At 47.5% G+C, this 57,671-nt stretch carries 42 protein-coding genes, 1 rRNA gene, 1 other RNA gene, 1 pseudogene and 1 riboswitch (1 of these 46 running past the window's edge); of the genes and pseudogenes, 31 read left to right on the top strand and 14 right to left on the bottom strand.

Going from position 1 to position 57,671, the window contains the following annotated elements; genetic code table 11:
- Positions 1–240 carry the 5' portion of a GNAT family N-acetyltransferase gene (locus BM210_RS23295; protein ID WP_256223954.1) on the bottom strand. 258 nt of this gene lie to the left of the window's left edge, so the window shows 240 of its 498 coding nt (coding positions 1–240); it begins with the start codon at positions 238–240; its stop codon lies off the left edge, out of view.
- Between the two features lie 174 nt (positions 241–414).
- Here BM210_RS23295 and BM210_RS23290 point away from each other — a divergent pair, with 174 nt between their 5' ends.
- Both BM210_RS23290 and BM210_RS23285 read left to right on the top strand, forming a co-directional pair.
- On the top strand, positions 415–1,251 hold the full coding sequence (locus tag BM210_RS23290) for a sulfurtransferase (protein ID WP_091174086.1): 837 nt from the start codon (positions 415–417) through the stop codon (positions 1,249–1,251).
- A gap of 200 nt (positions 1,252–1,451) precedes the next feature.
- Positions 1,452–4,556 (top strand): hybrid sensor histidine kinase/response regulator, encoded by a 3,105-nt coding sequence (locus BM210_RS23285; protein WP_091174083.1) that lies wholly within the window; start codon positions 1,452–1,454, stop codon positions 4,554–4,556.
- 35 nt (positions 4,557–4,591) lie between these two features.
- On the opposite strand, the gene BM210_RS23280 is transcribed toward BM210_RS23285, so the two are convergent.
- A complete protein-coding gene (locus BM210_RS23280; RefSeq protein WP_177237962.1) occupies positions 4,592–5,737 on the bottom strand; it encodes a response regulator in 1,146 nt (381 codons plus the stop codon).
- A gap of 311 nt (positions 5,738–6,048) precedes the next feature.
- Between BM210_RS23280 and BM210_RS23275 the strand changes: the two genes are divergently transcribed.
- On the top strand, positions 6,049–14,481 hold the full coding sequence (locus BM210_RS23275; protein WP_091174079.1) for a cadherin-like beta sandwich domain-containing protein: 8,433 nt from the start codon (positions 6,049–6,051) through the stop codon (positions 14,479–14,481).
- A gap of 406 nt (positions 14,482–14,887) precedes the next feature.
- Here BM210_RS23275 and BM210_RS23270 read toward each other — a convergent pair whose 3' ends face one another.
- The 4 genes from BM210_RS23270 to BM210_RS23255 all read right to left on the bottom strand — a co-directional run bounded on the left by BM210_RS23270 (position 14,888) and on the right by BM210_RS23255 (position 20,440).
- Positions 14,888–16,288: a cryptochrome/photolyase family protein gene (locus BM210_RS23270; RefSeq protein WP_091174077.1), complete on the bottom strand. Its 1,401-nt coding sequence runs from the start codon at positions 16,286–16,288 to the stop codon at positions 14,888–14,890.
- Positions 16,289–16,570: 282 nt separating this feature from the next.
- A complete protein-coding gene (locus tag BM210_RS23265; protein ID WP_091174075.1) occupies positions 16,571–17,041 on the bottom strand; it encodes a C40 family peptidase in 471 nt (156 codons plus the stop codon).
- A gap of 3 nt (positions 17,042–17,044) precedes the next feature.
- A riboswitch (cyclic di-AMP (ydaO/yuaA leader) is annotated at positions 17,045–17,181 on the bottom strand.
- A gap of 393 nt (positions 17,182–17,574) precedes the next feature.
- Complete coding sequence (locus BM210_RS23260) at positions 17,575–18,390, bottom strand: hypothetical protein (RefSeq protein ID WP_091174073.1); 816 nt, start codon at positions 18,388–18,390, stop codon at positions 17,575–17,577.
- Between the two features lie 13 nt (positions 18,391–18,403).
- Positions 18,404–20,440 (bottom strand): M1 family metallopeptidase, encoded by a 2,037-nt coding sequence (locus BM210_RS23255; RefSeq protein ID WP_091174071.1) that lies wholly within the window; start codon positions 20,438–20,440, stop codon positions 18,404–18,406.
- Positions 20,441–20,555: 115 nt separating this feature from the next.
- Here BM210_RS23255 and BM210_RS23250 point away from each other — a divergent pair, with 115 nt between their 5' ends.
- Complete coding sequence (locus BM210_RS23250; protein WP_091174068.1) at positions 20,556–21,092, top strand: YwhD family protein; 537 nt, start codon at positions 20,556–20,558, stop codon at positions 21,090–21,092.
- A gap of 238 nt (positions 21,093–21,330) precedes the next feature.
- Here the strand turns inward: BM210_RS23250 and BM210_RS23245 are convergent, their stop codons facing one another.
- Entirely contained in the window at positions 21,331–22,002 is a 672-nt protein-coding gene (locus tag BM210_RS23245; protein ID WP_091174067.1) for a SanA/YdcF family protein, read from the bottom strand.
- A 330-nt stretch (positions 22,003–22,332) separates the two neighbouring features.
- Between BM210_RS23245 and BM210_RS23240 the strand changes: the two genes are divergently transcribed.
- Positions 22,333–25,239, top strand: a complete 2,907-nt coding sequence (locus BM210_RS23240) for a 2-oxoglutarate dehydrogenase E1 component (protein ID WP_091174064.1) — start codon at positions 22,333–22,335, stop codon at positions 25,237–25,239.
- A 71-nt stretch (positions 25,240–25,310) separates the two neighbouring features.
- The gene (gene odhB / locus BM210_RS23235) at positions 25,311–26,633 is read left to right on the top strand and encodes a 2-oxoglutarate dehydrogenase complex dihydrolipoyllysine-residue succinyltransferase (protein ID WP_091174062.1); all 1,323 of its coding nucleotides are present in this window, start codon (positions 25,311–25,313) and stop codon (positions 26,631–26,633) included.
- A gap of 146 nt (positions 26,634–26,779) precedes the next feature.
- On the opposite strand, the gene BM210_RS23230 is transcribed toward odhB, so the two are convergent.
- Entirely contained in the window at positions 26,780–27,202 is a 423-nt protein-coding gene (locus BM210_RS23230; RefSeq protein ID WP_256223950.1) for an organic hydroperoxide resistance protein, read from the bottom strand.
- A gap of 192 nt (positions 27,203–27,394) precedes the next feature.
- Between BM210_RS23230 and BM210_RS23225 the strand changes: the two genes are divergently transcribed.
- The 3 genes from BM210_RS23225 (at position 27,395) to BM210_RS23215 (ending at position 30,965) form a co-directional block, all read left to right on the top strand.
- The gene (locus BM210_RS23225; RefSeq protein ID WP_091174057.1) at positions 27,395–28,222 is read left to right on the top strand and encodes a sugar phosphate isomerase/epimerase family protein; all 828 of its coding nucleotides are present in this window, start codon (positions 27,395–27,397) and stop codon (positions 28,220–28,222) included.
- 213 nt (positions 28,223–28,435) lie between these two features.
- Positions 28,436–29,455, top strand: coding sequence for an aldo/keto reductase (locus BM210_RS23220; protein ID WP_091174055.1), 1,020 nt, complete (start codon positions 28,436–28,438; stop codon positions 29,453–29,455).
- Between the two features lie 313 nt (positions 29,456–29,768).
- Entirely contained in the window at positions 29,769–30,965 is a 1,197-nt protein-coding gene (locus BM210_RS23215) for an MFS transporter (protein WP_091174052.1), read from the top strand.
- Between the two features lie 13 nt (positions 30,966–30,978).
- Here the strand turns inward: BM210_RS23215 and BM210_RS23210 are convergent, their stop codons facing one another.
- Entirely contained in the window at positions 30,979–31,494 is a 516-nt protein-coding gene (locus BM210_RS23210) for a hypothetical protein (protein WP_091174049.1), read from the bottom strand.
- A gap of 140 nt (positions 31,495–31,634) precedes the next feature.
- Complete coding sequence (locus BM210_RS23205; protein ID WP_091174047.1) at positions 31,635–32,465, bottom strand: dienelactone hydrolase family protein; 831 nt, start codon at positions 32,463–32,465, stop codon at positions 31,635–31,637.
- A gap of 214 nt (positions 32,466–32,679) precedes the next feature.
- Between BM210_RS23205 and BM210_RS23200 the strand changes: the two genes are divergently transcribed.
- Positions 32,680–33,546: an alpha/beta fold hydrolase gene (locus tag BM210_RS23200; protein WP_091174045.1), complete on the top strand. Its 867-nt coding sequence runs from the start codon at positions 32,680–32,682 to the stop codon at positions 33,544–33,546.
- On the opposite strand, the gene BM210_RS23195 is transcribed toward BM210_RS23200, so the two are convergent.
- Positions 33,491–35,575, bottom strand: coding sequence for a transglycosylase domain-containing protein (locus BM210_RS23195; protein ID WP_091174042.1), 2,085 nt, complete (start codon positions 35,573–35,575; stop codon positions 33,491–33,493). The two genes, BM210_RS23200 and BM210_RS23195, sit on opposite strands and share 56 nt — an antisense overlap.
- A gap of 257 nt (positions 35,576–35,832) precedes the next feature.
- Here BM210_RS23195 and speE point away from each other — a divergent pair, with 257 nt between their 5' ends.
- Together speE and speB are read left to right on the top strand one after the other, a co-directional pair.
- A complete protein-coding gene (gene speE, locus BM210_RS23190; protein WP_091174305.1) occupies positions 35,833–36,660 on the top strand; it encodes a polyamine aminopropyltransferase in 828 nt (275 codons plus the stop codon).
- A 62-nt stretch (positions 36,661–36,722) separates the two neighbouring features.
- Positions 36,723–37,592 (top strand): agmatinase, encoded by an 870-nt coding sequence (gene speB, locus BM210_RS23185; RefSeq protein ID WP_091174041.1) that lies wholly within the window; start codon positions 36,723–36,725, stop codon positions 37,590–37,592.
- Positions 37,593–37,750: 158 nt separating this feature from the next.
- Here speB and BM210_RS23180 read toward each other — a convergent pair whose 3' ends face one another.
- Together BM210_RS23180 and BM210_RS23175 are read right to left on the bottom strand one after the other, a co-directional pair.
- Positions 37,751–38,599: a metallophosphoesterase gene (locus BM210_RS23180; protein WP_256223945.1), complete on the bottom strand. Its 849-nt coding sequence runs from the start codon at positions 38,597–38,599 to the stop codon at positions 37,751–37,753.
- 127 nt (positions 38,600–38,726) lie between these two features.
- Positions 38,727–39,557, bottom strand: a complete 831-nt coding sequence (locus BM210_RS23175) for an AraC family transcriptional regulator (RefSeq protein WP_091174037.1) — start codon at positions 39,555–39,557, stop codon at positions 38,727–38,729.
- A 293-nt stretch (positions 39,558–39,850) separates the two neighbouring features.
- Here BM210_RS23175 and BM210_RS23170 point away from each other — a divergent pair, with 293 nt between their 5' ends.
- Both BM210_RS23170 and BM210_RS23165 read left to right on the top strand, forming a co-directional pair.
- Positions 39,851–40,180 (top strand): hypothetical protein, encoded by a 330-nt coding sequence (locus BM210_RS23170; protein ID WP_143101083.1) that lies wholly within the window; start codon positions 39,851–39,853, stop codon positions 40,178–40,180.
- A gap of 226 nt (positions 40,181–40,406) precedes the next feature.
- Complete coding sequence (locus BM210_RS23165) at positions 40,407–40,823, top strand: YwiB family protein (protein ID WP_091174033.1); 417 nt, start codon at positions 40,407–40,409, stop codon at positions 40,821–40,823.
- A 2-nt stretch (positions 40,824–40,825) separates the two neighbouring features.
- Here BM210_RS23165 and BM210_RS23160 read toward each other — a convergent pair whose 3' ends face one another.
- Positions 40,826–42,004, bottom strand: coding sequence for a S8 family peptidase (locus BM210_RS23160; protein ID WP_091174030.1), 1,179 nt, complete (start codon positions 42,002–42,004; stop codon positions 40,826–40,828).
- 367 nt (positions 42,005–42,371) lie between these two features.
- On the opposite strand from BM210_RS23160, the gene rpoE reads away from it, so the two are divergent.
- The 17 genes and pseudogenes from rpoE to BM210_RS23075 all read left to right on the top strand — a co-directional run.
- Positions 42,372–42,962, top strand: coding sequence for a DNA-directed RNA polymerase subunit delta (gene rpoE, locus BM210_RS23155; RefSeq protein ID WP_091174029.1), 591 nt, complete (start codon positions 42,372–42,374; stop codon positions 42,960–42,962).
- A gap of 428 nt (positions 42,963–43,390) precedes the next feature.
- Positions 43,391–44,995 carry a CTP synthase gene (locus tag BM210_RS23150; RefSeq protein WP_091174027.1) on the top strand — a complete coding sequence of 535 codons (1,605 nt, stop codon included), beginning with the start codon at positions 43,391–43,393 and terminating at the stop codon, positions 44,993–44,995.
- 248 nt (positions 44,996–45,243) lie between these two features.
- Positions 45,244–45,633 (top strand): response regulator, encoded by a 390-nt coding sequence (locus tag BM210_RS23145; protein ID WP_091174025.1) that lies wholly within the window; start codon positions 45,244–45,246, stop codon positions 45,631–45,633.
- A gap of 146 nt (positions 45,634–45,779) precedes the next feature.
- Positions 45,780–46,634, top strand: a complete 855-nt coding sequence (fba, locus tag BM210_RS23140) for a class II fructose-1,6-bisphosphate aldolase (RefSeq protein ID WP_091174022.1) — start codon at positions 45,780–45,782, stop codon at positions 46,632–46,634.
- Between the two features lie 138 nt (positions 46,635–46,772).
- Positions 46,773–48,026: a UDP-N-acetylglucosamine 1-carboxyvinyltransferase gene (locus BM210_RS23135; RefSeq protein WP_091174019.1), complete on the top strand. Its 1,254-nt coding sequence runs from the start codon at positions 46,773–46,775 to the stop codon at positions 48,024–48,026.
- Positions 48,027–48,108: 82 nt separating this feature from the next.
- A pseudogene (gene rho, locus BM210_RS23130) lies at positions 48,109–49,341 on the top strand (transcription termination factor Rho); the annotation flags it as partial.
- 400 nt (positions 49,342–49,741) lie between these two features.
- Positions 49,742–51,016, top strand: a complete 1,275-nt coding sequence (locus BM210_RS23125) for a radical SAM family protein (RefSeq protein ID WP_091174017.1) — start codon at positions 49,742–49,744, stop codon at positions 51,014–51,016.
- Positions 51,017–51,092: 76 nt separating this feature from the next.
- Positions 51,093–51,290 carry a 50S ribosomal protein L31 gene (gene rpmE, locus BM210_RS23120; protein WP_076237230.1) on the top strand — a complete coding sequence of 66 codons (198 nt, stop codon included), beginning with the start codon at positions 51,093–51,095 and terminating at the stop codon, positions 51,288–51,290.
- 94 nt (positions 51,291–51,384) lie between these two features.
- On the top strand, positions 51,385–51,783 hold the full coding sequence (locus BM210_RS23115) for a hypothetical protein (protein WP_091174014.1): 399 nt from the start codon (positions 51,385–51,387) through the stop codon (positions 51,781–51,783).
- 44 nt (positions 51,784–51,827) lie between these two features.
- Positions 51,828–52,091, top strand: an RNA gene (ffs, locus tag BM210_RS23110) — signal recognition particle sRNA large type.
- Between the two features lie 166 nt (positions 52,092–52,257).
- Complete coding sequence (locus BM210_RS23105) at positions 52,258–53,319, top strand: ATP-binding protein (RefSeq protein WP_091174011.1); 1,062 nt, start codon at positions 52,258–52,260, stop codon at positions 53,317–53,319.
- Positions 53,320–53,384: 65 nt separating this feature from the next.
- Entirely contained in the window at positions 53,385–55,169 is a 1,785-nt protein-coding gene (gene dnaX / locus BM210_RS23100; RefSeq protein WP_091174009.1) for a DNA polymerase III subunit gamma/tau, read from the top strand.
- 72 nt (positions 55,170–55,241) lie between these two features.
- Positions 55,242–55,553 (top strand): YbaB/EbfC family nucleoid-associated protein, encoded by a 312-nt coding sequence (locus tag BM210_RS23095; RefSeq protein WP_091174006.1) that lies wholly within the window; start codon positions 55,242–55,244, stop codon positions 55,551–55,553.
- 85 nt (positions 55,554–55,638) lie between these two features.
- Entirely contained in the window at positions 55,639–56,235 is a 597-nt protein-coding gene (gene recR / locus BM210_RS23090; protein ID WP_091174004.1) for a recombination mediator RecR, read from the top strand.
- 211 nt (positions 56,236–56,446) lie between these two features.
- Positions 56,447–56,710: a DUF2508 family protein gene (locus BM210_RS23085; protein ID WP_091174001.1), complete on the top strand. Its 264-nt coding sequence runs from the start codon at positions 56,447–56,449 to the stop codon at positions 56,708–56,710.
- 117 nt (positions 56,711–56,827) lie between these two features.
- Positions 56,828–57,097: a pro-sigmaK processing inhibitor BofA family protein gene (locus BM210_RS23080; protein WP_091173998.1), complete on the top strand. Its 270-nt coding sequence runs from the start codon at positions 56,828–56,830 to the stop codon at positions 57,095–57,097.
- Positions 57,098–57,346: 249 nt separating this feature from the next.
- Positions 57,347–57,671: ribosomal RNA gene (locus BM210_RS23075) — 16S ribosomal RNA — on the top strand; the annotation flags it as partial.

The following is a 57,671-nucleotide window of genomic DNA, read 5'->3' as shown; positions in this document are numbered from 1 at the left end:
GCCTACCATTGGGAAAAATTGGACAAAACCCCACATCATACCGTTTTTATCCACGACGGCACGGTACTGTTCCTCGCGCAGCTGCTCATCCGCAAACTCCTCTTGCAGAGCAAGCATCGTTTCCCAGGGTTGCCAGTCGTACGTATGGTAAGGCATGGGATAAGACCAGGTGCAGATATCACGGCAGTGGGCTTCGGTTAAGGGTATGATTTCAAACATGGATGCAGCTTGTGCGAGCATAAAGAAGGCCTCCTTCGATGTGCATGAGGCACATCTTACTTTTCATAATTAGGGTCATTCCATTTTAACTGTATTCCGTCGGACTGTCGACTTGAGGTATTCAGTTGCTGGTCCCCAATTTAACTATATAATGGTAATATAAAGACAAAAGATAAATAAAGGAAGTGTCAGAGGATGCAGCATATCGTTGCTCAGGATTGGTTGTTTGAGCATGGAACGGACGAACAGATCGTTATCGTGGATTGTCGGTTTACTCTGGGTCAACCCGAAGCGGGACGCATTGCCTATGGCATCGAGCATATTCCAGGAGCCGTTTATATGGATCTAGAACAGGACTTATCCGCTCCCAAAGGCGAGCATGGTGGCAGACACCCGCTGCCTAACTGGGAAGATTTTATGCATCGGCTCGGAGAGGTTGGTATCGACGCGCAATCGACGGTTATTGCTTATGATGATCAAAGTGGTGCGATGGCTTCGCGTTTGTGGTGGATGCTGCAGGCCTTAGGCCATACCAAGGTATATGTACTGGAAGGCAGTTTTGCCTCATGGAAGCAAGCGGGTTACCCAGTTACGGATGAGCCTCCGGCGATGCATGCAGCCATCTTTGAAGGGCAACTGCAAGAGGGCTTCCTGCTGCAAATGGAGGATGTCAAGAATCGCATAGGCCGTCCGGGTACGGTGCTTGTCGATTCGCGAGAGTATCCGAGATACCTTGGTCTTGAGGAAGCAATCGATCCGGCAGCCGGACATATCCCTGGGGCGAAGTCTTACTTTTGGAAGCATGGTCTGAATGATCAAGGCGGCTGGAAGGATGCTATCGCTCAAAAAGAACGATTCGCCGATCTTGCGTCCGCTGATGAAATTATCGTGTACTGCGGTTCGGGTGTGACAGCCTGCCCTAACGTACTAGCACTTAAAGAAGCAGGCTTCTCTAATGTGCTGCTGTATTCAGGCTCCTGGAGTGACTGGATCTCGTATGCCGATAATCCGATTGCTACAGGTGAAGAGTAAGGGAGAAAGACCACATGGTCATGAATGTGCGGGCTTGTGACAGGTTGCCGGAAGGCAGCCCTTCACAGCCCTATTTGGGTTGTTCAGAAAAAAGCTTGTCCGTTACTTTCTTCTGATTCCTTTCCTTGAATAAGCATATCGTCCTGTAAATATCCATGATATGATTTAAACACACACGTGTATAAAGCGAGGGCGGCTGGATGAAGAAATATGGATTTTTTTTAATTTTAGGCATTATTTTCATTACATTGCTGCCACTGTATGGGATTATCCGCAATATGGAAAGTTTCGATAACAATCCTCAAGCCGTTAAAGGCAGGTTGGATTTAAATACATGGAGCTTTGCGGCTGATGGACCTGTTCAACTGACAGGTGAATGGGAATTTTATCGCAACCAGCTGTTGACCCCCGCGGATTTTACCGAATCCACAAATGCAGATAAGCCAAAGCCGGTTCAGACCGGAATCGTATCCGTACCCGGCAAATGGAATGATTATATGAACGAAGAGAAGTATCAATCGAATGCTGATGGTGCAGGCACCTACCGGCTGCGGTTGGTACTCAATAACAAGGAATCAGACATTTACGGTATTCGGACCGTCAATATCCGCATGGCCAATCGCCTGTTTGTTAACGGTCAGCTGATTGGGGCAAGCGGTATTCCCGGTCTGACGCCTGAGACAAGCACGTCGAACAATGTTCCCTACATTCGACTTTTTTCCGTCAATGGGAACGTGGTTGAGATTGTAGTACAAATATCCAATTTTAGCTACGCCTCGGGTGGGATGATTTATCCGCTTCTGTTTGGCGATCAGACGTCCATATTGAAAAATAGGGAACATCATATTTTCGGGTATTTGCTGACAACAGCAGGCTTCTTGATTTTGTCTTTATACTTTTTGCTGCTATTCCGTTTGCGTAAAAGAGAGTCTTCCCTGCTTTATCTCGGTGCGTTCTGTTTTTGGTGTCTTATCTATGTACTGACTCATGGAGAGAAGCTGATTTTGGCTGAACTGCCCTTTATTCCCTATGAGCTTGTAATGAAGATTCAACTAATGTCCTCTACATTCATTTATTATTGTTTAATTTTATATACGGTTTGTTTATTTCCGAGGTTTCATCATCGTGCATTGATGCCTTGGATGAAGGTGATTGTTTGCTTAATGACACTTGTAGCCATTTTTTTGCCGAGCCGCCTGTTTTCAGAGTGGGAAATCATTTATTATGTGTTCGGCTTTATTAGTGTGGGTTATGTTATTTATTTGATGCTAAAGGGCTTGAAGCTGCGTGAGGACAATTCGCTCGCTATCCTGGCAGGCTTGCAAAGCATCCTGATGATGCTTGCGATCAATTTATTGTATATTTTTGGCTCATTGGAAGATTATATTTTCTTTCCCTACGAAATCCTTGTCTTTATTTTTGCTCAGGCTTTGCTTCTCGCCAAACGGTTTTCGAATTTATTCAATAAGGTCGAACAGCTTTCACGCAGGCTGCTTACGCTGGATGAGATGAAGGACGAGTTTATGGCCAGTACGTCGCATGAGCTGAGAACACCGTTGCATGGAATCGTCAATATGGCAGATTCGCTGCTCGCGGGTGTAGCCGGACCGCTGAATGCTGTGCAGGTTAAACATTTATCTATGATCGTAGCCACGGGCCAGCGTTTGAAATTCCTGATTAATGATATTCTTGATTTCAATAAGCTAAAAAATGGACAACTGCAGCTGCAGCGTCAAAAGGTAAACCTTCCATCTGTCGTGCAATCGGTGCTGGAGGTAGTGGATCATGTAAGGGACGGGAAAAATATTCGCTTTGTGCAGCAGTGGCCGGATAACCTGCCCATGCTGGATACAGATGAAGATAGACTGAGGCAAATCCTCTACAACTTGCTTGGCAACGCAGTCAAGTTTACGCAGGAGGGAGAAATTCGGATTTATGCCGAGGCTGTAGGCAGTGAAGTGAAAATATCGGTTGCAGATACCGGGAAAGGGATTGCCAAGGACCGGTTGAACGAAATTTTCAATCCTTACGTCGAGCTTGCTGCTGGTGACAGTCAGGCGTATACGGGAACAGGGCTCGGTCTGCATATTACCAAAAAACTGATCGAACTCGGTGGGGGCAAGGTTGCTGTAGAGTCAGAGCCCGGCCTTGGATCGCTTTTTTATTTTACGCTTCCCGCAGCGTCGGGCAAGCCGGATAGGGTACAACGAATGCCTCAACAAGTTGTGTCTGCCGAGGTTTCAGCAGCCGCTGAGAGGGTTGTTCAAGGCGTAAGCCCAAGTGAATTTACGAATGGAACCGTACTGATCGTCGATGATGACCCCGTCAATCTGCAGGTGCTGATTAATTTATTGACCCTGGACCATTATCGGGTCCTTGCAGCCAATCATGGAGCTGAGGCGATGGAGCTAATGAGCCGCAATCCACAAATCGATCTGGTTATTACGGATTGGATGATGCCGGGTTTATCCGGGCTTGAGCTATGCAAAGTGATACGAGAGCGTTATTTGCTCTCTGAGCTTCCTGTGCTTATTTTAACGGCGAGAAGTCGTCCTGAAGAAATTGTGGCAGGCTTCCGTGCGGGAGTGAATGATTTTCTTACCAAGCCTGTGGATGCTGGGGAGCTAAGAGCAAGAGTCCGTACTCTGCTGGAGCTGCGCCAATCGGTGCAGACGTTGATTAGTACGGAAATGGCTTTTTTGCAAGCTCAAATCAAACCGCACTTCCTGTACAATGCACTTAACACCATTATGGCCATTTGCCGTCTTGATCCCAATAAAACGATGCAGCTTCTGCTGGAGCTGAGCCGATATTTACGCAGCAGCTTTGATTTTCAGAACCGTGATCAGCTGGTTCCGTTGGATAAAGAGCTGGAGTTGGTCCAGGCCTATCTGCTTCTGGAAAAAGCAAGGTTCGAGGAACGGCTTGAAGTGGAATATGATATTGTCGAACAGGGCTACATCATGATTCCTCCGCTTTGCATCCAGCCAATTGTTGAGAATGCAGTCAGACATGGTATTATGCAGCGAGCTGCAGGCGGCAAGGTTCAAATCACTGTTCAAAGTCAGGAGACAGGTATCAAGGTGATTGTCACAGACAATGGCGTAGGTATTCCACCTGAGCAGTTGGCCGCTATCTTAATGGACAACAGCTCTGGCGGTGTCGGACTGAAAAACATACATAAACGGCTGCTGATGCTGTACGGGAAAGGTCTTCAGGTAGAGAGTAAGTGGAAGCAGGGAACAACCGTCAGCTTTGAAGTGCCGCTATTTCAAAATAATGACGTCAGTGACACAGATCAATGAGCTCCATTGTAGAAAAAAACAGAGCTGCATGGGCTTCACAACTTATCATCTAGCATCAATCGCTCATACCGCTCCCGTGTTTGCGGCTGGGGTTCGATGTCCAGTTCGATACGCAGCAGGTTGACGAATGATTCATAAAGGTTTTGCAGCGCCGTATAATGGTTTAGCTTGGCTAAACCTATCATAAACAACTCCACTAATTCCTCCGAATAGGGCTCCTTCTCCTGTGCTTTTTCCAGTCTCCCGATTGCCTGACGCTCACGACCCGTTGCCAGCTCATACTCGGCGGTGCGAAGCGTCAGGCTCAGGTAGCGCTGCAGCAATTGACTTCTTCTCGATTTAGCCCAGCTGTAATCCTGCTCATCCAAGTAATGGCCCGTATATAGCTTTAAGGCAAGGTCTGCTTGCCGCCATTGACTCTCATTCAGTGTGTCCTGCGCTTCCACTTGGGCAATGCTGCTTTCAAAAATATCGACATCCGTCATCAGCCCGTCGGCATTTAGACGGTAACTCTCTAATGAAAAATCCAACGTTGCCGGTAGACCGGATTGCTTAATAATTTTTCGGATCTGATAGATGGAGGTGTGCAGATGGATCATGGCCTTATCAGGAGCAAATTGGGGCCAAATCTCCTCAATTAGCAGATCCTTGGTGATCCGATTTCCTTTGTGATGAATCAGGAAGGCAAACAGCTCTTTGGTTTTGGATGTTCTCCATTTCACCTTGCCGTCAGGGTCAATTCGGGTCGATAAGGTAAGGTTTTGAAAACAAAATACGATGGGCTCCTGAACTGCCGGTTTTTCTACAACTGGCTCCTTCGCTGGGAAATAGGTCCGAATCCGATTCAGTGTTTTGGAAAATCGGATGGGATCAACCGGCTTCAGCAAATAATCCAGCGCATGCAATTCGAACGCTTCGAGCGCATACTGGGCATAGGCGGTTATATATACGATCCGGATATTGCTGTCGATTTGTTGAATATATTCAGCAGCAGTCAAGCCGTTCATTTCGGGCATCCCAATATCGAGAAATACGACATCGGTTTGCTCTTTGGCCAGATGGTCCAAACCCTCCTGAGCTGAAAGAAATTTGCCGGTGATCTGAATGCCTTCAACTCCTTGCAGCAGCTGCTCCAGCTGCCGCAGCGCGGGTCGCTCGTCGTCGATAAGAATGGCTTTCATCGTGCACACTCCTTTAAAAAGATACGTGGATCTCATTAAATTATATCAGGAATTGTGATATTTTACCTCACATCGTATTCGTTTTTACCTTGGGTAATGTCTGTTATTGTCATATAGGTTCTCGTTATTGTCGAAATATCAGGGTTCTTGCTCAGAATCGGTTCAGAGACCTTTACTATAATTGGGCTTAAAGTACTAATTTTGATGATTAGAGTGGATAACGCTTTACTTGTCGAACCGCATAGGATTCCAGTCAGAGTCAGGATAGGTCAGGTTTAGGAATGAAAAAGAAATAGGGAGAGGGATGTTTAATGCAAGGGGCAAGTCATGTTTCAGAAAAGCGTAAGAACTCATTTCTGCAAAGAGTATCGACCTTATTGGCTGTACTGCTGATGCTTCAGGTATTATTGCCGATACTGGAGCTGGGAGCTTCCAAAATCCAGGCTGATCCATCTGATCCGGCACCAAAGTATATTACCTTTTTGTACGATGATTTTCTTCAATCAGCTTCAAGATTGAAATTTAACGGGAGTACGTCCGTTAATAATGGAAAGCTGCGCCTGACACCAGCATTACCCGATAAATCCGGTGGTGTATTTAACAAGGAACGGCTATCGCTTGGTACTAATAATGCGTTCAGTACGTATTTTGTGTTTCAGACCTCAGGTCAAGGCACCACAAACCCCCGCGCATATGAAGCGGGTGCCGATGGCTTCGTTTTTACGCTGCAGGCAGATTCGAATAGTGCAGGCGGTCTCGGCAACGGGATTGGCTTCGGTGGACTGGATGGAACTGTTGGTATCAAAAACAGCCTTGGGATTGAGTTTGATATGTACCCAAATACAGAAGCGTCGATAGGGGACCCGAGTAATAACCATATCGGCATCCATCTGGATGGTACGGTCAGCCATAAGAACAAGAATGGCACTCCCAAAGTAGTAAAGGATATCGATAAAAATAAGTTTAACTTCAAAGATCCAAATAAGCAGTTTCATGTTTGGGTTGATTACACTGGGGACAAGATTCAGGTTTTTCTAAATGATAATAACTCCAAGCCGAGCACGGCAACTGTTGAACAGGCTGGAGTCAATTTAGCCAGCATTATGGGCTCACAGGATGTGTATGCTGGGTTTACGTCAGCGACAGGTGGAGCTTATCAAGCCCATGACATTCTCAAATGGTATTTGACAAATAAATACGACCCCATCGATCCAACATGCGGTTGTTACAAGGAAGCGCCTAGTATTTTTACGGTCAGCAGCTCTGTCTATGATTCCGTATATAAACCGGGTCTCCCGTTTTACTACTCCGATGTGGAGCTGAAAAACTCCAAGGGTGAGAAAGGCGCTGGCATACAGCTCAACATAAGCAAAGAAAGCAATATTAACTTTCTGGACGAAAGCAAAGAATTCGAGACCCTCGCACCAAGTCCAACTGTGACTTTGGATGCGTCGGGAAAAACGCGGATTTATTATGAAGCTAAGGATCGAGCCTCGGCAACCAAACCGTCTTTTCGTATTTCAACGGAATTTGGTGCTTACCAGGATATTCTCCTATCCGCTGTACCTGTGACGGATACGGGCAATATTACAACGCAGTATTCAGCAGTAGGTCCAACCGTGGGAGCAGATGTTGTGAATGAGCTCGTAAGCACAGGAGGAGCGACCGTTGCCGAATGGGGGATTCAATATAGACCCAAGCTGGATCCATCGGGAAGCTGGACTTCTGTGAGAGGGGAACCCTACACCATCGATAGTCCAGGCTCACACACGGTTAGGCTGAGTAAACTTGAGGAAAGTATATTTTATGAAACAAGAGCTTACGCCCGTAATATGAATGGCTTCGGCTATGGCGGCATCAAGGAATTTATGGTTGAAATGCCGATGGATCGCGAGGATGTCAAATATTCGAGCGTGACACCTGCACATCTTCATGTAGAGGACGAACAAAAGATACGTCTTGTCGGAGCGGCGTTCAACAAGCTGCTGAAAAAATATCCGGTAACGGCCCTGTCCTTCAAGTTAAGCGGTAATGGACAAACCTATACCATTCCATTGGCTGATGTGAAGTTGGTTAGTGAAACGATTCTTGAGCTTAAGCTTCCCAAGCAGAGTGATGGCAGTATATTGCCGCTGGGGGCATACGATCTGGAAATCACCCATAACTATTTCAATAGCAAAACGTTTACGAATGCTGTAACCATTACGAATGATGCTGCTTATCGCTCGAGAAACTATGACGAGGTCGTCGTAGAAAATCGATCTGATTTTAAGGATAGCAACAGTGTCGAAAAAATCACGCTTCGTGGCCCTTTTATAGAGCGTACCAGCAAACCGAATGTATTTGAGCTTACTAACAGTGAAGCGGTCGTGACGATCAATGATAACCTGTATTTTAAAGGTGCAACGTTGACTATAGACAAAACCGATCCGAATCATGAAAAAATCAAAGGGAATGGACGTCTGTATGTAAACGGTAAGAGTGCCATTCCCGTTATGACAGCGTACACCATTCACGAGGGTAACTTCGAATTTGAAGCGCAAAATTTTTCTTTCAAAATTTCCGATTTGAATACCCCTTACGACTATATTGGCATGAGCATGCCAGTTGCGATCGAGTCCTTTACCTTTATTAAGGACGGTATTCGCGTCAAGGGAAAAATGAATGTCGAATTTAAAGCAGGCTCAGCCAAAGTAAAAGGCGAAGCTGCAATCGACGCTCTAGAATTCAAGAAAAACCGAGTGGATCTGGATGCCGATCTGAAGCTTGGCGTTGATTTTAAAACAGGTCCGGTTGAGAGCAGTGAAGTGCGGGTTGGGATCGATACCAGAGTGCCGGAATACGGCTTTGGTGCGTCAGCACAGATGCGTAATTATAACTTGGGCTTTGAGATGGATTTGCTGCTTAAGCATTCAAAGCTCGATACCGTCAAATTTGCCATTAACCGCAAAATCAAGATTGGTAGCACTGGAGCTCAGTTTACGAAAGTCGGTGGCGGAGTCTCTAATATGGCGAGTCGCGATGAAGCTCCGTTGACGTTCCATCTGCTGGGTGGATTGTCGGATTATACATCGCCGGAAATCAACGGTGCGAATTTGTTGAATGCCAATGATCTCAATGTTGAAGCCTCTATTAACCACTTTGGAGCGTCTGGAAAGCTTGCTATCTACACGATTAATGCAGCTGACCTGGATTTGTTTGTCGTGGCTAATGCTACAGGCTATGAGGGCTTCAATCAACCTGGTTTCCGTATGAAGGGCAGTGTCGACGTTCTTAATGTTTTGGTTGGTGAAGCGCTAATCAAATATTTTAAAGGCTCATCTCCAACCGGCTATGCCAATACCCGTGTGCAAATTCCGAGTAATATTAAGCTTGTAGGCGGACAGGCATTAACGAAGGCTAACATCGGTGTAGACGAAAAGCACTTTAATGCAGGACTGTCGGTTATCGGAATCGGCTTCAAGGTGGATTATCCGTTCAAAACGAAAAAAATCGACTTTGATGTGGATGCGCTGCAAACCGTGAAAAATGTCGCCAATGCAGTCGTCAATACAGGAAAGGCTATATATAACGTAGCCAAAAAAGTCAGCAGTTGGTTTTTCCGTGCCGAGGATATGCCAAAGTCCAAGCGCGTTATGGTGTTGTCATCCTCAGATAGAGGCGGCAAATGGCCGGAAGTGATTGGCGAGAAGATGTTTGAAGCCAGCGATCGAAAAGCATCAGGTCTAGGAGTTGTTGCTCCTGGCGCTATTACGACGATTCAGATGGAAACGAATCCGGCTGTAGGCGTTAATAAATCTGGACAAGACACAACGATCCAGCATACGTTCAAGATCAATGAGCCTTATAAAGGATTTATCGTATTGAACAATGCTAATAAAAGTGTACGTTTGGCACAGCCGGATAGCCTTACCTACAATCTTCAATATGAATCGGCAGGAAAAAATGCCTTTTATGATGAAGCAAGTGGTACCGTTGTTTTGGAGGTTGATTTCAATCAGCCGGGAGATTGGGTGCTAACAGCACCGGATACGATGAGGGTTGCGGTTCATAAAGCGTTATATCGAAATGCAGATCTCGGCTTTGATGCGGTGGCTGAAAAGCTGCGCACAACAGCTAATACAGCATTCATACCAGCACCTTTACAGGAACGTGAAAACTACTTTATTGAGATCAGAGGTGCCAAAGCGGACACAGCCATTATGAAACCGGATGGCAGACCTTATGTTCTGGATACAGATGAAAGTCATGCAGGCTGGAATGCATATCGTAGTGCGGACGCTAACACCTTGTATGTGATGGCTGAGGCGGCTGAGGTTGGTACCTGGCTGGTTGATGCGGGAGCGGACGCTAAAGTAGATATGTATAAATTGCAGAACGGTGTGGCCTTCTCCAAGGTAAAGGAATGGAGACAAGCCTCGGAGTTTGCTTCGATGGCAGACTTCAATGGTATCGCCGGTAAACAAGTGCTTCTGGAAATTTCGGTGGCTTCGGCTAATACGAAGTTGTACAAGCCGGATGGCACTCTGTATTCATTAGTACTGGATCCGAACAATCCGGGTTGGAATGCGAAGTACGATGAAAGCCGCCACGTGCTGACAGCGCTTGTTGATGTCGATACGGCGGGTTGGTGGATGGTCAAATCAGATGCATTTACGTTACTTTCCATACTGGTGTTCGATAAGAAGGCTACGATGGAGGAATTAAACGGAGATCAGGTCCAATACACCTATACATTGGATATGAGCGAAACAGGTCCTACGCTGTTCGATATTGCTGGAGGTAATGAATCCACGCAAATTATCGACGCAGACGGTCAAGCGGTCACGATCATTTGGGATGAGTCACGCGCCGACCGCAACGCGATTTTGGACAAAACAACTAATTCTTTAAAAGTTAATGTAAATATAAACAAAACAGGATTCTGGAAAGTATCCACTGTAGGACCGGTACTATTCGACTTGTACAAGGTGCCTCCAGTACCAACATTCGGAGCGTTCCAGGCGAGTGAACAATCAGGCATGAACCGTTTTGAATTGAATTGGAAGGTCAATAATCCGAAAGCTGATACCAAGGTGAAGGTGATGCTGACGGAAAATCCGGAAGAGCCGATTGGTCAGATCGTTGCTGAAAATCTGCCGTCCTCGGGGGTTACGACTGTCACACTTCCTGACGGAAATTTACCAGGTCAATACTGGCTTGCCATTGTTGCCGACAGTGAATCGTTCGGTCCGATCTTTAAAGTGCTGGATCAACCGATTAGCGTGACCTCATCACAAACGCTGCCGAGTCCAGAGGGCCTGCATGTGATATCTACGGGCAATGGCGAGATAAAGATTGGATTTACAGATACACATTGGCAAGATGTCACAAGCTATCGTATTCTTACAGCGGATGAGCAGGGCAAAGTGAAGTACAATGGAGTCTCCATGGATATGAAGCCAAGTGCCCAGAATGCACAAGAAGCGATTGTCTCCGGTTTGAATCCAGGGCAAAAGCATCGTTTAAGTGTCATGGCGATTCGCCAGACTGACACTGCTGGTTTCGTGAGTGCTCCGTCTGCGATTGTGAATGTAGATCTGGCGATTCCGGTACCTGCCAAGCTGGGCCTTCAGCTCGATACGGAAGGTAAAGCCGCAGTTGAGCATTTGTATATGCCTTATTATGTGAAGCAAGAGGATTTGCAGGGGCTGAACGAGCAGCAGCAGAATGAGCTAAAAGAAAAGCTTACGGTAACTGCGGCCAATCGGTTGACACTCAAAGTTACCAGCGACCAGAATTCGAAGGTAGAGCTGTTTGTCAATAACCAGTCACTGGGCATTAAGGATGCGACACCGGCGCTTTCAGCCTCGTACGTACTGGACCCGCTTCCTGAGCGTGACTATACAATCCTGGTTGAAGCCGTGAACGAACGTGGCGATAAAAGCGACTATTATCAAAAAATAGTTATTGATAGAACCGCGCCGCATTTGTCTCTGAAATCACCTTATAATGGTCAGGTTATTCAGGGCAACCGCGCTAAAATCGTGGGGGCTAGTGAGACAGGCGTTCGATTGAAGATCAATGGAACGGTCGTGCCTGTGGACCAAGCGGGACATTTTGAATATTTTGCACAAATTCCGGCGAGCGGAGAGCTTGCAGTCTATATCGTTGCTGAGGATGAGCTGGGTAATAAAACAGAGCATCGTCTGGATGTAGCCAAGGGCAGCGAAGGGACAGGCGAAGCACGCGCTGATCTCGCTGCATTCGCAACAGATGAAGGTGTGCTGACTACGGAGTTCCTGACAGGTACAATGAGCTATCAGACCAAGATTGATGCAGGCTTGAAGCTGCTGCGCGTCTGGGCCGTACCTGTGGAATCTGACGCCGTGGTTACGATTAACGGACAAGCTGTTGATGCTGATCATTCGGCTTGGGTAGACATTTCGAGCACGAAAACCATCACGGCGAAGGTTCGCGCTGCGAATAACACAGAGAAAACGTACACGCTTCAATTGATTGCCACTTCCAGTGTGGCTTCATTAAAGCAGCTTAATCTGAATGGGAATTCAGTGGAAGTTCCTGCTGCTGAGTCACAGCTGCAGTTAAGCTCGCAGTTTAAGAGCACGAAGCTGACCTACGATGCTTTCGTTGGAAATCAGGTTACCCAAACGAGTGTGACCCCGACGGCTGTCGTCGAAGGTTCGATCATTAGGGTAAATGGTCAAGATACAGCAAGTGGTCAGGCATCGGCTTCCATACCGCTGAATGTGGGCGACAATAAAATTCAGGTACAAGTCCTGTCTCCGGATGATGCCAATCAACCATCCAAGGATTGGTCCAAGGCAGCGTCCTACACAGTTACAGTTAACAGAGAAGCAAGCACGAATACCGCGCTGCAAAACCTGACGGCTGCTGGAATTCAGCTGACACCGGGAACGTTTGATCCTAATGTGACTAACTACGAAGCGGCAGTAGCTTCGAACGTATCCGGCTTCTTGCTTGGGGTTCAGGCTGCTGATTCTACAGCAGTCGTGAAGGTCAATGGGGCGCAGGTTGATAACACTGGAAAAGTTCAACTGACACTGGTGGAAGGCGCTAATCGATTTGAGATCGTCGTCACGGCTGCGAGCGGAGCGGTCCAAACCTATATGCTTAATATCAATAGGCAAAAAGCAGTGACAACGAATTTGAATTTAAGCAAGCTTGAAGTGGCAGGGAAAGATCTGAATAAGCAGTTCTCGCCCTTGCAATTAAATTATAGTCTTAATTCCGCAATGACCAATCGGCTCGCAACCGTTCATGCGGTTGCTGCTGAAGCTGGTGCCAAAGTGAGTGTGAACGGAACTGCCGTTAACAATCAGGATGTAGCTACTGCGAGTCTGAACACGGGTGCTAACACCTTATTAATTCGTGTGGAAAGTCCAGACGGAATGGAATCCAAAACCTATGCAATCGGTGCAAATTTCGTTCCTCTGAATGATCAGACTGCCGCGCAGCCATCGACGAGCTTCAACATTAACATTAATGGAACGACGAATAAGGATGTAGCTGTTGCCGAGGTGAAGAAGGAAAACGATAAAAATGTAGTTCATGTTTCCTTCAAGCTGGATCAACTGGAAAAGGCATTGAGCAGTGAACAACAAAAGCCGGTCATTTCCATTGTTATTCCTGGAAACTATGACAAGATCATCAGTGAATTAACCGGTAGTATGATCAAGAAAATGGAGCAAAAGGAAGCAATCATCGAAATTCGTACGGATCATGCGATTTACAAGCTGCCTGCGAACGCGATGAATATTGATGAGATCGGGCGCAGATTCGGGAATAACGTCCATCTGGAAGATATTAAGGTGCAGGTACAAATGTCAGATGCAACAGAGACGGAGTCTCAAGCGCTGGAAGGCCAAGCAGCAGTCCTGGGCGCACGCATACTGGCTGCACCAGCTGATTTCAGAGTTGTTTATACGTACCAAGGTAAGGAACTGGAATCAGAGCGTTTCACACAATATGTGGAACGTGGGCTATCTTTGCCGGAGGATTATGATCCGAAGACGAGTGCGACAGGGGTTCGTATTAGCTCAGACGGAAGCATGTATCATGTGCCAACGATCGTGAAGCAAACAGACGGTCTGTACTGGGCACATATGAAGAGCTACACCAACAGCATGTACGCCGTCATTTCGAACAGCCAGACGTTTGCTGATGTTCAGGGTCACTGGGCACAGACAGCTGTCACCGATTTGGCATCGAGAATCATAGTTGACGGTAAGTCGGCCGATCGGTTCGAGCCGGATCAATCCGTTACGCGTGCCGAATTTACAGCGATGGTCATGCGCTCGCTTGGCTTGGCACCACAGTCAAGGGCAATTCCGTATGGGGATGTAACAGCTTCCGATTGGTTTGGACCTATCGTAGCTGAAGCCAGCAATTATGGCTTGATCTCGGGATATGAAGACCAGACGTTCCGTCCGAATTTGCCGATCTCGCGTGCTGAGGCAACGGCTATATTAAATAAGGCGTGGACGATTGCTGGCATGATCGCTGTCAGCCAACCGGAAACGGAAGCTGCGCTTGCTGCAGTGAAGGATCGCTCCGAAATTCCTGCATGGGCCAAAGAAGCCTTTGGTTCAGCAGTGAAGTTGGGTCTGATGCAAGGCTACGAGGATGGTAGTGTCAAGCCGTCCCGTCCCATTACACGGGCAGAAACAGCAGCACTGCTGCGCAATCTGCTGTTGAAATCCGAACTGATTCAGACTCCATAAAGCTGAAGCCTCTGCTTTTGCTGGAATCCCGACAAGCCTCAACCCCACTTTATCTAGTGGCGGTTGAGGCTTGTTTGGTTGATAGGTGAGCTGCAGCCCGTTTACATCATTTCGGTGTCAATATAATATGTCAATGATAGTGTCAAAGTTTCGGAGAAGAGAACTACGGCAGGTAGAGTATGGAAGAAGATGAGGGTGCAGGATTCACCGCTGTATCCACCGTCGTTTAGGAGACAATCTGAGAAATGATCGGAGGCAGATTGTCTGCAAGGCGTGACAGTTTTGTTATTTGCGACGTACTGGCAGGTTAAATATCAAGGGTATGGAAAAAGCCGCTTTCACGAGTCATCCCTTCGTGAAAGCGGCTTTATTGGCCTTGTAAGCTTCTGCAGCAGGTGCTGAACATTTAGCTTCGGCCGCTCTGCAATATGCCTTTATACACCTCAATAGCACGCGCTCGTGAGGCTGTCAGATCGACTAGGGCATGCGATCGCGGCTGATGAATCTGTTTGTCAGACAAGCCTGCAAGCTCTGGCAGCCAGCGCCGAATATAACCCGCGCTTGGGTCATGTGTAAGTGATTGAGTGACTGGATTCATGATCCGGAAATAAGGCGCAGCGTCAAACCCAAGTGATGCACACCACAGCCACCCACCCCGGTTCAGTACATTGTCATAATCGCTCAGCTTGTAGCGGAAATATTGCTCTCCGTAGGTGAACGGGCACAACAGATTTTTGGTCAGAAACATCGCGGTTACCATTCGCAGTCGATTTGGCATCCAGCCTGTCTTATGGAGTTCTGTCATTGCCGCATCGATAATTGGGATACCGGTGCGTGCCTCACACCAGGCTTGGAAGTGGCGGTTGTCCAACGGTGACAGATCATATCGCTTCTCATAATGAAAATAGTCGGCGTCGAGCCGCGCTTGATAGATGTAGAAATCACGCCAGGCCAGCTGACGCAGCCAGACCTCGCGCTGCTCGGATTCCAGCAGCGCTTCATAGACGGTGCGCGCTGAGATGGCACCGACGTTAAGGTGACGGCTCAAGCGGCTCGTCGCCTCGAGCGCGAAGCGGTCGCGCCCATCGGCGTAGCCGCTCAGCCGCTCCGCGAGGAAGCTGCGCAGCACGCTGTGCGGGTCGGGTGACGCTGCGGCTTCACCCAAACCCGCCGTCGCCTGCGGCAAAGCAGCGCTGCAAGTGCCACCCGCAGCGCTCAGCGCCTCAGCCAGCTGCCGCGGTAGCGCGTACGCCTCGGCGGTCGCCGGAGCTATCGCGACCGTGGCGAGCTGGCTCACATGCACGCCTGCTGCCGGTCTGTAGAAGCGGAGCCGATAATCGCTCCACTTCCGGTAAAAGGGCGTGAACACCTTGTACGGCTCGCTGCGTCCGCTCCATTGGTGAAAATCACGCAGGTCAAGGAGCGCCTGCTCGTCGAAAGAAGTAACGTTCACTTGAGCGGCCTTGGCCGCCGCGCGAAGCAGCCGATCTCGCTGCTTTGCATAAGGAGTGCAATCCTCGTGGAAAACCAGCTCCTCCACCGGATGCGCCGCTAGGAGAGCAGCGAGGACCTGAGACGGCTCACCGTACAAAATATGAAGCTGCTGACCAGCCTCCAGATATAGCTGTTGAAGCCGCGCCGTATGCTGGAGAAAGTTGATCCCGCTGTGCTCGAGGTGCCGTTCGTGCTTTAGCAGGAAGGGGTCGAGAATGAGCACATGCAGGCTCTGCTTGCGCTGTGAGTGTATATAATGGAATGCGAGCATGTCGTCTACCCGCAGATCCTTGCGATGTACGAATATAATCATCGATAAGCACCTCATTTGATGGCAGCCACGCGGGTGCAGGGCTTCTTGGAATGCACTCGTTTTTTGTATTTTTACAAATAAACTGAATATTTTAAATAATCAATTTATAATGTCGATAAGCAGATTCAACCCTGATTTCGCGGGGTAATAAATGAAGAAAGCCCTGCAGCCTTGTCCGACGCTTTGGGTGCGTTACGGAAGCAAGCACTGAGGGCTCCATTAAAATGGGCTCGATCAACTGTAGAAGTATGGTGTAAGAAAGTAGGTTTCTTTCACTTCATTCTATTGATTATCTGACATAAAAGCTTCATACTGCTCGTCAGACAAAATACGTTTAGCGGTAACATAATACTTGGTATAGTAATTTTCATTAAGCTTGTTGACAGTTACGCCTATATTGGTTGCTGAATGGTAAAATTTACCTCCGCCAACATATACGCCAACATGAGAAATTCCTACACCGTCTGTCTTGAAAAACACGAGATCCCCAGGACGCAGATCGTCCTTTTCAACTGTTGTACCAAGTTCTGCTTGCCCTTTTGACTGATGCGGCAGCTTGATATCCAATTTGGCAAAAACGAAAGCTGTATAGCCTGAGCAATCAAATCCGTTCTTCGTAGTGCCAGCATACTTGTAAGGAGCACCCACGCCATCGTTAATAGCTTGGCTCAAAGGGGTTTCGGCAAAAACACTGCCTACTTGCACACTGCAAAACAGTGCTAAACCTAATGCAATACCAAAAAACTTCTTCAAAAAATTTTCCCCTTCCGGTGCCTACGAGGTTAGCTGAGGGTTCGGTTGAAGGTTCCCTATGATCACTCTGAAACGAGATCAATTCACCCAGATTGGATCCCCCGTTTTCCAGTATGTCGGAAATTCGGCAAATGCTAGTTTTTTTTGTTGACTTTAAAAGAATTCGGCCTTTACCTTAAAATTCCTTCTTTAGTCACAAAATGTTCACAATTAACGGTCGAAATGTGAAACTTTATTCAACATCATATAAAGCCTTGTACAGCAAGGGTTTGCATGAGTTGGACGCTATAAACGGCAAAAAATGAAAACGTATTCTAATTAAAAGTTTCGACAATTTTTCATTATTTTGTAAAATTAGCATTCACTATGATTGTGAAAAAAGTGGTTTATTGACGAAAGCAGGACTTTAGTCGTGCGAATGATGTAGATTTATAAAAATAAAAAACCTCGGCAGCCATGCGTTGTGAACGCGGCAGCGAGGTTTATTTAGGTTAGCTGGATAGCTTAATGTACGGTTTCAAACCCGCAAAGCTTTATTCATGCTTGGCATTCCACAAGGCGTGCTGCGAGGTGATCGTCCACATTTTGCAGAACATGTGAAGCAGTCGGTAAGCCTGAACCAGCATTAGAGCAGTGAAGCCCGCCCATACCATGGCTGAGGTCATTACCAGAGCGGAGATTATGAAGGTAACCGACAGCGTGAATATAGCTATCAGCAGAATTGTAAGAGCATTGCGGACGAGCAGCCGACAAGAAATGAGAAGTGATTTGCTGCTGGCAAGCCCAAACTGCATATACATAAATAACGTGTGTATCAGTAACAGATAAACCCCATAGATACCGATCCACGGCAGCAGATGCCAGCCGATTGCTGTTAAAGATGCGTGGGATTGATAGCCCTCGATGACTTTCGTTCCCAGCAGGTACAAAGGAGCAACTGTCAGGAAGATTTGCAGCACATATAAGCCGAGAAAGGGTAGAGCGAGTTTGCGGATGCCACGTACAAACCGATAGCCGGCGTTCAATTCCGTATGCTCCAGCGAATAGTAGATGCCAGCACTCAGGAGCGGGCTCAGAACCATGCGAATCAACAGCAGTGCGAGCGCCCACCATAGATAGGGTACGATCAGATCGGTTTTCGTAATTTGGAATTGCGCCTCCAGCCAAAATAATTGAACGGCCTCTCGGGATAGCTCGGGGCTCGGGTAGCGGTGCAGCAGTGGAACGACGATCGAGCGAACTGCGGCATATAGCGTCAGGCCCCACAGCAGATTATATGTAAACAAAGCACATACGGCAAAAGGCTGACTCCAGGCATTCGTAAAACCATTTTTTAGCAGCTTCCACATCCTGCGTGCCTCCTCACCAAGCGACCCCGTCCAGCAAGGTCTCGATTAATTTGACGATACCTGTCTGCCAACGCATCACAAGCTTTGAGTCCACGTTGGTTTTCATAAAGCTGTTCATACGTTTGTTTTCCAATACAATGGTATGCTGCGGGTCAATAACTGCCCACTGCAACGGCGTCGGATGCTGCAGTTTGAATGTAACGTCCCTATCAATGCCGTCCCATAGCCGATCGATCTGTGAGCCGTCTGCAAAATGGAACCGGATCGGTACCTGATGATAAGTGCCTCCAAGCTTTTGAATCCGTACCGAATTCTCATACATTGTTTGACCGTCCGTATTAATTTTTTTCGTATGGATCCCTGTTATGGCGTAATCCACCATTTGTCCGCCATAAATATATTCGTCAAAGAATTCTGCCCAGTTCTTTTTAGTCGTGTCCTCTAGCGTCTTTTGAAAATCAGATGTGGTCGGATGCTTGAACTTCCACCTCTGAAAATACGATTTTAACGTCCGCTGCATCATCTCGCTACCGATCTGCGCTTCGATAGCCCGTAACACGAGCTTAGCGCGCGTATACACATTTTCTGCATAGGCCTCATGCTTCCCGTAGCTCCAGGAGTCAAGCTTCAGCGACTTGGGGTTGGTGATGTAGCTGGCTTCCAAAGTCAGATTGGGCTTAACTCCATACTCCTGTTCCATGAGCTTATCCTCGACATAGGAGGTAAAGCCTTCATCGAGCCAGGCTTCCTCGAACTCGTTGCTGGCTACCATTCCATACCAGAATTGATGACCGATCTCATGCACGATAACTCGCTCCAGATCAAGGTCGGGCTGATCCTCAGATGCCCCCCAGCCTGTAACCAGTGTCGGATATTCCATGCCGCCTGCACCATTGGCGTTCTCTGGGGGCACAACGATCGACAGCGTCGAATACGGATAGCTGCCATACCACTGTGAATAGCGGGCCAGCGCTTTTTTGGCTGCGGTCATATATCGGCCCTTTAAATCCTCATGCTTGGGATCCAGATACAGCTTGATGCGAACGCCTGGTATCTGAGGGGTAGCGTAAGGCTCCTCGTAGTAAATAAAACGTGGTGAAGCCGCCCAGGCAAAATCGTGCACATCATCGGCGTAGAACGCATACGTCTTGGTTTTGCCATCATCGGAGGGCGATTTGAGCGGAAAGCCGGTAGCAGCTACCGTATAACTGGACGGTACCTGGATGCGCACGTCGTAAATGCCGAAATCAGCGTAAAATTCAGAATTGCCGTGGTATTGGTGCAGATTCCAGCCTTCTGTCGTGCGCCCTCGCCGTCCTGCTGGCTCATACACCGCTAATTTGGGAAACCATTGACCTGCCATGACGAAGTCATCGGCGTAACCCATACGTGCAAACACGGCCGGCAGCTTAACGGAAAATACGCCTTCAAGCGTCACCTTTTGTCCCGGTTTGATTGCTTTGGGCAGTGTAATCTTCATGAGTGTGTGGTCATCTTTGTTGCCATCGTCGGGCTGGACGTACTGAAGACTCCCTATGAGCTCATCGCCGTCAAGTGTCTTGATGGAACTGATCTCCATGCTGCCATAGCTGCCTTCCTTGCTTGCATCATCACGCAGCTTGCCTCCCGATTCTTTCATAAAGGTCGTTTTTTTGGAGCTGAATGCGTTGGGATACATATGGAAATACAGCTCCTGCACCGGCTGCGAGCCGGGGTTTTTCCACGTTAACGATTGTGTTCCTGATAGCACCTTACTTTGGGCGTTAAGCTGCACATTCATGTGATATTCCACGATGCGATTGCTAAGTGGACTTGGGGCTGGTGTCTCCATCGGCTTGGCCGGCAGGCTTGGCGGCGCAGGGGGTGACTGGGGTGGTGCGGTAGGTTCTTCGACCATTGCTGCGAGTAGGGCCGAGGCAAACTTGGCCTGCGGCTGAATTTGTAAAGAGGAGCTGTCATTTTGCATAGCATAACTGCCCCATGTAAGTCCACAAGCTAGTACAACAAGTAAGCACCATTGCGCAGCTGGGCTGCCAAATCGTTTCTTCATCTCATTTTCACCCCGTTGACAAGCATCTACAGCATGTATATGTTTGCAAAACGAGGATTATTAGCTAAAATAAACAAGTAAGACAAACTTTATTTGTAATAGGATGGTGCCATTCATGGATATAAATAAAGATCAGCCTCAGGATCAAGCTGCAGCACAGCCTGCGGATAAGCCGAAGAAGCTGGCGCTAAATATCGTCAGCGGCAAGGTAGAACATCGCGGCTTTGGTGCTGGAGCGATTAATTTAAGCCAGATGTCTAGTGTTATTATTGAAGAAGGCGAAGCGTATCTCGATATGGGAGCGCTGCATGCCAAAAGCAAGGTGGAGAAGGGCATCAAATTCTCCGTTAACAAAGAGGATGTACCTAACGGTATCTCCAGTTGGATTGTGTGGGTGGCCGCTGACCGTAAGGAAGAGGGCATGTACTACGCCGGTGTCACTTCATGTGAAATGCTGGTCGACAGGGAAGCGCGGCGCGGCTGGAAAATTCTTGCCGATCACGTGAACCGGATGGATTATGCACTGAAACGTCGCATCATGCTGGATAATCTGGGTGATCAGGAAAAAGCTGCTTTGAAGAAGCTGCTTATGGAATATAATCCTGAAATGTGGGCCAATTCGAACGAAGATCTGAAGTCCGCTTTGGGTTGAGAGCATGCTTGATTGTATAGGATGGGGCTTGTTGAACGATAACCCTGCAAGATTACGGCTCATTTATGGCGATTATGTGAAGCGCATTGTGCAAGCAGGCGGGTTGGTTGTATACTGAACGCTAGTATATAACATATACTAGGACAGCAAGAAGGCAGGCCCCTTGGGTCTGCCTTTTTGTGTTGTGAATTTTCTTACCATATTTTAGTGGATGCATAGCATCATTTATTGGAATACGTTACAGTCCATTTGCGGTCAATCGTCCATCGGTTGTAATGGGAATCGGATTACCGAGATGAGTAGGTTTGGGGTTAAGCAGATTGACATAGGCAAAATCCTTGTTTCTGGCCAGCACCTCGCGCAGCCGATTACGAGTCATATTTGGGTATTCCTGTTTGTCCGATGCAACTCCGTACGCGTCCAATCCCATTTGGCGAGCTGTATAAACAGCGCGCATCAGATGATACTGCTGGGTAACAATCAGCACCTTTTGGGCTTGGAAAATATCCCGCGCACGATACATGCTTTCATAAGTGCTGAAACCGGCATGGTCCATAAAAATATCCTGAGGCTGCACATCCCGTTCCTCCAAAAATACGCGCATCGCATTCACCTCGTCATAATCGACCTTTCCATGGTCGCCGCTAACCAGGAATCGATCCGCTTTACCGGCAGCTTTCAGCTCTAAGGCAGCTTGCAGACGGTCACCCAGAATGGCTGAAACCGACCCGTTAGGGTACACTCTTGCACCCAGCACGAGTATCACATCTGTTTTCGGAGCATCCTGAACTTGATAGATATAGCGCGAGGCTGTGGTTTTTACGTAAGCATCCACGCCAACAATCCAACTGATTGGGGCTAGAATAACCAAGAGCATCGGTACCAGCCTGATTTTAAATAATCGTTTCATGGGACAGCCCCTCTACCTTAATAAGTAAGACGCATCGGCTTCTATATTGCTTTACAGATTAGACGCGTAAAAATTTAAGAAGTTGCTTGAACAGAATGTTTGTTAATAAATGGAAACTAAATCCAGTACTAATTGATATCAGTATTAGATTGGTGTAATATAAATTAAGCAATTTACGATATGGAAATAATCCTTATAATTTAATATAAGTAAGCTTTGCTGCGTTCCGAGTTATTAACTTCCCTCATATGGGGTTAATATAGGGTATTGAGTCTTTTTTAGTAAGCTTCTGTTTGTTTCAAATAAACATTAGAGTGGAGAGATATGTCAATGACACCTGGCGAAACTAAGCGCGGGCCGTGGGAGGCCTACTTTGGTCCCAACCTGGGTTACCTGTACGAACAATACGATCAATACGTGATCGATCCTGATTCCGTGGAGCCAACTTTCCGGGAGCTGTTCGATCTTTTTGGAGCGCCGCCAGCGGAGCCCGTATTTCATGCTGGACAAGAGTCAGCAGACGTTTCGGCAGGAGCACCAACGCAATCACGCGCCTCTCAGGAAGATCAGCTGACACTAATGAAAAAAGTAGTTGCTGCTGACAGACTGGTTTGGAATATCCGTACTTATGGTCATCTTGCTGCTGATACCGATCCTTTGGGCTTACGCGCACCGTCTGATACGCGAATTTTGGAATCAGCTACCTATGATCTGACCGAAGCGGATTTAAAAGAAATTTCGGCTTCCCTGATTTGGGAAAATGCGCAGGGTGCGGTCGTAAGCGGCTGGGATGCGATTCAGCGTCTACGTGAAATTTATACGAAAACGATTGCTTATGAATTCAGCCACGTCCACGAGCAAGAGGAGCGCGAATGGTTGAACAAGCAAGTAGAGTCCAATACATGGCCTTCTCCACTTGCTCCAGAAGAGCGTAAGTCACTACTGAAGAGATTGATTCAAGTGGAGCAGTTTGAGCATTTCCTGCAAAGAACCTTTGTGGGACAAAAACGCTTTTCCATTGAAGGTCTGGATGTTCTTGTTCCTGTTGTTGATGAGATTGTGAACCGTTTTACAAAGGATGGAGCCAGCCATATTCTGATGGGAATGGCACACCGCGGCAGGTTGAATGTACTTACCCACGTACTCGGCAAGCCCTATAGCAAGATTTTTTCCGAGTTTCATCATTCACCAAATAAGGATTTGATACCTTCCGAGGGTTCGGTGGGTATCAATTATGGCTGGACAGGCGATGTTAAATATCATTTGGGTGCTTATCGTTCCGTTACGGACGGTGAGAAAGGCGAGACACGTTTGATGCTGGCAAACAATCCAAGCCATTTGGAATATGTCAATCCGGTTGTAGAGGGCTTTACGCGCGCTGCTCAGGATGATCGGACCCATTCGGGATTTCCTAAGCAGGATGTTAGCAAGGCCGTAACCGTGTTAATCCATGGCGATGCAGCTTTTCCAGGTGAGGGTGTCGTTGCTGAAACCTTGAATTTCAATAATTTGTCGGGTTACAGCAATGGGGGCACGATCCATATTATTGCGAACAATCGGTTGGGCTTTACGACCGAGAGCTCAGATTCCCGCTCGACTCATTATGCCAGCGACTTGGCTAAAGGCTTTGAAATGCCAATCGTTCACGTGAATGCTGATGATCCAGAGGCATGCGTGGCGGCTATTCGATTAGCTAGCGAATACCGTATTCGCTTCAAAAAAGATTTTCTGATCGACCTCGTCGGATATCGCCGTTATGGACATAACGAAACCGATGATCCGGAAGCGACACAGCCCATTATGTACAATAAAGTGCATAAACATCCGACCGTAAGTGAAATTTATGCGAGTAAGCTCAACAACGAAGGTGTTGTCGAACAAGAACAAGCGGCGAAGATGAAACAGGATGCTCTGAAGGTTATGCAGGATGCTTATGATCAGGTTAAGAGCAATGAAGGCAATGGGAAAGAAAACCAATTTAGCGAGCATCTTGGAGATGTGGTCAACCCACTAACACTTCCGACCGCTGTTCCGCTTGAACAGCTGCAGGCTATCAATAAGGAATTATTGAATTTTCCAGCAGATTTTCAGGTATATCCAAAGCTGCAGCGGATTTTGGAACGCCGTGCCAATGCGTTGGATGCTGATGGAAAAGTAGATTGGGCGTTGGCTGAGACATTGGCTTTTGCCACTATTCTTGCTGAAGGTAAGCCGATTCGTCTAAGCGGCCAAGATTCCCAACGTGGAACATTTGCCCATCGACATTTGGTGCTGCATAATCCTGTCACAGGGAGTACCTACTCTCCTTTGCATCAGATTCCGCAATCGAAGGCTTCATTTGCGGTTCATAACAGTCCGTTATCCGAAGCATCGGTGCTTGGGTTCGAATACGGATACAATGTATTTTCACCGGAAACTCTCGTGATCTGGGAAGCTCAATATGGTGATTTTGCCAACGCGGGTCAAGTTATATTCGATCAGTTCATCTCAGCCGGACGGATGAAATGGGCACAAAAATCGAGCTTGATTGTGATGCTGCCACATGGCTCCGAAGGACAAGGACCTGAACATTCCAGCGCGCGTCTGGAGCGGTTTTTACAGAATGCTGCAGAAGATAACTGGACTGTAGCCAATTTGACCAGTGCGGCGCAATATTTCCACCTGCTCAGACGTCAAGCTGCGATTACCGAAAGCGAATATGCACGTCCTTTGATATTGATGGCTCCGAAAAGCCTGATTCGTAATCAACGGGTGGCCTCACCGGGAGTTGCTTTCAGTGAAGGCTCGTTCCAAAGCGTATTGGAGCAAACCGGACTCGGCAAAAAGCCGGATCAGGTGAAACGTCTGATTCTATGCAGCGGGAAAGTGGCGATTGATCTGGAGGATGCGATTGCTGATCAGAAAGATCTGGAATGGCTGCATGTAGCACGTGTCGAGCAGCTCTATCCATTTCCAAAAGCTGAGCTGTCCGCGATTATTGAACGCTTTTCCAACCTGGAAGAAATCATTTGGCTTCAGGAAGAGAACAAAAACATGGGCGCATGGACCTATATGGAGCCGCGCGTTCGTGAGTTGCTGCCAGAAGGAACAAGATTACGCCATGTAGGCAGGCCGGATCGAGCAAGTACAGCCAGCGGTTATCAGAACGTTCACAGCTTCGAGCAGCAGCGCATCATTGCAGAAGCGTTGAAGCCAAATGAGATTAATAAAGAGATGCAGGCGGCTTTAAGCAAATAACAAGCGGAGTGGTCGCGGCTCAGCATTTTATATAGAAAAAGGTACAACAAATACGGGAGGCGCTAGCTGCAATGGATATTAAAATACCAGCATTGGGAGAATCCATCACGGAAGGTACGATTTCTTCTTGGATGAAAAAAGAAGGGGATTCCGTTAAATTCGGCGATCTGCTGCTTGAATTGGAAACCGATAAAGTGAATTTGGAAATCAATGCAGAGGCTGATGGCATTCTGCAAAAAATTAACAGACAAGCCGGTGAGACTGTACAGGTAGGCGAGAGCGTTGGGGTGATCAGCGCAGGCCAAGGCAGTGCTCAAGCAGCAGAAGTGCAGTCGCCTTCTGCACAACAGCCAGCCGCCGCGGCTTCCGATTCGGGTCAGCAAACCAACTCAGCTCCAAACCAAGCTGCTCAAGCCTCCGCAAGTGCAGCCAATAACGGCGCTTCCTCCGAAGAAAATGAGGAAGGTCCATTTACAGCTTCACCATCTGTGCGCAAACTGGCCAGAGAACGCGGAATCGACCTCAATCAAGTGCGCTCCACAAGTGGAATAGATGCTAATCGAGTTTCACGCAGTGAAGTAGAAGCTTACTCATCTGCAGCGTCATCAAGCAGTGCGCCGCAGGCCTCACAGCGTCCACAGGTGCAGGCTGAGAAGCGTGCTGTTGTTGAGAGCGCAGCTGTAGATGCCTCGAAACCGACCGAACGGAAGAAAATGTCCAGACGCCGGGTTACAATCGCCAACCGACTGGTGGAAGCACAGCGTACGGCTGCCATGCTGACTACGTTTAACGAAGTTGATATGACGGCGATTATGGATGTCCGCAAACGTCGCAAACAATCGTTTCAGGAGAAGCATGATGTAGGCCTCGGCTTTATGTCATTCTTCACCAAAGCGGTCGTTGGAGCGTTGAAATCTTTCCCTCTGCTGAATGCAGAGATCGAAGGGGAAGATATTCTCGTTAAAAAATATTATGATATCGGTATCGCCGTAGGAGCGAAGGAAGGTCTGGTCGTTCCGGTAGTACGTGACGCCGATCGGTTGAGCTTCGCTGAGATTGAACGGAATATCGGTGAACTGGCTGTAAAAGCACGCGACAACAAACTATCACTTGCTGATTTGCAGGGCGGTACGTTCACAATTACGAACGGAGGCGTATTCGGCTCGCTTTTGTCGACACCGATTTTGAATACACCACAGGTTGGTATTCTGGGGATGCATACGATCCAAAGACGTCCGGTAGCAGTTGGCGTGGATGGAATCGAGAACCGTCCAATGATGTATTTGGCGCTTTCTTACGATCATCGGATCGTTGACGGCAGTGAAGCGGTACGTTTTCTAGTGACGATCAAGCAGCTGCTTGAAGATCCAGAAGCATTGCTGCTGGAGGGCTAATCCTGCAGTCTTGAGGGGCAAGCTCTGTCCACAACAATTTCACAACAAGCAAAAACCGTTTAGAGCAGCAGTGCTCTGAACGGTTTTTGTGATTTTCAGGGTATCTTCGGGTATAGGTTACCTGTTACTAATGGGAATATTTGGGTTTATTTTTGTGCGGGAGTCCGGGCTTTTAAGGTTACTTCTATATTGCCGCGGGTCGCCTTGGAATAAGGGCAAACCTTGTGGGCGGCCTCCGCAAGCTCCATGACCTGGGCTTCTTCAAGACTTGGGACGGTTACCTCCATTTCAACAGATAAATGGTAATGAGTACCTTCGCTGTGAAGTGTTACATGTGCGGTAACCTGGGAGTTGGATGCATCGATGTTTTTGCTTTTAGCTATGCTCTTAAGAGCACTGTGAAAACATGCGGCATAAGCCGCCCCAAATAGCTGCTCTGGGTTCGTGCCTGCGGCTTCGCCCTCGTTAGGTGTACCCAATTTTAGATCGAATTGACCGTCTGACGTACGAACAAAGCCGTTTCTTCCGCCATGTGATGTGACATGAGCCGTATACGGTGATCCCATCATGATCTCTCCTTTCGTAGATTTGAACGATCCTTATCAGGCTGTCCAAATCATTTTACCTTGCATGGTATACATACCCTTTGTTAAGTGGAATGAACCGAAGCTGCTGACAGAGAATGGTTGCAGGTGTCGCGCCCCTTCCACGGTTATGTTATGATGAAAGCGTTTGAATGACTTGAGGGAGGAAATGGTTGAATGTCATACTTATCCGTAAGTACATGGAGTTTGCACCGTCTGCTGGGACCGCTTCGTTGGACTGTTTGGGATGATGAAAAAGGTACACATCAGGTGAAGGAACAGGAGCAACCGCAAGTTTTGAGTTTGCTTGAATTACCTGCAGAAGCCGCACAACGGGGATACCAAGCCTTGGAAGTATGTCATTTTCATTTTCCTTCGACGGAGCCTGAATATTTAGAAAGATTACGTCAGGCGTTTATTACGGCTGGAATCTCGTTTGATACCTTGTTGTTGGATTACGGAGATTTAACTGCACAGGATGTAACACGGCGGGAAGCTGATTTTAATTTAATACGCAATTGGATCGATATCGCAGCGGGTGCCGGAGCGAAGCAAATACGTGTAATTGCTGGCGATGCTATGCCTACAGACGAACAAGCGATTGGGCAGTCCGCAGCTTCGTTGTTGGAGCTGGCGGAGTATGCATCAGGTAAAGGTGTCCGTGTGGTTACTGAAAATTTCCGTTTACTCACCTCAACCGGAGCCAGCTGTATCCAGCTTCTTGAGCATCTCGGTGATCGAGTCGGCATGATTACGGATTTTGGTAATTTCAAGCTGCCTACCAAGTACGAGGAGTTTAGCATGATCCTGCCTTACAGCGTTTCTGTCCATGCCAAAGCCCAATATGATGAGCAGGGCATGCCGGATGAGGCGGAATTTCGCAGCTGCCTGGAAACGGTACGTGCTGCAGGCAGCAACTGTGCGATCGTGCTGATTTATGATGGACCCGGTGATATGTGGGAAGGGCTGGGGCGAATTCAACGCATCGTAGAGCCGTACCTGTAACCTATACAGGGAGCATACTTACCCCAAGACTACTAGGTTAATCTATTGTAAGCCCTTTCGGAAAATACAAAACATTTCTATAATGGACATAGTGTCACTTATGAAAATGGTCTGCATAATCGAAAAATGTCTTGCATATAAGGGTTGCCAAGGAAACACAGTATCGTTTTCGCAGCCAGTTTGCTAAAGCAAAACTCTAAGGAGGAATTATCGATGAATGTGCGTTCTTTGGGTAAAACCGGTTTACGGGTTAGTGAATTATGCTTGGGCTCTATGACCTTTGGAGCAACTGCGAATCAGGAAGAAAGTTTTCGGATGATGGATCGTTTTGCTGAGGTAGGCGGGAATTTTATAGACACAGCTAATGTATACTCGCAGGGTGCATCGGAGGAGATCGTTGGGAATTGGCTGCGTGGTCATAAACGGGACGACTATGTGATTGCCACCAAGGTCCGTTTTCCGATGGGAGAGGGACATAACGACAACGGATTGAGCCGCAAGCATATTTTAGCCTCTGTGGAGGATAGCTTGAAGCGTCTGGGTACAGACTACATTGACTTATATCAGATTCATGCCTGGGATTTGTTAACACCGCTGGAGGAAACGTTGAGCACGCTGAACGATTTGGTTCGCAAAGGTGTGGTTCGCTATATTGGGGCCAGTAATTTACGGGCGTGGCAGCTGCAAAAGGCGATTTATACGAGCCGCCAAAATGGTTGGGAAACTTTTGTCAGTCTTCAGCCGCAATATAATCTGCTTTGCCGTGCAACAGAGTACGAGCTGCTGCCGCTTTGTGCGCATGAAGGTATTGGCGTAATCCCTTGGAGTCCGCTGCGTGGCGGATGGTTGAGTGGCAAGTTTCGACGGGGACAGCAGCCTCAGGAGAATACTCGGGTAGGAACCAATAAGGAAGTATGGGATCGTTATAACAATGAATTTACTTGGGATATTATCGATACTTTGCATGCCATTGCAGAAGAAGCCGATAAGTCTCCGGCTCAGGTTGCGCTGAACTGGATGTTGAGCCGCAATGTCATTACAGCTCCGATTATTGGCGCACGCAATGTGGAGCAGTTGGAAGATAATCTGGGCGGCAGCGGCTGGTACTTAACGGAAGAGCAGATCACTCGTTTGGACGATGTCAGTGAATTGCCTGTCAGCTATCCATATGATTTAGCTGCAGAGAACCAGCAAAGAAGAGGCCGCGCACCCATGGTTACCCGGTTAAGCTAACAGAGAAGAAGGCGTTCGTCTTTGTATTTTGTCTGTTTCTTAGTTTTGGCGGAATCGCCCTTTTCCCATAGAATTGATTATTGACAGGCATAGATATGGATTACAAGCTTTCCTGGGCCTTGGCAGCAGGAGAGCTTGTTTGCTTTATAGAGCTGCGGTATATTGAGCTTCTCATTCTTGAGATCTCGATGAACAAAGGTTTACACACCCGTATTGGAGTGCTACCATTGCTTTATTAAATATTTATGAAGATGGGTCTGTACAATGCGATGGGAGCTATCTAACACGATTGGGCATTAAGGAGTGAATGCAAGTGGAAATGTGGAAACGGAATTTATGGCTTCTATGGGTTGGGTGTTTTATTACATCGGCCAGTTTTTCGATGGTAATTCCTTTCTTACCGCTGTTCCTGCTACATATTGGTGTTCATGATCATATTGAAATGTGGTCAGGGCTCATATTCAGTTCCGCTTTTTTGGCAGGTGCTATTGCTTCACCTTTTTGGGGGGCAATGGGTGACAAGTACGGACGAAAACCGATGATCGTACGTGCCGGTTTTGTGCTCTGTGTGATTTATTTATTGACCTCGTTGGTGACGAATCCATACGAGCTGCTGGGGCTTCGTATTTTACAGGGGCTGCTCAGTGGGTTTATTCCGGGTTCAATCGCCTTGATTGGGACGAATACACCCGAAGACAAGGTTGGCTATGCAATGGCCACGATATCCACTTCAACGGCAACAGGAGGCATTATAGGGCCGCTGCTCGGGGGCGTTATTGCCAATTTATTCGATAGCCGGGTAGCTTTTGCAAGTGCTGGGGTACTGGTGCTGATGAGTGCTTTGCTGGTATTGATATGGGTAAAGGAAGAGAAGGTGGTTCGGAGCAAGGAGCGCAGCTCGATTGCAGGGTCCATGCGTATGGCTATACAGAACCGGCCCTTTTTAACTCTGCTGGGCATTACGCTGATTACACAGTTCTCGATCATGACTATTGAACCCGTGCTGCCTCTGTACATTGTACAAATCGGGGGCTCGGTGAAAAATGCATCATTGATGGCAGGCATTGTGTTCTCGCTCGTTGGTATTGCCGGTATTCTGTTTGCTTCGCGGTGGGGCAAGCTGGCCGACAAAGTGGGCTTTCATAAAGTTTTGATCATTGGTCTGATCGCTGGAGGACTTGGGAATCTGGCGCAGGTGCTGTTCCATGGGATTTGGGGTTTTTCTGTTATCCGTTTTGTATATGGAGCCTTTTTCTGTGCGGTGTTCCCGGCGTTGAACGGCCTTGTAATACGAACAACACCGGTAGATTTTCGTGGAAGGGCATTTGGGCTTAATCAGACGGCGAGTATGCTGGGAGGCATGCTGGGGCCTCTCGTAGGGGGATATATCAGCGGTATTTTCTCAATACACAGTGTATTTTGGGTGACCGGACTGCTGCTGCTTTGTTCGGCAGGCGCTGCGGTATGGTCCCAAAGTAAATCGGCTTCCCCGCATTCACAGGAAGCGTAAGGAGCTGGAGCAGCTAAAGAAGCGATTGCAGGCGGCTGCGGAGGTTGGTCGGAAGCGGCTCGTCCAGCAGTCTATGCACGATTTCGTGATTTGCGCCATGTTCGGTTATGTGGCTGAACAGCAGTTCGGCTTTGGAATCCCGTTTCATCAAGGAATAGGCGGCCGCCCAGATCTCCGGACTTCCCATTTGAAGACCCTTCCAAGTGTGCGTAATCCAAGTGGGCAGCTGACATATCCCAAATTCACTGTGAATGGCAAACTGGCCAATGATATCAACAGGCAATCCGGTATCCTCTACAGATAGGCGATAGCTGCTGGCAAAAGGATAGTCACCGCTTGGCAAGCTGATGCAATCTATGTCTTGTAAGGCTTGTGCGACAGTTTCATATGATGTATCCGTAGTTAAGTCCCAGTCTCTAACACGTTCAGTTAGACCAAGAGCGTATAACATACCGCTTCCGCCGGAAGCGTAGGCAATTCCAGCAGCATCCAGCCGTTGTGTGATTGTTTGAACAGATTCCAGATTCATTACAACTCACTCCTATCTCAGTTACGTACACGTATAATTTGGATCTTATTTATTCTTCATCTTGTATAACAACCATGATTACAACAGCCAAGCATCTTCAAAACCACTTTGGTGGCATTGAGGTGCTTGGCTGTTGTTTTTTATTCAAGAGTGGTGAGATGTTCACGCATGAAGGTCAACGTTCTGGCAAAAGCATCCTGCGCGGGCTCGGCTCGGTAAGAAGCGCGGGTGTCGTTGGCAAAAGCATGGGGAGCGCCCTCATAGATCCGATAGTCGAATGCCTTGCCCCCTTGTTTCATCGCTTCAGCAAAAGCTGGAACCTGATCGGTGATGCGGGTATCCAATTCGCCGAAGAAACCAAGCACAGGGCAGTTCAACTGCGCAACCTGCTCCGCCTGCGGCAGGTTGCCGTAGAACACGACTGCGCCTCGCAGCTCGGCGTCGCGTGTTGCCAACTGGGCGGATAACATCCCGCCCAGGCAAAAGCCCACCGCGGCGACCGGACGCCGCCGCGACCCGCTCTCGTACTCGCGCAGAAAGCCTGCGCTAGCCTCGAGCACAGACACATACGCGGCCGCATTCGCGCCGGCCGCCAAGATCAGCTCCAGCGTTTCGCCGATAGCTCGACCCTGCGCCTCGGGCAGAGCGCCAAGCGCTGCTTCTCGCGCTTGGGTGTCACGCCAGGCTGCCGGGGGCAGCGTATCGAGGAACCGCTTCGCGTCCTCGACACGCTGCTCCTGCAGCTGGGGCGCTTTGCCGCCGGCCTGGTAGAACAGGTCCGGCGCAAATGCGATAAAGCCGGCCTGAGCGAACCGGCGCGTTAAATCCTGAATATGGGGGTCGACACCCCATATTTCCTGAATAACCAGGACCGCAGGCTTCGCAAGCGGTGCCGGACCTTCGGGAAGTACCAGATAACCCGAATATTGCTGATGATCACCATACTGTACCCATTCACCCTGCAGACCCATGCGTATACACACTCCTCTAATGAGCTGGTATTTGACGGCGTGACGGCCGCCTTTACCTACAGAATAAGCGAGTAGGGCTGGGAATACAAGCCATCGCCGGGTAAAAGAATTTTGAAATATCGTTTGAAAAGGGAAGTCGCTAGGGTAAGAAATATAAGCATATATGCAGCATGCCCGCATATCGTGCCAATCCTAATGACCGGAGGTACAGAGAATGGGACAATATATTCAGGTTGAAGACAAAGTGAAAGTATATGTAGAGGACATTGGCGAAGGGACTCCCGTCGTGTTTATTCACGGCTGGCCGCTCGACTATACCATGTTTGAATATCAATTTATGCAGCTTCCTCGTCAGGGCTATCGTTGTATTGGGATCGATTTGCGCGGCTTCGGCCGATCCGACAGCCCGTGGGAAGGCTATTCCTATAACCGGCTGGCTGACGATATCCGCGCTGTTATAGATGAGCTTAAGCTCGATCATGCGATTCTGGCCGGATTTTCATTAGGTGGTGCAGTAGCCATTCGCTATATGTCCCGTCATGCGGGCCACGGTATAGCCAAGCTCCTCCTGATGGGTGCGGCAGCACCCTCCTTTATCCAGCGAGATCATTTCCCGTTTGGAGCTCCTGAAGAGCAAATTGAAAAGCTGATGATCGCTACACTTGCAGATCGTCCGCAGATGGTAGCTGATTTCAGCAAAACATTTACAGATAAAGGCGGCAGCGAAAGCTTTGAGGAGTGGCTCCAAATGCATGGCGTCAATGCGTCAGCACAAGGAACCCTCCGGGCGCTGGAATCGCTGCGGGACGAGGACTTGCGCGGCGATCTGGCAAACATCCAGGTGCCTACCGCTATCTTTCACGGAGAGCGAGATCAGATCTGCTCCTTCGAGCTGGCCAAGCTGATGAATCGCGGCATTGCCAACTCCAGGCTGGTCGTTTTCGAAGAGAGCGGACATGCCATGCTGTTCGATGAACCGGACAAATTCAGTGAGGAGCTGACCGGATTTTTGGCAGCAAGCCCGGCTAGTCGTTCCACCAGCGCTTCAGATCTTCCCACCACGACCTTCCCTTCGGTTTAGCAGGAGCGCCACCATCCTTTTTGGCAGGCTGCTCTGTGCAGTAGGTAGTCGGCTCAGTGCCTTGTACAAAAGCCTCAAGTCGCGACTTGGGGCAGTCCTCGTTGGCGAGCTTACCGCTAACGGGATCAATATTCACACTAACAACGCCATCGGGAACCGGAAATAGCTTGGGTGGAACCGATTCTAGAGCCCGCTCGGTGAATTCGGCGAAAATCGGCGCCGCTACATGAGACTCAAGCGTACTGATATTACGATCCTTGTCATAACCCACCCATACGGCTGTCGAGAGCTCAGGTGTATACCCGACCAGCCAGGCATCCGTATTGGTTGTACCGGTTTTGCCGGCTACGGGACGTTTGATTACAGTCGATACCCGGTTGCCAGTGCCGCCTTGCTCGAACACGCTCTCCATCAATTGGGTCATCACATAGGTATAAGGGGGCTCAATAACCTGCTCCCGTTTAGGCTGGGCTTCATAGAGCACACGCCCGCTGCGGTTCTCGATCCGCAGGACCGCTGTAGGCTCAACCCGCACACCGCCATTAGCGAAGATGGCAAAAGCTGAGGCCATCTCGAACGGGCTGACAGGGAACGTTCCAAGCGCTAATGAAGGCAATGGCTTCATCGGACTGCTGATGCCCATTTTACGCGCCGTCGCGATCACGTTCTCCGCACCTGTTTCGATAATCGAATGGACGGCAAAAATATTATCCGACTTGGCAATCGCCTGCCGCAGATCAATCCAGTTGTAGTAGACGCTGCCGAAATTATTCGGTGTATAGCTCTGCCGGCCATTATCGTAGGTGAAGGTGGTCGGCTCGCTTTTGAAGCGGGTTAGCGGTGTGAATTGTTTTTGCTGCATAGCGGTCACATAAACGATCGGCTTGAATGCCGATCCAGGCTGACGGGTAGTGGCGAACACGCGGTTAAACTGATTTTCAGCATAGCTGCGTCCTCCGACCATCGCGCGCACGTAACCATTACGTGGATCGATAGCAATCAGCGCTGCCTGCATGTCCCCATACGGTTCCATTTGTGCGGTCACGACCTCCTCGGCGATCTGCTGCGCAGAGGTATCGAGCGTGGTATATACCCGAAGTCCACCTTCATCAAATTGCTCCTCGGTAATGCCGAACTGCTCGGTAGCCAGATTTCGCACATAATCACGGAAATAACCGCCAATCGCCGGTTTACGCGGCTCAAGCGTTAGAATATTCAGCGTGACCTTGCCAGCATCATCGGCTTCCTGCTGCGAAATCATTCCTCCTGTCGCCATCGTCTGAAGTACCGTTTGCTGCCGCTCTTTGGCGCTTTTCATATCATAATAAGGAGAGAAATAACGCGGGCCTTTGGGGATGCCTGCCAGCATGGCGCTTTCCGCCAATGTCAAGTTGGCTGCATCTTTGCCAAAAAACAGCTTGGCCGCTGCCTGAATGCCATAGGTGGAATGCCCATAATAAATTTGATTCAAATATTCATCCAAAATTTCATCTTTGCTCATCTGCAGCTCCATCTGCACAGCATAATACGTTTCCTTCAGCTTCCGCGTCCATGTGCGCTCGTGCGATAAATACAGATTGCGTGCCAGCTGCTGTGTAATCGTTCCGGCGCCCTGCACCTTGGACATGTGCTGTATATTAACGACCGCAGCACGTGCGATCCCTTTCAAATCAAAGCCTACATGATGGTAAAAGTTCCGGTCTTCAATAGCTAAGGTCGCCTGAATGAGATAGGGGGATATTTCCTGCAAGCTTACGCTTTGGCTGTTTTTTCCACCGTTTAAGGTATCCAAGACTTGCCCGTGAATATCATAAATTTCAGTCGCAGGTGCCATTTTCGATACAGGAAGCGCCTGAGACCGCATGTACAAGAGTGCGACAAAGAGTATAGCTGCACAAATCATAATAGATGAAAATGTCAACGAGCAGATCATTTTAAAGCGTCGAAAGCCTTGGAGGGCCGTCTTGCTGTCTGAGCTTTGCTGCTCGGGGCGGGAGAGTCGTTTACTGGGCTCTTGAGACACGGACATCCATCCTTTCGGCTACTTGCGATTCTAAAATACGCTATAGCACCAGTATGGAAAAAATCGCAAACCGCTAATCATCGCAAACCGCATTAATGTTAATTTATTTTGAACAGGCCCCCTTTGACCTGTTTGAGGTTGCATTTTCGAGTAGATACACTATAATACAATTTGACGCATAGCTATTGGCTGATGAAGCCAATCGACCCGGATTTTGGGGCTGTATCGGCATGAGATTCGTAAACATGAAAGGTGAGATGGACATGGAATTATGGTACACGGAGAAACAAACGGAGCAGTACGGCATTACCGCGAAAATTCGCGAGACACTTGTAACGGAGAAAACCGATTTTCAAGATCTTGCTATCATTGATACAGTAGAATTTGGTCGTATGCTCGTATTGGACGGCATGGTCATGACGACCGTTAAAGACGAATTTGTTTATCACGAAATGGTGGCGCATCCTGCGTTGTACACACATCCGAACCCGAAGCAAGTGCTGATTGTAGGCGGCGGCGATGGTGGTGTTGTACGTGAGGTAATGAAGCACCCGGGTGTGGAAAGAGCGGTTCTTGTCGATATCGATGGCAAGGTAATCGAATATTCCAAGAAATACTTGCCGGAAATTGCCGGTGAACTGGACAACCCTCGCGTTGAAGTCATTGTCAACGATGGCTACATGCATATCCACGATCACAAAAATACGTATGACGTGATCATGGTCGACTCGACCGAACCGGTAGGTCCTGCGGTTGAGCTGTTCAGCAAAGGCTTCTACCAAGGAATTTACGAGTCCTTGAAGGAAGACGGTATCTTTGTTGCACAAACGGATAATCCTTGGTTTAAAGCGGATTTGATTCAAAGCGTAAATCGCGATGTCAAAGAGATCTTCCCGATTGTCCGCGTTTACTGTGCGAACATTCCTACTTATCCAAGCGGCTTGTGGACCTTCACGATGGGCAGCAAAAAGTATGATCCGCTGCAGGTTGATGAAACTCTGATTCCTGAAATAGACACCAAATATTATAGCCCAAGACTTCACAAAGCGGCTTTCGCGCTGCCTAAGTTTGTTGAAGATCTGTGTAAATAAGACATTCGGACTGTAAGATAGATCTTGAATTTGTCAGAATCTCAATTAAGGAAGTGTGAAGCATGCGTTTGGATCAAGCCTATTCCGGCAATGTTTTTATATTAAGTTCTGATGATTATGAATCCTCCCGTGCTGTTATCTACGGAATGCCGATGGATTACACAGTCAGCTTTCGACCGGGTTCGCGTTTTGGACCGACACGGATTCGCGAAGTTTCGATTGGGCTGGAAGAGTACAGTCCTTATCTGGACAAAAGTCTTGATGAAATGACGTATTTCGATGCGGGTGATTTGCTGCTTCCTTTCGGTAACGCAGCACGGAGCTTGGAGATTATCGGTGATTACGTACGAGGTTTGCTGAAGGACAACAAATTTCCACTCGGCCTTGGCGGTGAGCATTTGGTTTCGTGGCCGGTGTTCCGCGAGATGTATGCCAAATATCCCGATCTGGCAATTGTTCACTTTGATGCGCATGCTGACCTGCGTGAGCAGTATGAAGGAGAGCCGTTATCCCACTCCACACCGCTTCGTAAAGCAGCAGGATTGATCGGCGGCCGCAACATTTATCAGTTCGGTATCCGTTCCGGCTCACGTGAAGAATTCCAATATGCGCGTGAACATATTAATTTTCATCCGTTTGAAGTGCTTGAGCCATTGAAAAAAGTGCTCCCGGAGCTTGCAGGACGTCCGATTTATTTAACTATCGATATTGACGTGCTGGATCCTTCCTGCGCGCCGGGTACAGGTACTGCCGAAGCTGGCGGTATCACCTCCAAGGAGCTGCTTGGTGCGATCCATGCGATGGCTGCTGCTAACCTGAATGTGGTTGGCGCTGACGTTGTTGAGGTAGCGCCAGCTTATGATCCAACAGAGCAAACACAGATTGTAGCTGCGAAGCTGATTCGTGAAATTTTGCTTGGGCTTGTGAAGTAGATGTTTCCGGTTCCGGTTTAGAGCAATCCAATCTGTTTGATTAAAAGTATTCATCTGACAGCCTGCTTCGCCTATGGCGAAACAGGCTGTTTGCTGTGTAGGTCAGGGATTAGACACGAGCACACTTGTGTTATTGGCAATAGGCGATATCTTATGATTTACCTGCTTCGGAGTGTAAACACGCTTAGCTCAGGACGGCAAAAGAAGCGGATTGGCAGCACGGACACACCTATACCGCGGTTCGTATACACCTGCAGCTTGCCTTCTCCAAGCGAGTAATAGCCATCTGCATATTTGGAGCCATACGCTGGGGTATACAAGTGTCCATAAAAAGGCAAACGCACTTGTCCGCCGTGACTGTGGCCAGATAGCTGCAAGTCTACGGAATGCTGCAGCGCAATATCTGCAAAATCGGGACAGTGTGAGAGCAGCAGCGTACAAGCACTTTTCGGTACAGATTGAAGAGCTTTCTGGAGATCGGGCTTGCCGTCCCACATATCATCTACACCGCTTAACCAAATCGTCGAGCTGCCGCGTTTTAGAGGAATAGCCTCATTCACTAGCAGGGCAAAGCCGCTGTCAAGCAGAATGCGCTTGATCTTGTCAGTCTCCTTGCCGTAATAATCATGATTTCCCAGTACCGCTCCCTTACCAAGAGGAGCCTTCAGACGTGAGAGCACCTGCACGGCAGAGGTGGCATCACTTCCGACCGAATAATCGAACAAGTCCCCTGTAAAGCAGATCAGATCAGGCTGAAGTGACTGTATATGATCCACCAGCTTATCCAACTGCTCAACCGTGTGATGAAAGCCGAGATGAACGTCGCTAAATTGAATCACTCGTATGCCATCAAAAGCTGCGGGCAGCCTTTTCAACTGTATAGATATTTCTTTAGTATGAAGCCAGCCAGGCTCTGCATAACGGGAGTAAATATATCCTGCAAATGGTGTAAGGATCAGACTTGCTAGCGAAAACAAGCTTTTTTTCAAAAAGTTTCTTCGGTTCATATCGAGCTTCATCCGTTCGTTTTAGAAGTGCGGTGTTCTAATTTTGTCAGTTTAGCTAGAGCCGTTTGGTTATCGCTGTGGCGTTTAGATCCCACAGGACTGCCCTGCTAATTTCATGATTTCATACTTATAGCAGACGATGTATACTGCGGAAAGTACTTGGTGTGATCCCTTCCTGACGCTTGAACAGCTTGATAAAATAACTGCAATCCTCATAGCCGACTTGTCTGGCTACTTCACGAACCTCCAGCTCTGGGGGCTGCAGCAGCAATTCTTTGGCTTTACTCAGCCGATAACGGGTCAGGTAAGCAATCGGACGAATGCCCATCGTTTGTTGAAATAACAAACAGGTATGCTGGGGGGTAACCCCAAGCTTTTCTGCGATTTGCTGCATGGTGATGGGTTGGGCAAAGCTTTCTTCAATCAGGGCAAATACAGGTGCAAGCTGCTCCATATGCTGCTGTTTGGAGCGTACCTCCGAGGAGGAGGCGTGCAGAAACAAATCCAGCAGCAATTCATAGGCGAGGGCAGAGCATTCCGCGCTGCGCAGTGGATTCTGAGATTGCAGGGTAGTTAGGATGGAATGCATCACGGCGAGGGTTACATCCGGATTCGGCAAATAAAGCACCGTAGAGGCAGATACACGCATGGAGTCCATCAGACTGGTCATACAGGCGCCATTAAAGGTCACCCAGCGTACCGTCCATGGAGAAGTAATCGGTTCATATGCATGCTTGACTTCGGGAAACAAAAGCATTCCTTGCCCCTTATGCACCGTATAGCTCTTTTCGCCAACCTGTAAATGACCGCTTCCGTTAAGGGTTTGAATCCATTGATAGTCCGGAAAACCATGCTCGCGCTTCATCGTGTTCTGATTATGCCAGCCGCCTGCACCTGTAACATAGACAGGCAGTCGCATCTCCATCTCCGTCATAACGCCAAATATATTCATATTCATATCGACGATTTCCTCAATTCCCTATACATATTCTTATGGTAACAATAAAATAACGCTTTTGCTACCCTAAGGCTACCCTCCCAAACCCTCCCTACAGGGAGGGCCCCAAAGGGCGCTGCCCTCTGGACTCCCAAGGTCGTACGCTGGGTTTAGTGGTGCTTAGCTCGCTTACGTCCCTGACGGGACACGCTTAACGGAGGTGTGGGGAGGAAGGAGGGACTATGGTGGATTTAGGCTCGCTTACGTCCCTACGGGACACGCTTAACGGTAGGTGTGGGGAGGAAGGAGGGACTATGGTGGATTTAGGCTCGCTTACGTCCCTACGGGACACGCTTAACGGAGGTGTGAAGGTGGAGGGAGTCGCATCGTCCCTGCGGGACTCGCTAGGATTTAGAGGGCTACCCTACGGAACAGCGATTGGAGGAATATTTGGTCGCACAGCGGGACTTATTCACCGGACTTTTATGGCGGCATCCCTTTTTGGTCACGCTCAATTAGGTTTGAATAATTTGGTTTCATTAGCTAGACTAGGAAGTGCAGTCTGGCGGGATTTTGTTTTTAAAACGCAGCGGGACTTATTCACCGGACTACTTGGAGTCTGTCCAGCGGATCGATTTGGGTGAATATGTATTCATATAGGTGTATGTAGGGAAAGGGAATGGTATGGAAAGTTTACGGCCGCCAGGTCAATTCATGGCAACTTGAATTTCAAGAGCGGTGGAATACCATCCCTTTCTCGGAATAACCGCCCGAATGAATATATATTCACCGGTTTGGTTTCCCCGAACAGACTCCTAGAGCAATTTGGATGAGAAAATAACTGCTATAGTTACGATTTAGGAGGATACGATGAGCACATCCATACAAGTGAACATACAGATAGAAAGCCGGATAGACAAGGACCCAGTCATCCGCCAAAACGTGGAAGGTGAGCTGTACCCCAAGGGGAATCATTACTATTTGCGGTATAAGGAAACGGACCCGGAGATGGCGGGGACGTCGACTTTAATTAAGCTGGAAGCGGGGCTTGTCCGAATTATTCGGCAAGGTAGTGTGCGCTCGGAGCAAACCTTTGTTGCCGGGCAACGGCTTAAGGGCTACTACGAAGCGCCGCACGGCAAGCTGGAGTTGGAGGCAGATACCCAACAATTAAACGTACAATTGGATCAAGGGCTGGGTACTGTCGAATGGTGCTATGATTTATTTGTAATGGGAGATAGAGCCGGGACCTATCGATTGCAGCTTATGATAAACGCCAAGGGCTAGAGCTATTTTAAAGACGTTTTCGGTTTGATTACGGCGTTAACGGCTCGGAGTGCGTGAATTTCTCTGATTCCCATGCCGGGCTTCATAAGCAGGCGGGCATGTCTTTTAACAATCATTTTGATCTGTGTCGGATTCAATCCGGGTTTTCGGGAAAGCATGAGTGCAACGACGCCGGATACATGGGAGGTTGCCATTGAGGTGCCGCTGAGCTCGTGATATTTTCCCTTTAACCAGGTGGAGTTTATTTTTTCGCCAGGAGCGTAAATATCGATAGTTTTGCTGACATTGCTGAAGGGTGCGATTTTGCCACGGCGGGTCGAGGCTCCGACAGCAATGACCTGCCGCAGGCGGGCTGGATAATCGATAATCTTTTGCTTGCCCTCATTGCCAGAGGAAGCAACCACGATAACACCGGATCGAAAAGCGTGAAGAACGGCGAGCTCCAAAGCCTTGCTGTAGGTTTTCATTCCAAAGCTCATATTGATAATATGAATTTGATTTCTCACGCACCAATCGATTCCTCCAATAATGTCAGACACAAACGCGCTTCCTTGATGATCAAAAGCTTTGACTGGATGTATGATAGCTTGCGGAGCTACACCGATAATACCGTGCTGGCGGCTTGAGGCGGCGGCTATCGTACCCGCAATATGGGTACCATGTCCGTTATCGTCATTTGGCAGCAAATGTCTGTTGACCAGATTGACTCCATACGATAGGCAATGGCGCAAATCAGGATGCGAATAATCGGCCCCTGTATCAATAACTCCCACTCGAATGCGGTCACCTTTCGATTTGCTCCATGTTTGAGGCGCTTGAATATGTTTAACCCCCCAAGGGACACTGGGTGAATGGCTGAGCACTGTGCCGTTTGATGGCTGCACCGCGTTGACGACTTTAATGGCATGAACACTCATGATTCTATCGGTTTCAATGGATTTTATATAAGGAATGGACGGCGGCTTGGTTGTTGTGTTCAAGGTACAGGAAATGGCATTAATGATAGCGAGCGGTTGAATGCCAGGTAAGGGAACGGAATTTTTGACGGCCTCGTTCAGCTGTCGGATACACGCATAGTAGTCACGACGGCTTGAGAATCGGATGATATGCTTACAGTCGACATTTTCGGTGTCCTGCACGGCTGCTGCTTCCAGCCATTTGATAAAAGTGGATGATTTCAATAGTCATCGGCCCTCCTGCACATCGTAAATGCCCTATCTAATCTTATGAAAAAAAATGCGCTATGGCATGTGCGTATAGCCTTGTAGAAATAAATGGGTCTTCACCCGTGTCAGAAAGCAACGGGCATCATACGATACATAGAGAGAATCCAAGAGTTCTCTTCCCTTTCTTCATAAGGGCAGTAGGGCGGACGCTGTTCAAGTCCCCATGGATACAGTCAGGGCGAAGGGTTTTCCCTTCGCTTTTAAAATTTGTGAGGGACAACCTCGAAGCAGTTGCTTTTTTACATAAAATAAGGTTTACTATTAGGAGTATAAGAGGAACATGCAGTGAGATCAGTGAAAATGTTCGAGGGGATGTGCTTGAATGAGTGCGCAGTACACTCTAAAGGTCGGTATGGATAAGGCGAAAGAAATGCCAATGGTCGACCTTGCATTTGAAGTATTAAGAGCAGCGAATACACCTTTTTATTATCGTGACCTGATGGCGGAAATTTCAAAAATTAAAGGTCTGTCTGAAGAGGCAGTTATGCAAGTAATCGCTCAATTATATACGGAAATCAATATCGATGGCCGGTTTGCTTGCGTAGGTTCGAACCTGTGGGGCTTGAAGCGCTGGTACCCGATCGAGAAATCCGAGGATACAGTGGGCAGCGGCAAACGTCCGCGTATTATTAATGATGAAGACGATGATATGGACGACGATGACATGTTTGCCGAAGAAGAAGATGTATTCGTTGAGGAAGAGGATTTCGACTCTTTCGATAAGCCTGCTGAGGAAGACTTTGAGGCTGAGGAAGAAATCGAAGAAGAAGGCGAGTTCTTGGCCGAAGAAGAAATCGATGAAGATGATGATAGTGATGACGAGGATCTAGACGATGAAGAAGGCGATCTGGAGACTGATTTGGATACGCTAATAGAGGAAGAGCTAGAGGACGACGAAGACGAGGAGAAATAACTCGAATTGGTATTCATCTACTTGACAGCAACCCGTCGATGAGAGTAAACTATCTTCTGGGCTTTTGAAAAAGCTATTCAATTATAACTATAAAGTGCCCCGCTTTGCCGGGGGACTTTTTATTTTTTTTTGAACGGAATTTTGCCAGTGTATACTCTGGCTTACTGCACCACGGAGAGTAAAGCATGTCCGAAAGGACGAAAGCAACCCGCATAGAGAACATGATCATCAATAGACAGTGCGCCCGACGTTAAGCGTGTCCTGTAAGGACAAGCCAGCATCATACATTGCAGTCTGGCCCCAATCAGGGAGTCCAGAGGCATGGGTTTTTGTAAGAAATCAGCTTCGACAGAATCAGCTCAAGCCCTTTGGGGCCCTTCCTGTAGGGAGGGTTTGGGAGGGTAAATCATAAGGGAGGTATTACATACATGACGAAGTATATTTTCGTTACGGGGGGCGTGGTTTCCTCACTGGGAAAGGGCATCACAGCGGCATCGCTTGGAAGATTGCTTAAGAACCGCGGTTTAAAAGTAACGATTCAGAAGTTCGATCCTTATATTAATGTGGACCCGGGAACAATGAGCCCCTATCAGCATGGAGAAGTGTTTGTGACCGACGATGGGGCAGAAACGGATTTGGATTTAGGCCACTACGAACGCTTTATCGATATTAACTTATCCAAGAACAGCAACGTAACAACCGGTAAAGTGTATTCTTCCGTAATTACCAAAGAACGCAGAGGCGAATATTTGGGCGGTACGGTACAAGTTATTCCACATATTACGAATGAGATCAAGGATCGTGTATTCCGCGCAGGCCGTGAAGCACAATCGGATGTCGTCATCACCGAGATTGGCGGTACAGTAGGCGATATCGAGAGCTTGCCATTCATTGAAGCTATCCGTCAAATTAAAAGCGATATCGGTCGTGACAACGTGATGTACATTCACGTTACCCTTATTCCATATCTGAAAGCAGCTGGTGAAGCCAAAACCAAGCCAACACAGCACAGCGTGAAGGAACTGCGTGGTTTGGGGATCCAACCGCATATCATTGTTTGTCGCACAGAGCATTCACTAGGTGATGATATGAAGCGTAAGCTTGCGCTTTTCTGTGATATTGATACCAATGCGGTTATTGAATGTCATGATGTGGACACGCTGTATGAAGTGCCGATGATGCTGCGTGAGCAGGGCATGGACGATATCGTCGTTAAGCATCTTGGATTGACAAGCAATCCGCCGGATATGACCGAGTGGGAGAATCTGGTTCATCGCGTCAAGGCTTTAGAGCATACGACCGAAATCGCGATCGTAGGTAAATATGTAGCTTTGCATGATGCTTATTTAAGTATTGTCGAAGCTTTGGGACACGCCGGTATTGATTGTAACACGGAAGTGAAAATCCGTTGGGTTAACGCAGAAGATGTTTATGATCATAATGTTGCGGAATTGTTCCAAGGAGTTCAAGGTATTCTCGTACCTGGGGGCTTCGGTGACCGTGGGATTGAAGGGAAAGTATCGGCTATCCGTTATGCTCGTGAAAATAACGTTCCATTTTTTGGTATTTGCTTGGGTATGCAGGTTGCTGTCATCGAATACGCACGCAGCGTACTTAATCTGGAGGGTGCGAACAGCTCCGAGATTAACCCGACTACGCCGTATCCTGTCATTGACTTGCTTCCGGAGCAAAAGGATATTGAGAATTTGGGCGGGACTATGCGTCTTGGACTTTATCCGTGCAAGCTGGTGGAAGGTTCTCTTGCCATGCAATGTTACGACGACGAGCTTGTGTATGAAAGACACCGTCACCGGTACGAATTTAACAATGAGTATCGTGAAGTGATGGAAAAGGCGGGCTTCCGGATTAGCGGTACATCACCGGACGGACGTTTAGTTGAAATCATTGAATGTCCGACACATCCTTGGTTTTTGGCTGTACAATTCCATCCGGAATTTGCTTCCAGACCTAATCGCCCGCAGCGTTTATTTAAGCATTTTGTCGAGGCTGCTTTTAAATTATCGCAAGCTTAATGATAATATGGCAAATAGTTAGCATAGAGCATCCTTCGACAGCATATATCCAACTATGGCAAGTAACTGTCAAACTTCAGCACGCCGCTGCACGCCATCTTCAGAAAATGCATGAAATGTAAAACTTTTCAACTTTTTCGTAAAAAGCAGCAGGAATCTCGATATTTGTATCGAATTTATCTTGATATGCTCGATGGGACAGGCCGGAATTCCGACAATCACGATCGTGGACTTGGGAGGCTGTATGGATGAAGAAGTTACTCATTGTAGATGATCAGAATGGGATCAGGATCTTATTGACGGAGGTATTCAGCACCGAAGGGTACCAGACTTATCAGGCGTCGAACGGAAAGCTTGCGCTGGAAATTGTAAGAAGTGCTTCTCCGGATTTGGTTTTACTGGATATGAAGATTCCAGGTATGGACGGATTGGACATTCTTAAGCACATTAAGAGCATTGATGCTTCGATTAAAGTCATTATGATGACAGCATATGGCGAATTGGATATGATCAAAGAGGCAACGGACCTGGGTGCGATCATGCACTTTACCAAGCCCTTTGATATCGATGAGCTGCGACAGGCGGTTAACAGCCATTTGGGAAAGTCAAAGAATAGCTCATATGCAGTGGGATCCTGATTACAGGGTCTCTTTTTTTATACAGTGCTTATGAAAAGGGGACAGCTTGGTTATCATTTCATTTAAACTATGATATAATAACGCAGTATGACAGAAGAGCGGTCTTTGATACTTGACTCGGTCAATAACTACTAGGAGGAAGAAACATGCCATTAGTTTCAATGAATGAATTATTGCCAAAAGCAAAAGCAAACAAGTACGCAGTAGGGCAGTTCAATATGAACAATTTGGAATTCGCCCAGGCGATCGTAGATGCGGCTGAAGAATTGAAGTCTCCTTTTATTTACGGTGTAAGTGAAGGAGCTTTGAAGTATATGGGTATCGAGTTTACCGTTGCCCTTGCTGAAGCGGCAGCGAAAAAATCGGGCTTGCCGATTGCACTTCATTTGGATCACGGCAGCAGCTTCGAAGTGGCTATGAAATGTATCCGTGCAGGTTTCAGTTCGGTTATGTTTGATGGCTCACATCATTCTTTCGAAGAGAATATTCGTTTAACGAAAGAAGTTGTAAAAGCTGCGCGCGCAATGGGCGTATCCGTTGAGGGTGAGCTCGGTACGATCGGCGGCGTGGAAGATGATATCAGCGTAGACGAAGAAAATGCAAGCTTGGCTAAACCGGAAGAAGCGATTCGTTTCTACGAAGAAACAGGTGTGGATTGCTTGGCAATCGCAGTAGGAACGGCTCACGGAATGTATGCAGGCGAGCCTAACATTCGTTTCGACATTATTCAACAGGTTGCAAGTGCAATTCCAGTACCTGTAGTACTTCATGGTGGATCTGGCGTGCCTGATGAAATGATTCGTCAAGCGATCGCAGCTGGCGTAGGCAAAATCAATGTTAACACCGAGAATCAAGTCGCATGTACGGATGCCATTCGTGAAGCTCTTAATAAAGACGCGAAAATCTACGATCCTCGTAAATACCTCACTCCTGCCCGCAAAGCCATGGTTGAAGTTGTTAAATCCAAAATTCAATTGTTCGGAAGTTCTAACCAAGCTTAAGGTCTCCATTAGGAAATGCATCGTCATGGTGCGTTTCCTTTCTATATGCATGTTTACCCGTCTGGTTTTACCGCCTATCTCATTACCTATCTCATTATGTAAAGCTTGACAGCAGTCATTTGGAGGGAAGATAAACGAATGGAGAAATTGATGGTCACCGGAGGTCGTCCCTTGCGGGGAACGGTCCAAATCAGCGGTGCCAAGAACAGCGCGATAGCGTTGATACCAGCTGCGATTTTATCGGAAACAACCGTTACGTTAGATAATTTGCCGGTATTAAGTGATGTTGCCATTTATTCAGAACTGTTGGAAGAGTTGAATGCACCCGTAATTTGGCAGGGGGATCAAATGATTATTGATCCGAGCGCACTGTGTTCCAAGCCTATGCCTAATGGAAATGTTAAGAAATTGAGAGCTTCATATTATTTAATGGGAGCACTGCTTGGCCGTTTTGGGGAAGCAACGATTGGTCTACCTGGAGGCTGCAACTTTGAGCCGCGTCCCATTGATCAGCATATCAAAGGATTTGAAGCATTAGGAGCGCGTGTGAGCACGGAGAATGGTTCGTTGCGCATTCAAGCTAAAGAGCTCCGTGGAGCAAAGATTTATCTCGATGTAGTTAGTGTTGGAGCTACAATTAATATCATGCTGGCTGCTTCTAGAGCCAAAGGCGTTACTTTGATTGAAAATGCGGCAAAAGAGCCTGAAATTATAGATGTTGCTACGCTTTTAAATTCCATGGGTGCGAGAATCAAAGGAGCGGGAACCGAAACCATCCGTATTGAGGGTGTGGATTCCATGCATGGCTGTCGTCACTCGATTATACCTGATCGGATTCAAGCAGGAACGTATATGATCCTTGCAGCTGCGACGCGTGGAGACGTAGTCGTGGATAACGTCATTCCGAAGCATTTGGAGGCCGTAACGGCTAAATTGCAGGAAATGGGTGTAGAGATTCATGAAATGGACGAATCTATACGCGTTGTCGGTAAGCCTGATTATGAAAGTGTAGATGTTACAGCGCTTGTATATCCAGGTTTTGCAACTGATTTGCAATCGCCGATGACTAGCCTTCTAACACAAACGAAGGGTACCAGCATTCTGAGTGACTATGTATACAGTAATCGATTCAAGCATGTTCCAGAGCTAACCCGGATGGGTGCAAAGATCAAAGTTGAAGGACGTTCTGCTGTTATCGAAGGCGGTAAGCTTAGCGCAGCCAAAGTCAAAGCGACTGATTTACGTGCAGGAGCTGCACTTGTGATTGCGGCACTGACGGTTCCTGACGGAGTCACCGAAATAACCGGTGTCGAATATATCGATCGTGGTTATGATCATTTGGTCAGCAATCTATCAAGCTTGGGTGCAGAGGTTTGGCGTGAGCAGGATTAGTATCGTATAGTCTCTACTTTTTTGGGTAATGCTAGAATGAGTTTCACAAAAGTACAAATTTAATAGTTTGGTGGCTGAGATTATGGATATACCACTAGCGCAATTAGAAGCGCAGAAACTGACTGAATTGTATCAGTTGGCAAAAAAACATCAAATTCCTTCCTACGGCACTTTGAAAAAGAAAGAACTCATATTTGCTATTTTACGGGCACAGGCAGAAAAAAGCGGACTGATGTTCATGCAGGGTGTTCTTGAAATATTATCCGATGGCTTCGGTTTTTTACGTCCTATCAATTATCTGCCCAGCACGGAGGATATTTATATTTCCGCCTCGCAGATTCGTAAATTTGATTTAAGAAGCGGAGATCTGGTATCAGGTAAATGCAGGCCTCCTAAGGAAAACGAACGTTATTTCGGATTACTGCAGGTAGAAGCCGTCAATGGAGAAGACCCAGTGACTGCTGCAGAGCGTCTTCATTTTCCAGCTCTGACCCCTTTATATCCAGAAAAGAAGATGCTGCTGGAAACTTCTCCAACGCATCTGTCAACGCGTCTGATGGATTTGCTTGCTCCTGTTGGACTTGGACAGCGCGGCTTGATCGTAGCACCTCCCAAAGCGGGTAAAACCTTGCTGCTGAAGGAAATTGCCAATAGCATTTCGACCAATCATCCGGAGATCGAACTGTTCGTGCTTCTTATTGACGAGCGTCCAGAGGAAGTAACCGATATGCAGCGTTCAGTTAAGGGCGAGGTTATTGCCTCCACCTTTGACGAGCTTCCAGAGAATCACATCAAGGTCGCTGAGCTTGTGCTTGAGCGGGCGATGCGTTTAGTTGAGCACAAAAAAGATGTCGTCATTTTAATGGACAGCATTACACGTTTGGCGCGTGCCTACAATTTGGTAGTGCCTCCATCCGGTCGTACGTTATCAGGCGGTATTGATCCAGGTGCTTTTCACCGTCCCAAACGGTTTTTTGGTGCAGCGCGTAACATTGAAGAGGGTGGCAGCTTGACCATTCTGGCAACGGCTCTTATTGAGACGGGTTCCCGTATGGATGATGTCATTTATGAAGAATTTAAAGGTACAGGTAATTTAGAGCTTCATCTGGATCGTAAATTGGCGGAACGTCGTATTTTTCCATCAATCGATATGCGTCGTTCAGGAACACGTCGAGAAGAAATGCTCTTAAGCAAAGATGTGCTGGATAAAGTATGGGCAATTCGCAAAAGCATGAATGATTCTCATGAATATGTGGAAGCTTTTATCAAGAAGCTGGTTGATTCCAAAAGCAATCAGGAGTTCTTGGATACATTGGAGAAGCTGGGCATTGGTTCTGGAAAATCATCGGTTAGCAGCAGCTCCTCGTCGTTGGCAAATAAACCTTCGACTAACGGTTCCCCCTCATCTTCTATGGGAAGTAAGCCGTCATCTAATGGAAGTGTGAGTGCTTCTTCTGCAGTGAGCAAATCGCCGACAACCAGCAAGCCGTCATCCGCCGGTAGACCCTCATCAACGATAAGCAAGTCATCTTCTGGTAGAAGCAGTACTACATCGTCTGCAAGCAAGTCATCCGTAAGCACCAGCAGTTCTGCAGCAAGTTCGGCTCAGTTGTCTTCAAGCCATGAGGAGGATTCATTGTCCCCTACGCCAACTACAACTTCCAAACGTGTGAAGAATTCTGCGTCGTAATCCAACAGGTTAGGAGTACAATGCTATGAATCTAGTCTACGCCGACCTCGATGGGAATTTATTTGACCATCCCGATTATATTGCGCTTGGTCGCAACGGGGATATGGTAACTGATATCATGGAGGATGAGTTGATCCCATTGCCCGAAGGGGCAACCATGGTAAGCTTGCCTTTTACAAAGCCGATCGGGCTTAATATGAAATCCGGAGAGATGCAAATTGTTCCCGGTAACGTACAGGCGGTAGGGGCGCTTTTACCCCAAGGGTTTACACGTTTGCTTATACCGAGCTATGTGAAGTCGGATGCGAGCAAGCTGCTTCCTTTATTCGGTTATACCGCTGTCGTTTGGAAAGATGGAGGGTTTTATGTGGCCGCGCATGCCACTGATGATCCAGAACCCTGGAATCCTCGTAATTGTGACCCTGCAGAGCTGGAGGTTCAGGTACAGCAGTTTTTACAGGAGTACGGTGACAATCGGGTATTTCAGCATCTATCCAAATGCGCACTGGAATATGAATGTCTAACAGCGTCCAATACATTTTTAAACCGTCTGGAAGGTTCAATACCGGTGTCATTTTCATGTAATGCCGGTTGTTTTGGCTGTATATCGGAGCAGCCTGATGATAGCGGCTTTCTAGCGCCACAGACGCGGATGAATTTCAAACCGACTGTGGATGAGGTCGTACAGGTCATGCTCCGGCATTTGAAGACGCCAGATAACATCGTGAGCTTCGGCCAAGGCTGTGAGGGAGAACCTTCTACACAAGCGCCTACCATTATCGAGGCAATAAAGCGGGTCCGTCAACAGACCAACATGGGTTACATTAATATCAACACCAACGCCGGACTTACCGATCATATTCGGGGTATTGTAGACGCAGGCTTGAATCTAATGAGAGTCAGCACGATCAGTGCGCTGGATGATCATTACAATGCTTATTACAAGCCGCGCGGCTATACCCTCAAAAATGTCGAGAAATCGCTGCGTTATGCTGCTGATAAGGGTGTGGTCACTTCAATCAATTACTTGATCTTCCCTGGAGTCACGGATCGTGAGGAAGAAATTGAAGCGATGATTGAGTTTGTGCGTCGTACAGATTTGAAGCTGATTCAGCTGCGCAATTTGAATATTGACCCGGAAAGCTATTTACAGCTGATTCCCAAAGCACAGGGAGAGCTGTTTGGTATGAAGCAAATGCTGGAAATTTTTGAGCAAGAGCTTCCAGATGTCATTCTAGGCTCTTATACGCATCTGCCTGAATCGTTAAAGCAAAGAAGACACTTGCATCAGTCTCGATAGTCATGCTATAATTTGCTCATGTGTTCAATTAGAACTCTGATTCACATGGTGTTTCAGGGCAAAAGAGGTGAAAGAAATGAAAGAAGCTATCCATCCGACTTACCACAACACAACAATTTCTTGTGCTTGCGGCAATGTTATCGAAACAGGTTCGGTTAAAGCTAATCTTCGTACGGAAATTTGCTCTTCCTGCCATCCTTTCTACACTGGTAAACAAAAGTTTATCGATGCTGGCGGACGTGTTGATAAATTCAAAAAGAAATACGGCGTATAATTGGGCCTATTTCCACAATTTTATTGTATAAACCCACCTCCTGTGGCAAACCTAAGACCGTAAGTTCTTAGACCAAGCTGCAGGAGGTGTTTTTATGTCCAAATCTCTTTTATTCTCATGGATGCTGACAGGTGCTTTGCTCATGATGCCCGTCGCGCTTGCGTCTTGTCAAAAGCAGAATTCAGGGCCGAGGGTACAATCGTACGCCCAGGATGGATTACTTGGGATCAGTGATGTGAATCCGAACATGCCGATGAGTCCAACTTATCATACCTACGGGGAAGACACGAATCTGATGCAGGCGACGATCGATCAGGTACCTCATGTAATAGATTCCAATATTCGGATTAATGGACCTGTGGCAACCGTCAATATATATGTTCCAGCGGAATTATCGGCTGAGGAAGCTGCTGCAGTGGCACGGGATGCCCAAGACAAATTGACCAAAGCTATGCCGAGGTACACAATGAAGGTTACGGTTTCCCGGAAATAAAGACAGGTTGCTATTTCGCAATGAATCGACTATACTTATGTTTGCCGTGCTAGACGGGGAGGCAGCGGTGCCCTGTAACCCGCAATCCGCTACAGCGGGGTTGATCGCCTACATGCGGTATTGCGATGTGAGGTTTGGGTTTTAGAATCGGTGTTGAGAGCTGGGTCCTTCGCAATGGATGCCTGTGAATCCGGTCAGGTTCGGAAGGAAGCAGCCGTAAGCAGGATGTTTCATGTGCCGAAGGGTTGCCTGGCTTGAGTCGAGACTAGAAATTCCACTTGGATCGTAATATCAAAGTAGGTGCACGGTTATATTTATTTTATCTAACCTATAAATTGTAACGAACATAGCATTGTGAACAGCCGCTTCAATGAGCTGGATCACAGTGTTTTTTTGTATTTTCAGAAGGAAAATGAAATATTTAGGAGAATTGTATACTAAAGTTAACTTGGGTTTGTAGTAAGGGGTGGGGCGATGCAGCATGAACTCAATTTATTACAGCAATTTGCAGGCACTTTTTTAAAGGATATCAATATGGGGGTTTTTCTAATCAACACCGATTTTGAATTGGTGGATATTAGTGATATGGCATGCCGGGTATTAGGGTTGATCAAAGAAGAGGTTATGAATCAATCTTTAGACAGTATTTTTGTTGACCTCCCTGTGGAGCACCGTTTAGTACATCGTAACCTTTTAGAAGGCATGGTCGTTCGCAATCATGCGCTGTCATGGACTAACAATCAAGAACGGTATGAGCTGCTGCTGGATTCCAATGTCCTTCGTGATGAGCAGAACAATATTGTCGGAGCGTATATCTTTTTTAAAGATGTCACCAATTTGCGTTCCTTGGAAGAGCAGGTGCGCAGAAGTGACAGGTTAGCGATGATTGGGCAGATTGCAGCGGGCACGGCTCATGAAATTCGCAATCCATTAACGTCCATCAAGGGATTTCTTCAAATGCTAAGAAAAACGCTTCAAGTCCAAGGGATGGATCGTGAAAGCGGGTTTGCGGATATTATGCTGGGCGAGATTAATCGTATTAATGAATTAGTCAGCGAATTCCTGCTATTAAGCAAACCTAAGAACGTGACCTATCAATCGCTTGATATTTCTCAGGTGATTAAAGAAATGTTACCGATCATTAATAATGAAGCTGTACTACATAGAGTGATTGTCAGATATGATGCTGCAGAAAAGCTGCCGGAAGTCATAGCGGATCGTGAGCTGTTAAAACAGGTATTTTTAAACATATGCAAAAATGGCATCGAGGCTATGGTAGATGGCGGGCAGTTGGTGGTGACGGAAAGAGTGGACTTGGAAGAACGAATTGTTAGCATCGATATCCATGATTCGGGGCCTGGGATTCCAATGTTTGTGATTGATAAAATTTTCGATCCCTTCTTTACTACCAAAGATGAAGGTACCGGGTTGGGTCTCTCCGTGTGCCAAAGGATAATTCATGATGTAGGAGGGCACATCCGTGTTTCCTCCAAAGGCTTTGGTACTACGTTTACGGTAGGAATACCGTACCCTTAAGTACTTCATTAGCGCGTGTAAGTGTAGTATACTATAGAGGATGAACCATTATTGGAGCTGACGCTATGGCACATATCGCTTTATACCGAACGTGGAGACCGCAGGCTTTCCGAGATATTGTAGGTCAGAAGCATATCGTACAAACACTTCAAAATTCGCTGCGCGAAGGGCGGGTTACGCACGCTTATTTGTTTAACGGGCCGCGAGGAACAGGGAAAACGACTGCTGCCAAAATATTGGCCAAAGCCGTTAACTGCATGAATGGTCCTGCTGACGAGCCTTGCAACGAATGTGCCAATTGTATCCGTATTACGGAAGGTGCTGTGATGGATGTAGTGGAAATCGATGCCGCCTCGAATCGGGGTGTGGATGAGATCCGCGATATTCGTGACAAAGTGAAGTATGCACCTACCGAAGTTCGCCAGAAGGTGTATATTATTGATGAAGTACACATGCTGACAACAGAGGCTTTTAATGCCCTCCTCAAAACTTTAGAGGAACCGCCTCCCCATGTGATGTTCATACTCGCTACAACGGAACCACATAAACTGCCTGCGACGATTATATCCCGCTGCCAACGGTTTGATTTTCGGCGTGTCTCGCTGGATGAACAGGTTGAACGTCTTCATCTGGTATGTCAAGAAGAACAGATAGAGGCAGAAGAAAACGCTCTCCGCTTTATTGCCCGTTTATCCGATGGAGGGATGCGGGATGCGTTAAGCTTGTTGGATCAGATTATGGCATTTTCGGGTAAGCTCGTTACGTATGAAGATGTTGTGTCGATTACCGGAGGAATGGCATCGGACCAATTTCAGATATTGGTAGAAGCCATCAAACGTCGGGATGTAGCAGCCGTATTGCAATTAATCGAGGCCTTCATGCAAGAAGGCAAAAGCGCCGATAAATGCATGGAAAATCTGCTTTACTATTTTCGCGATTTGCTGATGGTAAAGATGGTGCCTGACTCGCAGGCTGTTACGGATCGTATTCATGATGTTAACGCGTTCGTAAATGTGGCGGCGGCGTTTACGTCGCAAGAGCTCATTTCCATGATCGACTCGCTCAATTATTATCAGACAGAGATGAAGTACTCTGTACAGCCGCAGACGCTGCTTGAGGTTGCCTTGATGAAGCTTTGCAGTGTGTCAGCGGCTGATTCAGGATCAGCTGCTGTATTGGAGTCGACTGCCGCAGGGCAATCGACTGGAGAGTCGGCGCACAGGGAACGCACGTCGGATGGGCTGGTAACGCAGCTAACCGGTCGGATTCAACGTCTTGAGGAGCAGCTGGCGCAATTGGTGAAGCAGGGTGTTGCACCATCCACTGCCAATTCGAACAGCAGCAGTCCTTCGGGGACGGGAATGCGAACTTCGTCTAACCCTGCTGCCATGAAGAAAAGCGTTGAGAAACTGGATGGCTATTTGCTTGGCAGGGAAGAACCGGAATGCAAGAACGTGCTTCAAAGGTGGGGGCAAGTATTGTCCCGCGTTAAAGAGCAAAAAATAACGATTCATGCTTGGCTCGTAGACGGGGAGCCAGTCTCCCTGCATAATGATAACGTACTGGTTGCTTTCAAAAGCGCCATGCATCGGGAGACGACCGAGAAGCCGGCTAACAAACCAATGATTGAACAGGTGATAGCTGAAGTTATGGGTAGGCCGCTGAAGCTGGTTACCATTATGCTTAAGGACTGGAACGCTGCTGCAGATGAATCAAAAAACGTAATCAAAAGCAAAGAAGAGCTTAAGCTTATTCCTGAGGATGAGCCTTCAGCTCCTGCGAATGAACAATGGATTGACGAGGCCATCAAATTGTTTGGCCCGGACCTGGTTGAAATCAAGCCGGATTGATAAGCAATTAGTAATGGAGGTACTTCAATTGAAGTGCTTAATGACACCTAACTGACCGAGGAGCTGAATTGAATGAATAATATGAATCAAATGATGAAGCAAGTAAAGAAAATGCAAGAGCAAATGCTGAAGACTCAAGAGGAGTTGGCAACTAAATCAGTAGAAGGAACAGCTGGCGGCGGTGTTGTTACAGTTATCGTGAATGGCCAAAAGAAAGTAACTTCAATCTTGATTAAACCCGAAGCTGTGGATCCTGATGATGTTGAAATGCTGCAAGATCTTGTGTTGACAGCCATTAACGATGCCATGACCAAAGCAGAAGAGCTTGCCAACAAAGAAATGGGACGTTTAACCGGTGGCGTGAACATTCCAGGTCTATTCTAATCAAACTATAAGAGCGTGGTCTCACAGGCGTTTTATGTATGAAGCGTCCTGATTTTATGATCAGGCTCTATGAGGAGCTATCCCTTTGTTTTATCCCGAACCGCTCGCGAAACTCATCGATGCCTTTTCCCGATTGCCGGGTATTGGACCCAAAACAGCGGCACGTCACGCTTTTCATGTGCTGCGCATGAAGGAAGAGGATTGTATCGAATTTGCCAAAGCATTGGTTAATGTCAAAAGAAACCTGCACTACTGCTCCGTATGCTGTAATATTACGGACATGGATCCATGTCGGATTTGTCAGGACAAAAGCAGAGATCACTCCATCATTTGTGTTGTTCAAGAGCCTAAGGATTTGGTGGCTATGGAACGGACGCGGGAGTTTAACGGTTATTACCACGTCCTTCATGGCGCTATTTCTCCAATGGAAGGTATTGGACCGGATGAGCTTCGCATAGCTGATTTGTTAAAGCGTTTGGGTGACGAACAGGTTCAGGAGCTCATTCTAGCCACCAACCCCAATATCGAGGGAGAAGCAACAGCGATGTATTTGTCTCGATTGGTACGTTCTTTTGGGCTCAAAGTTACCCGAATTGCTCATGGACTTCCGGTAGGTGGAGATTTGGAATACGCGGATGAGGTTACGTTAACCAAATCCCTTGAAGGGCGTCGTGAAATATAAGCCCGCATTTGATGTGAAACTAAATACAACAAACTAAAAGTCTTGCAGGTCTTTTCCTGTAAGGCTTTTTTATGTTGCGTTCATAGTTCTATTTATGCTGTGGATGCCATACGTATGGAGTATAGGACAAACATGTTTCGTTAGCTGCTGAATAGCTGTTGGACAGGTTTGCGTCAACTTATACTCGTATGCTTAAGCTTGGAGGGATCGTATGAGAATATGGTATCGTGCTACGCGTGAACAGCGGAGGGATATGCAGCTTCTTAACAGTGAAAAGATACAATTGCATCAGGAAATTGAGAAAGCGCGTATGGATTGGATTACGGCTCAACATCGTCTTGATATTGTGATTGAACCTGATCAGATTGATTATGCGATCTATGCCCTAGAAGCTTCCCAGAAGCGGTTGGACATGTTGTATAAACAAGCTAAGAGGATGAAGTTATCGGCTTGGGATGTATGTAACAGTAAATGAGGTTGTACAGTTAATCGAAGGTACGGTGATTTGTAAATGGAACTGCCTCTGTATGTCAAATACATTTTTGCGAATTAGCTGGCTGTACAAAACCTATAGGATGGTGACAAACCATACATGACGAAGCTGTATTTATTGTGGGGAATACTTAGCATTTCGGTAATTTTATTGATGATTATCTTATTTCGATACAGACAAGCTTTTCAATGGCTCGGATATCTTTGTTTCAATGTTGCATTAGCTGCTTTTTTATTGTATATTGTAAATCTGCTCGAAGCTTACACCCAGTTGGAAGTACCTATAAATCCCTTAACTGTGGGAACTATAAGTGTTCTTGGTATACCTGGACTGGTCATGTTGATTGCTTTGAAGTTATGGATTGTTTGATGGAGTGGCCAGATGTTGTAAGAATTTTTATTTAGAAAAAAAGCTTGCATTTACTTCTGGAGTTGTGTTATATTAAAGAAGTCGCCGCTAAAAGAAAGCAGTTAAAGCGGTGATGTGCTAAAGCAACAAAATAAGTGAATGACAATAGCATTTGTCCTTTGAAAACTGAATCAACGAGTGAGTAAAATAGCAGTAAAAGAGAATGCAAATTCTCGTCAGCAAGGAATGAGTACAAATCAAAGTTCTACCTTAATGGAGAGTTTGATCCTGGCTCAGGACGAACGCTGGCGGCGTGCCTAATACATGCAAGTCGAGCGGATTGTTCCTTCGGGAACAGTTAGCGGCGGACGGGTGAGTAACACGTAGGCAACCTGCCTGCAGGATCGGGATAACTACCGGAAACGGTAGCTAAGACCGGATAAGTGATTTTGACGCATGTTGAGATCAAGAAACACGGAGCAATCTGTGACCTGTAGATGGGCCTGCGGCGCATTAGCTAGTTGGTGAGGTAACGGCTCACCAAGGCGACGATGCGTAGCCGACCTGAGAGGGTGAACGGCCACACTGGGACTGA

The organism is Paenibacillus sp. 1_12 (assembly GCF_900114475.1).
Lineage (GTDB): Bacteria > Bacillota > Bacilli > Paenibacillales > NBRC-103111 > Paenibacillus_S.
This window is presented reverse-complemented; position numbering and strand designations above follow the sequence as displayed.

What these genes read in the sequence shown, in the direction of transcription:
- BM210_RS23080 (WP_091173998.1), top strand. Translation starts at nt 56,828, where the DNA reads ATGACGAAGCTGTATTTATTGTGGGGAATACTTAGCATTTCGGTAATT.
- BM210_RS23260 (WP_091174073.1), bottom strand. Translation starts at nt 18,390, where the DNA reads ATGTGGAAGCTGCTAAAAAATGGTTTTACGAATGCCTGGAGTCAGCCT.
- BM210_RS23165 (WP_091174033.1), top strand. Translation starts at nt 40,407, where the DNA reads ATGAGCACATCCATACAAGTGAACATACAGATAGAAAGCCGGATAGAC.
- BM210_RS23210 (WP_091174049.1), bottom strand. Translation starts at nt 31,494, where the DNA reads ATGAATCTGGAATCTGTTCAAACAATCACACAACGGCTGGATGCTGCT.
- BM210_RS23220 (WP_091174055.1), top strand. Translation starts at nt 28,436, where the DNA reads ATGAATGTGCGTTCTTTGGGTAAAACCGGTTTACGGGTTAGTGAATTA.
- BM210_RS23230 (WP_256223950.1), bottom strand. Translation starts at nt 27,202, where the DNA reads ATGATGGGATCACCGTATACGGCTCATGTCACATCACATGGCGGAAGA.
- BM210_RS23275 (WP_091174079.1), top strand. Translation starts at nt 6,049, where the DNA reads ATGCAAGGGGCAAGTCATGTTTCAGAAAAGCGTAAGAACTCATTTCTG.
- rpmE (WP_076237230.1), top strand. Translation starts at nt 51,093, where the DNA reads ATGAAAGAAGCTATCCATCCGACTTACCACAACACAACAATTTCTTGT.
- BM210_RS23125 (WP_091174017.1), top strand. Translation starts at nt 49,742, where the DNA reads ATGAATCTAGTCTACGCCGACCTCGATGGGAATTTATTTGACCATCCC.
- BM210_RS23270 (WP_091174077.1), bottom strand. Translation starts at nt 16,288, where the DNA reads ATGATTATATTCGTACATCGCAAGGATCTGCGGGTAGACGACATGCTC.
- BM210_RS23135 (WP_091174019.1), top strand. Translation starts at nt 46,773, where the DNA reads ATGGAGAAATTGATGGTCACCGGAGGTCGTCCCTTGCGGGGAACGGTC.
- BM210_RS23255 (WP_091174071.1), bottom strand. Translation starts at nt 20,440, where the DNA reads ATGAAGAAACGATTTGGCAGCCCAGCTGCGCAATGGTGCTTACTTGTT.
- rpoE (WP_091174029.1), top strand. Translation starts at nt 42,372, where the DNA reads ATGAGTGCGCAGTACACTCTAAAGGTCGGTATGGATAAGGCGAAAGAA.
- BM210_RS23245 (WP_091174067.1), bottom strand. Translation starts at nt 22,002, where the DNA reads ATGAAACGATTATTTAAAATCAGGCTGGTACCGATGCTCTTGGTTATT.
- BM210_RS23085 (WP_091174001.1), top strand. Translation starts at nt 56,447, where the DNA reads ATGAGAATATGGTATCGTGCTACGCGTGAACAGCGGAGGGATATGCAG.
- speB (WP_091174041.1), top strand. Translation starts at nt 36,723, where the DNA reads ATGCGTTTGGATCAAGCCTATTCCGGCAATGTTTTTATATTAAGTTCT.
- BM210_RS23180 (WP_256223945.1), bottom strand. Translation starts at nt 38,599, where the DNA reads ATGAACCGAAGAAACTTTTTGAAAAAAAGCTTGTTTTCGCTAGCAAGT.
- BM210_RS23290 (WP_091174086.1), top strand. Translation starts at nt 415, where the DNA reads ATGCAGCATATCGTTGCTCAGGATTGGTTGTTTGAGCATGGAACGGAC.
- BM210_RS23225 (WP_091174057.1), top strand. Translation starts at nt 27,395, where the DNA reads ATGTCATACTTATCCGTAAGTACATGGAGTTTGCACCGTCTGCTGGGA.
- BM210_RS23200 (WP_091174045.1), top strand. Translation starts at nt 32,680, where the DNA reads ATGGGACAATATATTCAGGTTGAAGACAAAGTGAAAGTATATGTAGAG.
- BM210_RS23095 (WP_091174006.1), top strand. Translation starts at nt 55,242, where the DNA reads ATGAATAATATGAATCAAATGATGAAGCAAGTAAAGAAAATGCAAGAG.
- BM210_RS23285 (WP_091174083.1), top strand. Translation starts at nt 1,452, where the DNA reads ATGAAGAAATATGGATTTTTTTTAATTTTAGGCATTATTTTCATTACA.
- dnaX (WP_091174009.1), top strand. Translation starts at nt 53,385, where the DNA reads ATGGCACATATCGCTTTATACCGAACGTGGAGACCGCAGGCTTTCCGA.
- BM210_RS23205 (WP_091174047.1), bottom strand. Translation starts at nt 32,465, where the DNA reads ATGGGTCTGCAGGGTGAATGGGTACAGTATGGTGATCATCAGCAATAT.
- BM210_RS23150 (WP_091174027.1), top strand. Translation starts at nt 43,391, where the DNA reads ATGACGAAGTATATTTTCGTTACGGGGGGCGTGGTTTCCTCACTGGGA.
- BM210_RS23105 (WP_091174011.1), top strand. Translation starts at nt 52,258, where the DNA reads ATGCAGCATGAACTCAATTTATTACAGCAATTTGCAGGCACTTTTTTA.
- BM210_RS23240 (WP_091174064.1), top strand. Translation starts at nt 22,333, where the DNA reads ATGACACCTGGCGAAACTAAGCGCGGGCCGTGGGAGGCCTACTTTGGT.
- BM210_RS23280 (WP_177237962.1), bottom strand. Translation starts at nt 5,737, where the DNA reads ATGAAAGCCATTCTTATCGACGACGAGCGACCCGCGCTGCGGCAGCTG.
- BM210_RS23115 (WP_091174014.1), top strand. Translation starts at nt 51,385, where the DNA reads ATGTCCAAATCTCTTTTATTCTCATGGATGCTGACAGGTGCTTTGCTC.
- BM210_RS23195 (WP_091174042.1), bottom strand. Translation starts at nt 35,575, where the DNA reads ATGTCCGTGTCTCAAGAGCCCAGTAAACGACTCTCCCGCCCCGAGCAG.
- fba (WP_091174022.1), top strand. Translation starts at nt 45,780, where the DNA reads ATGCCATTAGTTTCAATGAATGAATTATTGCCAAAAGCAAAAGCAAAC.
- speE (WP_091174305.1), top strand. Translation starts at nt 35,833, where the DNA reads ATGGAATTATGGTACACGGAGAAACAAACGGAGCAGTACGGCATTACC.
- BM210_RS23250 (WP_091174068.1), top strand. Translation starts at nt 20,556, where the DNA reads ATGGATATAAATAAAGATCAGCCTCAGGATCAAGCTGCAGCACAGCCT.
- BM210_RS23145 (WP_091174025.1), top strand. Translation starts at nt 45,244, where the DNA reads ATGAAGAAGTTACTCATTGTAGATGATCAGAATGGGATCAGGATCTTA.
- odhB (WP_091174062.1), top strand. Translation starts at nt 25,311, where the DNA reads ATGGATATTAAAATACCAGCATTGGGAGAATCCATCACGGAAGGTACG.
- BM210_RS23170 (WP_143101083.1), top strand. Translation starts at nt 39,851, where the DNA reads ATGGTGGATTTAGGCTCGCTTACGTCCCTACGGGACACGCTTAACGGA.
- BM210_RS23175 (WP_091174037.1), bottom strand. Translation starts at nt 39,557, where the DNA reads ATGAATATGAATATATTTGGCGTTATGACGGAGATGGAGATGCGACTG.